Below are 57,671 nucleotides of genomic sequence, written 5' to 3' on the forward strand. Positions count from 1 at the left end.
AAAACTCAAAATCATTGAATCACCTTAATTGGAGAACATCGTGTCGAACGCCAAACTGCAAGTCCTGACCCMGCGCAACAGCCAGCTGATCGTCATCGACCACCAGCCCCAGATGGCCTTTGGCGTGCAGTCGATGGACCGCCAGACCATGAAGAACAACGTCGTGGGCCTGGCMAAGGCAGCGAAGATCTTCGACGTGCCGACCACGATCACCACCGTCGAAAGCGATTCGTTCTCCGGCTAYACCTACCCCGAGCTGCTTGACGTGTTCCCYGGCAAGGAAACGCTGGAGCGCACCTCGATGAACTCGTGGGACGACCAGAAGGTGCGCGACGCACTGGCCGCCAACGGCCGCAAGAAGATCGTCGTGGCCGGGCTTTGGACCGAAGTCTGCAACACCACCTTCGCACTGAKCGCCATGCTCGAAGGCGACTACGAGATCTACATGGTGGCAGATGCCTCGGGCGGCACGACCAAGGAAGCSCACGACTACGCCATGCAGCGCATGATCCAGGCCGGCGTGGTGCCSGTGACCTGGCAGCAGGTCATGCTCGAATGGCAGCGCGACTGGAAGAACCGCGACACATACGATGCCGTGACCGGCCTGGCCAAGGAACATTCTGGCGCGTACGGCATGGGTATCGACTATGCCTACACGATGGTGCACAAGGCTGCGCAACGTACGGCAACCACGCACGAATCGATCGCGCCTGTGCATGCGCCGGTGATCGAGCACTAATCACCTCCAGTCGGTGCCGAAGGCTTGCTGAAGCTTTCGGCACCATGCAAATGATCGGCGCGGTGGTTGGCGAGTTCCTGTCGGCGCAGCGCGGTCTTGGCTTTCTGAAGCCGCCACCGGCGACGCGGCTGTTCCAGCGCCGCACGACTAACGTCATACCGATTCCTTCCTTTGCGCCGATTCGCCCGCCCCCGACAATGAGCCACCGTCKGCAATGCGGGCGCTGCGCGGGACATGCTGGTCACGCGTAGCGCCCGCTTCCGGCTCATTTCCATTCGGGGACCATAACTATGAACAAGCGGGTKCGCGCCCTCATCGTGGCGCTTGGGGTTGGCATTGGCGTGGTCGCAGGCATCGGATCCGCCTTGGCGCAAGGTGCGCCGGACAAGACGAAGATCAAGGTGGGCATCTCGGCCGGTAACCAGGAGCAGATCTTCGACCTGGTCAGGAAGGTGGCCGCCCGCGACGGCCTGACGATCGATGTGGTGGTGTTCAACGACTACCTGCAGCCCAACGAGGCGTTGGCATCCGGCGACCTGGACGCGAACGCCTTCCAGCACAAGCCATTCCTCGACAGCCAGATCAGGACGCGCGGCTACAGGATAGTGCCGGTTGGCTTGACGATCACTGCGCCGCTGGGGATTTACTCCAAGAAGTATCGCGGCGTCGATGAACTTCCGGAGGGCGCGAAGATCGGTATCCAGAACGATCCGTCAAACGGCAACCGCGCATTGTTATTGCTGCAGAAGGCAGGACTGATCAAGCTGAAAGCAGGCGTGGGCCAGAACGGCGTCAACGCGACGCCGCTCGATGTGGTGGAGAATCCGCGCAAGCTCAAGCTGGTGGAACTCGACGCCGCCCAACTGCCGCGCGCGCTGCCCGACCTCGCGGCGGCATCGATCAACAATGACTATGCCTACCAGGCGGGACTGTCCTTGCAGAAAGACACCATCGCCATTGAGGATGCACGCGGCCCGTACGCCAACCTGATTGCCGCGCGCCCTCAGGACAAGGACAAGCCGTGGGTGAGCAAGCTCGTCAAGGCCTATCAATCCGACGAAGTGCGCAACTTCATCAATGCGCAGTTCAAGGGATCGATCATCCCCGCGTTCTGAACCACCGACAAACKGATACAGCGGCACCCGAGCGCGATGCCCTGCCTGGTCGCTACTCCGCCACGATCTTGCGCTCTGTGGCGATCCGTTTCCACAACGCCAGCTCTTGCTTCATCCGTTTGCCGAACACGTCCGCACTGGCGGCGGACGGCCGGGCGCCGTCCTGGGCCAGCGTCGCCTTCAGGTCATCCGATGTCGCCACCGCCGCGATCTCGCGGTTAAGCCGTTCCACCAGCGGCGCCGGCGTGCCGGCCGGCGCCAGCACGCCCACCCAGATGTCGGCCACATAGCCGGGAACCGATGCGCCCAGAGGCGGCAGATCCGGAAACGCAGGATTGCGCTCGTGCGACGTCACGGCCAGCGGACGCACCTTGCCCGACTTGATCAGCGTGGCCAGCGAACTGTAGTTGGAGATCATTACGTCGATCTGCCCGGCCGCCAGGTCGATCAACGCATTGGACGCGCCCTTGTACGGCACGTGCATCATGCTGACACCCGACGACACGCACATCAGTTCCGTGGCCATCTGCCCCAGCGAGCCGACGCCGGCGGACCCATAGGTGATGCTGCCCGGCTTGGCTCGCGCTGCGGCCAGCACCTCCGCGGGCGTGCGCGCGGGCATCGCCGACGACACGGCCAGCAGCATCGGCCCATCGGCCACCATGGCCACCGGCGCAAAGGCCGTGAGCGGGTCGTACGGCGAGTTCGGTTGCGTGGCCGCCGCGGTCAGCAGCGTGGATGACGTCAGCAGCAGCACCGATCCATCGTGCGGTGACTTGGCGACGAAGTTGGACCCCACCACACCGGCCGCACCCGGCCTGTTCTCCACGATCACGGTCGTGCCCAGGCGCCGAGCCAGACCTTGGGCCAAACCGCGAGCGATGACATCGTTGCTGGCGCCGGCCGTGAACGGTACCACCAGCCGCACCAGCGGCGGCACCGCGTCGGGCGCCGCTGGCGCAGAAGTCTGGGCGCCTGCGGCCCCAGCCGCGCCAACCAGCAGCAGCGCCGCCAGCAGACGGCCTGCAATGTCAAAATACGTCGTTCGATACCAGCGCATTACGGCACCTCCGGGATCAGCGTGGAAATGAAAATGACATCATTCAAGGGGGCGAGCCGCTCAGGCCGGCACGTCCAGGTCCAGCAGCGGCGCGTACTGCTGGGCCCCGAAGATGTCGCCATCGCCCGCGCAGCCGCTGGGGCGGTTTCGATAGATCGTGAACTTGATGGCCAGCGCGGGATCGTATTCGACGAAATCGGAGATGCGCTCCACCGGAATGCGGTACAGCGCGGCCATCGATTCGCGCGTGATCGCGCGGGATCGCTTGACGCGCTCATACTGCGCCGCCTCGCGAAAGATGATGTCGAACGTGATCTTGTTCACGCCGGCGTTCTTGCTGCGGATGGTCTTGGCCAGTTCGTGCAGTTTCTGAGTAGGCATATTMGGCTCCAGGATGGCTTGCATCAGACGCCCGCGTGGACGAGGTGTGTGGGAAACAGCGCCAGCGGATCGTGCACGGCGATGGTGTGGTTGAGCGTCCAGCGGTAAGCCGCGCTCGCGTGCAGCACTTCGTCCAGCGGGAACGACACCGATCCGGCCGTGCCCTTCACGTCKGGCAGCCGCGCGTAGAACATCTGGCGCAGCCCGGTCATGGTCACTTCCTCGGCCATCTCGCGCGTGGGCGCMACGCCTTGCACCAGCACGGCGAGCTCGTGGCCGGGCCGGTCGCGCAGCGGCTCCAGCTCGCCCATCACGCCGTCGCGCCCGTAGACGCTGTAATGAAGCTGGTAGCCTTCGTCGCCAAAGCGCAGTCGCACCTGCTCCCGGGCCCATGCCATGACGCGGTCGATATTGGCGATCGTGTATGGATCGCGCACGCCGCACAGCCCCACGTAGCGTTCGCCCACMTTGCCAGAGCCTTCGAGCTTGACGCGCACCGCTTCGTCAGCGTGGAAGCGCGACCCCGTGATCCGGGTGGTGCGCTCGTCCACCTGTTCGTAGCGGCAGTCGCGCATGTCGAGGCGGCCGCCGGCCACGAATTCGTCGTATGGATTTGAACGCTCGTACATCGCATGGCCCGCCACGGACGCCACGGTGCAGCGCTGCTCGGGGTGCATGGCGGTGACGCGCACATCGTCGTGCGAGATCGTGCCCATCACGGTCTCCTTGCCGCCATAAGGCTCCGCGCAGAACGACGCGCATTCCAGCACCTTGCCCAGGTAGTACGCCTGGTCCGCCGAGAAGCCATGATGCAGCGCGGGCGCGGCGAACAAGGCCGCGTCGGAGCTGCGGCCCCCGATGATGACATCGGCGCCCTGGCGCAGCAATTCGACGTACGGATGCACGCCGGCCATGGCGACAACGCGCTCGGTGGCAGCKAGTTCGTCGTGCGTGAGGTCGGCAAAGCCGTCCAGCCCCGTGATMGCATCGCCGTCGTYGAGTCTCGCGCGCAGCAGGCCCTTGTCCACCTCGGAATAGAAGTAGCCGAGCTTGAAGCGCTTTAGCCCGTGCTGGCGGGCCAGGTCCTGGATGATGCGAACGTACAGGTCCACACGGCTGTTGGTGCCGGTATCGCCAGCCGAGCCGATGATCATCGGCACGCCAAGCTTGCGCGATGCCAGCAGCATCTGCTCGAGGTCGTGGCGCTGCCATGCCTCGGGGCTGGTCGAGGTATCGGACCCCAGCGGCACTGGCCCCACGTCATCGCTGCCCGAGTCGGCGGCGATGTAGTCCGGCCCGGCTTCCACGCCCAGTTCGAAGCTGGCGATGCGCAACGGCGCAAAGCCAAGATGGCCGTTGGGGCAGATGATCTTCAGTGACTGCATGTGTCAGGTCTCCAGAGCGTTCGCGGGCACCGATGCCCGTCCTGGAACCCTTTCAGCGAAATCCATGCCAGACTCAAGAATTGACAATTCTCCTTTTAAATCAACGCACTAAACGGAACGCAAAAATACCATGCGCGGATTTAACGCGCGATTCACACGCAGCGCGTGCGATTTTCACGCATCGGTGATACCCAGCTTGATCATCTGGTGTCGCAATGCATGGCGCGTCAGACCGAGCCGTTCCGCTGCGATGCCGATGTTGCCGTCGGCGTGGCGAAGCGCAGCGCGTACCAGACCGGTCTGGAAGCGAGCCGTCGCCGTGGAATAGTCGAGCCCGCCGTCGTCCTGCGGATTGTCGTGCACATCGGTGCCTGCGTCGCCACGGGCCCGCGGCGCGGGCAGCTTCTCCGTGGCACGAGCGCCGGAGACCTCGCGCAGGATACGCGCGGGCAAATGCCCGGGCAGCACCGTATCGCCCTCCTCCAGCAGGCAGATCCGTTCGAGCAGGTTCTCCAGCTCGCGCACATTGCCCGGCCAGCGATAGCTGCGGAAGATGCGCGCCACCTCGGGGTCGAAATGCCGCATCCGACTGCCGTACTGCAGGTTGTAGCGTTCCAGCGCCGCATGGGCCAGCAGGAAGATGTCGTCGCCGCGCTCGCGTAGCGGCGGGATATTGATGGCKATGACTTGCAGGCGGTAGTAGAGATCCTCGCGAAAATTCCCTGCGTTGACTTCGCCCAGCAGGATCTTGTTGGTGGCCGCGATGAAGCGCACGTCCACGCTGATCGGTTTGACCGCACCCACGCGCCGGAACCGTCGGGTATCGAGCAACGTGAGGATCTTCGACTGCATCACCGGGTCCAGCTCACGCACTTCATCCAGGAATACCGTGCCGCCATTGGCCGCCTCGATCAGCCCTTCCTTCTTGACCACGGCCCCGGTGAATGCGCCTCGCTCGTGGCCGAACAGTTCCGATTCCAGTAACTGGGCTGGAATCGCCGCGCAATTGATATCGATGAAGTCGCGCGCGGCGCGGGCAGACTGCTCATGGAGCATCCGGGCAATCAGGCTCTTGCCGGTCCCGGTCTCGCCATAAATCAGCACCGTGCGGGCCTGGCTGCGCGCGACGCGCGTCACCAGGTCGCGCAACGCGACGATGGACGGATGATGACCAACTAGATCGGACGATTGAGGATGCATGTGTATTGGATGGCCGTGCAGCAGCAGCCGTAGACCGTATCAGATGTAAATGTGTCACCGTTGCCGCAGAAAGCTGTCAACTCGCGAGCCGGTGCAAGGGCAAACACCCGCTCGGCTTTGCACCGCAAAGGCGTGAAGACAGCGAAAGGAATCTACCACGAGCGAAGCCGGGGCCGGCCGGACCGTCAGGGCGGCCAAATCAAGATCCGGCTAACGGCCGGCCGACKGTACTAATGCTGGAGCCGGGCCCCGCTATCGCCCTGCTTCTTTGTGTTTCGACGCCATGCGCTCCTGCTGGGCGGGGGGCGTCGGATCGTAGTGGCTGATCTGAATGCTGTAGTTGCCGTGTCCGCCAGCGATCGCGTTCAGGCGCGATTGATAGTCGTTGAGTTCGGACAATGGGACCTGCCCTACAACGACCACGGCGTTGCCGGCGGCCGTGCGTGTGCCGTGAACCTGCCCGCGCTTGGCGGACAGGTCGCCGATGATGTCACCCATCGACGCTTCCGGCGTCATCACCTCAATGTCCACGATAGGCTCAAGCAGGATGGGCTGGGCTTTCAGCACCGCATCGACGAAGGCCTTCCGCCCCGCGGAGACGAATGCCACTTCCTTGGAGTCGACTGGATGGCTCTTGCCGTCGAAGACGGTGACGCGCACGTCCTGCATCGGGAAGCCGGCAAGCGGTCCGCTGTCGATGACCTGCAGGATGCCCTTTTCCACGGCGGGAATGAACTGGCCTGGGATGGCGCCGCCCTTGACGGCGTCGACGAACTCGAAACCAGTGCCTCGCGGCAGTGGCTCGACGCGCAGCATGACTTCGCCGAATTGCCCGGCGCCCCCGGTTTGCTTCTTGTGGCGATAGTGCCCCTCGGCGCTGGTGCCGATGGTTTCCCGATAGGCGATTGTCGGTGGCCGTGTCACGACCTCGAGCTTGTACTGCTCGGAGAGTCGCTMCAGCATGAGGCGCAGGTGCAACTCGCCCAGGCCGCGTACCACCGTCTCGTTGGTGCCGGCCGGGTGTTCGATGCGCAGGCACGGGTCTTCCGCACTCAGTTTCTGCAGAATCTCCMAGAGGCGCTGCTCGTTGCCTCGGCGTGCAGGCTCGATCGCCAGACCATAGATGGACATGGGGAAGTGGAGCGGGGTCAGGTGGATGTTGCCGTCCTCGGGGGCGTCGTGCAGCACGGCATCGAAGCCGATCTCGTCGACCTTGGCCGTGGCGCAGATATCGCCTGGCCCGGCTTGCGTGACGTCCACGTGCTCCTTGCCCTGCAGCATCATGAGATGAGCGACCCTGAATGGCTGGCGCCGGTCACCGATATAAAGCTGGCTATCGCGCCTGATCGTGCCCTGATGGATGCGAAACACGGCYATTTTGCCGATGTATGGGTCCATGACAATCTTGAAGGCGTGGGCCAGCACATGCCTGTCCGCGACCGGCTCGGCGCGCACGACTTCCTTGCGGCCGCCAGCGTCGCGATAGAAGAGCGGCGGGTTCCCTTCCAAGGGATTGGGCAGGAGCCGGACGAACACATCGAGCAATTCCGCGATRCCRGCGCCGTTGGCCGCTGACGTGAAGCAGATCGGCACCAGATGACCTTCGCGCAGCGCCCGTTCGAAGGGCTCGTGCAACTGCTCCGGGTTGATGGCCTCGCCCTGCTCCAGGTATAGCTCCATCAGGGCTGGGTCGATCTCGACCACTTGATCGACMAGCGCGTTGTGCGCCGCAGCAACAGACAGGAAATCGGCGTCGCCGGCAGGGTTGAAAAAGCAATCCACCACCTCGCGGCCGCCTTGCGCCGGCAGATTGATGGGCAGGCATCCCATGCCGAAGGTCGCCTGGATTTGCGTCAGAAGCCCCGGAAGGTCGACCTTTTCGCCATCAATACCGTTCACGATGATCATTCTGCAGAGCTTGCGTTCCTCCGCCCACGCCATCATGCGCCGGGTGGTCATTTCGATGCCGGTCTGTGCATTGATGACGATGACGGCAGTCTCTACAGCGGGCAGGACACTGATCGACAGCCCCGAAAAGTCCGGATATCCGGGAGTATCCAGCAGATAGATGCGCGTGTCCCTATAGTGCAGATGGACKACGGCAGAGTTCAGCGAGTGATGATATTTGCGCTCGAACGGGTCGAAATCGCTGACCGTGGTGCCGCGCTCCACGCTGCCGGGCGCGTGTAAGGCGCCGCCCTGGTGCAGCAGCGCTTCGACAAGCGATGTCTTGCCACACCCGGCATGCCCGACCAGGGCGACGGTGCGGATGGCATCGGGACTGTATCGCATGGTCGCCCTCGTCCAGTGATGGATGTGGGGTCATTATTGGCGAAAAAGGACGTGTGTGCCATACGGGGTAATCTATATGAACGCTTCCCGTTTGCGCACACCTTCAGCGATATGCCGGACTCGTCAGCAAGTGTCTGGCGCCTGACAAGCCCTAGCCCGAGTATCCGGCAGGTGAATCCTGGCCGGAATGGATGACCGAAAGTCCTATGCCGAGCCAGTTGCGATCAGATCCCTGACGGAAGGCGAGGCTGCGAAGCGCACAGGCAAAACTGCAAGCCGTGCAGTTCTATTCGTAGGTTATGTATGCATTCTGCTCACTTCGGGTTTGCTCGCACTTTAGCCGCTGTGGATTGGACTTCAGCAACGCGTACGAGCTCCGCAGCGGCCMCGCATAGAACGACGGTGCGAGTGAAGCGCTAAAGCCCTCAGCGAATAGCTGCGTAGTCTGATATGAGTTCGCCCACGCAAGCAAGGCATCCCAAGAAGCCAGCACAAGACAGGCAGGAATCTCAGACAAGGGAGTCGGATCTTTTCCGCCTATGCTTGGGCACCACACATCAGGAGACCACTATGCCCATTGAACATCCCCGCTATCGKGTAGCTGCTGTCCAGGCGGCGCCAGAGTTTCTGAATCTCKAGGCAACCATTGACAAGACGATTGCGCTCATCGAAGAGGCCGCCCGAGGCGGCGCAAGTCTCATTGCCTTCCCTGAAACGTGGATACCTGGCTATCCGTGGTTTGCCTGGCTTGGTGCGCCGATCTGGGGAATGAAATTCATCCAGGCATACCACGACAATTCGATGGTCATCGACAGCGTGCAGTTTGAGCGCGTCGCCCAAGCGGCATCGCGTTGCAACATCACCGTTGTGCTTGGCTTCAGCGAGAAAGACGCTGGAAGCCTGTACATTGCCCAGGCCATCCTGAGCCCTGAAGGGAAGACCATTGCCACGCGCCGCAAGCTGAAACCCACGCATGTCGAACGCGCGATCTTCGGCGAAGGCGACGGCAGTGACCTGGCTGTTCACGACACCAACCTCGGCAGGGTTGGCGCCCTTTGCTGCTGGGAACATCTTCAGCCACTTACCAAATACGCGATGTATGCTCAGAATGAGCAGGTCCATATCGCCGCCTGGCCCAGCTTCTCCCTTTACGTCGACGCGGCTTACGCGCTCGGACCAGAGGTAAACAACGCCGCGAGTCGGTTGTATGCGGTCGAGGGCCAGTGCTTCGTGGTTGCGCCGTGCGCGACGGTTTCGCAAAAGATGATCGACATGCTTTGCGAGACACCCGAGCAGCAAGCGCTCCTCAAGCTGGGGGGCGGCCACGCGCAAATCTACGGTCCCGACGGACGGTCGCTGGCCGATCCGCTGCCTGCGGACGCGGAGGGGCTGTTGTATGCGGACATTGACCTGGCCGCCATCACCCTCGCGAAGGCAGCTGCTGATCCGGCCGGGCATTACTCTCGCCCTGACGTGACACAACTGCTGCTGGACCGCAATCCAAAGCCTCGTGTCGTGTATGCGAAGCCCAGCCAAAGCGCAAACGGCAACTCCGCGGGCATGCGGGCCGTCGAGCATACCGAGCTCGAAGAAGGTGAACAGGCCTGAGCGTTCAAACGACGCCTCGGTTCAAGCCGTCTCACAGGGACTGGACGGCCCGGCTGCTAGTCGCGCGAGCGGAACGCAGCCGGGCTTTGGCCGAACCGCCTCCGGAACGCGCGGCTGAAGTGTGCGGGATCGTTGAACCCCCAGCTCAGAGCGACCTGCTTGATGCTTAACCCGGAACAGGCAACGTCGAGCAGCGTCGCCCGACATGCCTGCAGCCTCTGATCCCAGATCCACTCGGCAAGCGAACACGGTTCCACCTCGAACACCCGATACAGTGAGCTGACGGACATACCGAGCGCTTCGCTGATCGAGCTGATGCTCAAGTCCGGGTCGGATAGATGTTCGTKAATATAGGACTTGATCCGGTTCAAGTGAAACAGCTTCAAGGTCGGTAGCGATCCGGCCTGCGAAGCCGGCAAAGTCGCAAGAGCCGCAGCGACGAGATCGAGCACGGCGTCGGAAACAGACGCCTGTGTCTGACCAGCCATCGCCTCTGCATGCTCTGGCAATCCCGCCACCAACTCCCCTAGCAGGCGCCCTATGCCTTGACTGCCGCGAATGGCGACGGCCGTCAACCGCTCCGCCGACGGTGCTCGCACCCGCAGCCGGTCGCGTGGCACCGTCACCACCAGTTGTTCGAAGTCCTCCCGGAACACGAGTTCATAGGGACGCGTGCTGTCATAGATCGCAAAATCGCCAGCTGCAAGTACCGCACGTCGACCATCTTGGCGTACTTCCCCCTCACCTGCCAATTGGAAGCTGACCAGGAACAGTTCCTCCTGAGTCTGCCGGATCAGTCGCGAAGTCCGTCGCACATGCTGGCCACTGGAATTCACCACCGCAAGTTCAATGTCCGCGAGATCGCTCTGGGCGATGCAACCAGAAAACTGCCGCCCTCCATTGAGCTTGGCGGGGTCAACGTCCAGCTTGACGAAGGCGCGACTGATAGCGTCTCGCCAATAGTCCAGCCGCTCGCCGACAGGTGCGGAATCGGTACTTGTGCGTTTCATCGTCTAACCCATGAACAGGACATCGGTGAGTCCTGGATTGATGCCACTCGCTGAACAGCACAAGCCCGCGCACGCCATTTCCGGTGAGCAATCAGCCATCGCACAACATGCTTTCAGGAATCCACGCGTGCGTCGCGGCGGACCGCTTGCGGCGGACGGCCAACTGTATTGACCCGCCGCACCTCAAGCGACGTGGATTAGGCTTGAGGGGGGGGTAAGGGACATCAGCCAGACGATTTCAATAAACCGGGTAACAAGCCCCAAGTGATTTGGGCTTGAGGACACCGCGTCACAGTTCGGCGACGAACCGGCGGATGGCCGCCGCAACTGCTGATAATTGCCGCTTCGTGACCTGCAATCGACAATGAGCTTATCGAATCAGGACGGCGTCTCAGCTGCCGGAGAGCCATCCTCTCCGGCAAGACCGCGGTTCAGCTTTCGAAAGGGGCGTGGTCGAGYAGGTCGCAAACGTTCGGAATCTCGAAACCATGCACGTGACGACGTCCGATATCTGCTAGTCCCGTGCCAATTGCCGTGTGGGGCTTCTTCCGTGCAACTTCAGCTAGCGCCGCCTGAAACGCGGCTTTGAATCCCAGACGCGGATAGAGTTGCAGGACATCGTCGATGAGGGACGGTGTAAGTTCCTCGATCCAGAGCCCCATGACGTCCACATGGGCACCCATGTGGACAAGAGCGACTTCCGGCTCCTTGCGGTCGGCGATGCCGGCGCTGGCGTGAAGCGCGATCGCGTCCCAGACCAGTTGTGCCTTCGATTCCGCGTAGCCGTTMGCCAGCAGGAATMGGCTGGCGGCATCGGCGCCATCGACTTCAAAGCGTTGATCGGCAGCAAATTCTTCCGTAAGTCCCAGGTCGTGCAGCAACGAGGCAAGGTAGACGGCCTCGCGGTCATACTTCAACCCACGCTTCTGACCAAGGAATTCAGACCACCACCACGTCCGGTGTACGTGACCCCACATCGCTTTGGAATGGACGCGCTCGACGAGCGAGGCAGCTTTACGGGTAAGCTCGGAATCGGGATCGCTAACGCCCCCGATGATGACAGGTGTGCCCACATGTCCTCCGCAAATATCAAGTTGATCAGGTTCCCAGTGTAGGTCGCCCGGGGTTGGCAAAAATGACTGTTTTTGGATGATTTGTGCCAGAATGGGCTTTTGGTCGGAAGGCGAGGCCTCGATGAGGGAACGGAAGACATCACGCGGCCCGCGTGCAGGGGCGATGCCGAGGCGAGTTGTGATCTTGGGATTGCCACCCGTCGATGCGCTCGACGTCATCGGCCCGGCGGAAGTATTTGCCTTCGCGAATCGGCTTCACGAGGGCAAAACTGCACCCTATGCACTGGAACTGGTTTGTGCGGGCGCCGACATATACATCGAGAGCGAAACCGGCATTGGACTCAAGGGACACAGGACGCTTGAACAGGAGCGTCGTGCACACAGGCCAATCGACACGTTGATCGTGGCTTCGGGCTTCAGATCATCAGATCAGCTGGACAAGGCCACCATGGAGTGGCTCCGAACGCGCGCGCGGACAGTGCGGCGCATATGCTCGATATGCGTCGGAGCGTTCGCATTGGCTGAAGCAGGACTCCTKGATGGTCGCAGGGCAACGACCCATTGGGGTGTGGCGCAAAGCATGGCCGAACGCTATCCCAAGGTGCAGGTCGATCCGACTCCAATATGGGTGAAAGACGGAAACATCTACACCTCCGCTGGAGTATCGGCGGGTATCGACCTTGCGCTTGCCTTGGTCGGCGAAGACATGGGGGACAATGTGGCCTTGGAGATCGCCAAGAATCTTGTCCTATTCTTGCGACGTCCGGGCGGACAGGCGCAATTCAGCGTCGCCCTTCAGTCCCAGCGCACGGCCGGCTCAAGCCTGGATGAACTGTGCCTCTGGATCAGCGAGCACCTCGAAGCGAGCCTTACGGTAGAAGTCCTGGCAGATAGGCTCGCAACCAGCGTCAGGACGTTGATACGCACCTTCCAGCGAGAACTGAAGACTACGCCAGCAAAGTACGTCGAGGCCGTCCGACTCGAAGCAGTGTGCCGGGCGCTCGAACTAGGTGGGCGGTCGACGGAGGAAATCGCACGGCGCTATGGCTACAACAGCTTTGACGTGCTACGCAAGGCGTTCACGCGTCGGTTCGGGGTGACCCCAAAAAATTACGCAGAACGCTTCGCGAAGGATAGCGCAGCGAGCTAGGTGCTTGCGGGCCCGCGATGGGCACCCGGAAATGTTCCACCGTCTGCCTGGCGCGGATCGCCCGCTACAGTCAGTCCGGCATGGCGCCGCGGCCGTCCCAGCCCCGCCCGTGCGCATTGCGGTAGCGCACCGCGCCCGAAAGTGKACACCGGACCGAACGTGCTKGCCAACGACGGCCCATATCGTCGTGGCCGTACTCTTGCTTCAGTGCTTGTTCGAGGCCCCCAGAGCGGGATCGGCCCGGCCGAGGAAGAACCGCAGTACCAGGCGCTGGATKACCGTTCCGTAGGGTGGATAGAACAGGTCGATGGGGAAGAAGCGCTGCCGCTTGAACACGGTCTTGGCATGGGACAACTCGCGAAAGCCCTCTTCCCCGTGATAGTTGCCCATGCCCGAGTTGCCGATGCCGCCGAAGGGTGCGTCGTGATTCACCACATGCCAGCCCCAGTCGTTGACCGAGACGCCGCCCGAGTGCGTACGGCCGAGTAAATCGTCGCGCTCGGCGCGGTCGCGGCTGAAGCAGTACAGGGCCAGGGGCCGCGCGTGCTCATTGATAAAGCCGATCGCCTCGTCCATCGTGTCGTACGGGCCGACCGGCAGGATGGGGCCGAAGAGTTCTTCGGTCATCACCAGCATGTCGGGGGTGACGTCCGTAACGATCTGCAGCGGCAGCGTTCGCTCTTTGCCAACTGGCATCGGCCCGCATGACTCGATGCGCGCGCCCTTGGCGCGCGCATCATCGAGCAGTCTCTGGATGCGTTTGTACTGACGCTCATCGATGATCGAGGTGTAGTTGGGGTTGCCGGCCGTCTTGTTGTCAAAGAACTTTTCAAACGTTTGGCATTGGCACGCAGGGTCACCGCTCAGCTCGAACAGCACTTCCTCGATATCGCGCAGGCTCAGCATAGGGCGCGGATATCGGCGGGGTGGTGCCGAGGATTTCCGGACATCGTTTGCCCATTATCTGGCTAGATCTGTGCCACTCGAGACGCTTCAATAGAAGCCAAGAGCAACACTCACCGCCGGCCACAAGCCMGCACAGCGGCAATCCCAACCTAGAGTACCCATGAACCCCTCTCTATCTACGATCCCGGAACTCCTGGCCGATCTCGCTGCCGGCAGCTTGGTGATACTGGTCGACGATGCAGACCGAGAGAACGAAGGCGATCTCGTGATCGCCGCCGACCACATCACCCCGGATGCCATCAATTTCATGGCCAAGCATGGTCGCGGGCTAATCTGCCTGACACTGACACGCGAGCACTGCCAGCGCCTGCGCCTGCCACCGATGACCACTCGCAATGGTGCTGCACACGGCACCGCGTTCACGGTCTCCATCKAGGCGGCCCGCGGCGTCACTACCGGGATCTCGGCGTCCGACCGCGCCAGAACCGTGCAGGCAGCGGTTGCACGAGATGCAACACCGGGCGATCTCGTTCAGCCGGGGCACATCTTTCCCTTGCAGGCCCGTGACGGCGGCGTACTCGTGCGGGCGGGGCACACGGAGGCCGGCTGCGACCTTTCGGCGATGGCAGGCCGCTCTTCCGCTGCCGTCATCTGCGAAATCATGAACGACGACGGGACCATGGCCCGCATGCCAGACCTGGAGATCTTCGCTCGCAGGCATGGTCTCAAAATCGGATCCATTGCAGATCTGATCGAGTACCGCAGCCGCAATGAAACACTGATCAAGCGAGTCTCCGAGCAAATACTGCACACTGCACAGGGCGAGTTCAACTGCATCGTCTTCCGTGACCACCTCGGAGGAACACATCTTGCGCTAACGTGCGGCCAGTGGTCGGCTGCCGACKAAGTACTCGTTCGGGTGCATGAACCCATGTCGATGATGGATCTTCTAAGTGTGAATACCAACCGGCACTCCTGGTCCCTGTCGGGAGCACTTGCAAAGCTGCAAGCCTCGGGGAGAGGTGCCGCCCTGCTTTTGAACTGTGGCGAGGATCCGGAAGCCCTGGCGTCGCACATGTCAGCGCCTGACGGTGGCGCGCTTGATCAAAAGCCAATGGACCTGCGCACGCACGGCATTGGAGCGCAAATCCTGCGCGATCTGAACATCGCCAGGATGACGCTCCTGGCAAGCCCACGGCGTCTGCCAAGCATGGCCGGCTATGGGCTGGAGGTGGTGTCGTTTCTGGAAGCTCCGGCCGCGATAGCCAAAGCCAACCTTTGGGCGGCCTAGCCCCACCGCCATACGCCCCAACATCGAGAGAATTTGCATGTMCGCMGCTGAACAAATAGACATCATGACCCCGCTGGAGCACCATCATCTGGAGAGACTGCGCGACGCCCGGAGGCTACGGTTTCCGGCCATATCCGCAAAGCCAACCGGGCTGGTCGAGCGTTGTGGCGAGGCCAGGCTACCGCTCTCTACCGGCACCTTTCTGGCGATTGCATATCGAAGCACCACKACCGGCCTGGAGCATATTGCGCTAGTGATGGGAGATCCCGCACAAACACCGGGATGTCTGGTCCGAGTGCATTCCGAGTGCCTGACCGGCGACGCATTTTCGTCACTCAGATGCGACTGTGGTGAGCAGCTCCAGCTTGCATTCCGTCGTATTGCAGACGAGGGCTGCGGCATCGTTGTCTACGTACGCGGCCATGAGGGCCGGGGCATTGGACTTGCGGAGAAGATCCTCGCGTATCGGCTCCAGGACGCGGGGTTCGATACCGTCGACGCCAATACCCATCTCGGCCACGCCGTCGACGCCCGCACGTACGATGAGGCGGCCCATATTGTCCTCGACATTGGCGCCAGCACAGTGAGATTGCTCAGCAACAATCCCACGAAGCGGGCAGCCCTGGCTGCGCACGGGCTGAATGTCCTGGCACAAGTGCCCTTGCACATTCCCGAGAACGCCGAGAATCGGCGCTACCTGCGGACCAAGCGAGAGAAAATGGGTCATCTGTAGATGCAGCCCTTAATGCCAACATAGACCTGGCGTACGCGTCCGGCGCCGGACACGATCGCTGCAGTTGACCGACCAACTGCGTGATCGACGAATGCCTGCGATAGGGGATCACGCACAATCCCCCTCCAATTCATCAAGTAGTGCGCTGCTGCGACCGCGGGGCGAGACCATTCGCCAGTATGCGATGTGAACCGACAGAATCCACACCGACGACACACCCGTGCCCGCGGGCCACACTGGGGGCGGCGGAGGGTGGGTCGACTGCAACTGGCGATGCTCAAGGCTGGCCAACCGTTGCCATGTGTCGCACATGGTAGCGTTTCATTCGCGAAATCGCTTCGGTCCGGGTTMGCAGTCTCAGCCGCTGCAGGATGCCGGACACGTGCTGCTTGACCGTATTCTMCGTTAAGCCCAGGCGCCGTGCGATGACCTTATTTGGCAATCCTTCAAGTAGCAGAATCAGGACTGAGCCCTGGCGCTGGGTCAGGCCCATGGCTTCCGGGGTAATTTGGGTACGCTGTGCCGATTCGGTCGTTCTATCCTGCACGCCTGCCGGCGCGGCGGTGAGTGACAAGCTGCCACCCGTCTGCTCGGCGCCCACGCGCAGTTCCAGGAGCGAGATTACTTCAGCACGGGAGCGCAGGTCGAGCCGCTGCAAGATGGCAGACACATGTTCCTTCACCGTGTTTACAGCCAGACCGAGACGGCGCGCAATGAGCTTGTTGGATAATCCCTCGAGAAGCAAATTGAGTACCGTTCCCTGGCGTTGGGTAAGACCCAGCCCTGCGGGCGGCGCCGAAGTGATTGTCCCGACCTGCCGAGTGGGGCTGTTGTCGTCCCGTGCGCCGGGATTGGTACGCGAGTGCTTACAGCCTGGGGCCTGTGCTAGCGGTTGGCGTTTTGCAATCAGAATGGCTTGCTTGCGCCTGGTTACACCAAGCCGCCAGATGACCGCAATGTCGTGCTCCTTGGCAGCCCTTTCCGTCATGGAGAAATGCTGCGCTACCACMTTGTCGGGCAACACTTCAAGCAGCAGAACGAGGACGGCGCATTGCTGCTCGGGGAACACGCCTGAATCCGCCACGGCGTCGKCATTCTGTGTGAATCCGCTTGCTGGCGTTTGCGCAACGACAGTTGCGTCATCCGCCATATCCACCCGCACTACGATCGGGAAGGAGCTGGCCTTCTGAGGATCGTTGGCGGTCGCTGCCAGTGACGAATTCGCGCTACTGAATGTGGCCACGAAAGGCAAGCTGTCCATGGCGGCAGGCCTGGAGCCGGTTGAACTCCCAGGATGGACGCGTCCAGGGATCACGCCTCCCCTGGTCTGCAACGCTCGAGGAAGCGCCGCCTCCCTGTTGACAATCGCGAGCTTTCCCCCATGTCCCATCCCGATGGCCGGATGATGGGTGTCTTTGGCCTGCATACCTTCCATCGTTGCCTGCAACTCCTCGAACTGCGTCGTGGTCAGTTCGGCCACGACGCGCAACGTGTCCCTAAATTGCTCTGAAATCATMTTCTTGTTACGTTTTCCCCATGACCCATGGTTCCCGCACTGGTGCCAGTGTTCGCCCCAAAGAGTGGAATGTGGAGCGTGGAGCTTTGCTCGGCCTCATCGCGAAGCGCCGGGATCGTTCTCTATTGCATCGCTGAATTCGTGGGTCGCACGACGGGCGGGGATAATCGAGATATGCATGCCACCGCGAGCCGCATTGCGAACGGTGCCTCCGTGAGTGGCGTTACACAACTCAGCGTTCGCGATTGTCTGGTGTTCAGTATGACAAGGCCGGCTCTTCAGAATGCAGCGAGGCAGACAGTTGTGCCCGCCGACGAAGCCAGGGGGAAGGCCGGTACCGCGGGTCGCCGCTCAGTTGCATCATGTTGTCGAGCAACTTCAGCACCGTACGCGCTCCCAGACGATCACCCCACGTGAGTGGCCCCATCGGATAGCCAAGACCAAGCATAACTGCCCTATCAATATCCGCCGGAGTTGCGATCCCCTGCTGTGCCATATCACAAGCGATATTTATGATTGTCGCCACGATCCGCTGGGCCACAAGCCCCACGCTGTCCCGCACAATGCTCACGCCCGCGCCATCGGAGCCGAGCGCACCGTGAGCCGCACGCCGAAAAGCCGGGTCCGTCACGGGGGAAAGCATCAACGTACGCCGTCGGGAAGTATCAAAGCAGAGATCCAGCCCGACTGTGCGTCTCGCATCCAATAGCTCCCGTGCGCAGCAACTGCTGACGTCCTCACCCAGAGGCGTCACGATACATAGCGCTTGCGCACTGGGACAAACACTGCTTTCCAGCGGTGTCCCCAAGGCGGTGAACAGATCGACCGCTCGCTGAGCCAAAACCGGATCCGCCGGACTAATCCACACGGCGCTGGGCCGATCCTGCGGCAGCGCCTGCGCTTTCATCCGGACCGGACTACCCTCGACGTAGCGGTAGTATCCTTCCCCGCTCTTTCGTCCGAGCAGGCCTGCAGCGCGGCGCTGGGTCGCCAGCACTGATGGGCGGAAACGCGGCTCGTCAAAGTATTGCCGGTAGACCGATTCCATCACCGGCACGGAAATGTCGAGCCCGACCAGATCGAAGAGTTCGAAAGGACCGAGCCTGAACCCCGCCTGATCCCGCATGATCGCATCTATCTCCAATGGGGTGGCAACGTCCTCGCCTATTAGCCGCAGCGCTTCAGTGCCGAATCCACGGCCGGCGTGATTGACCACGAAGCCAGGAGTATCCTTGGCGCGGACCGGAGCGTGGCCCAAGCGCTTCGCCAGTCCCATCATGGCGTCGCCAATCGCACGATCGCCCCGGACGCCATCGATGACCTCGACGACCTTCATCAGCGGAACCGGATTGAAGAAGTGGAAACCCACGACTCGCTCCGGCCGCGCGCAGGCGGCCGCGATAGCAGTTACGGAGAGTGAAGAGGTATTCGTCGCGAGAACGCAGCCGGGTGAGACGATTGCCTCCAGCGCGCGGAACAAGGCCCGCTTCGCCTCCAGGTCTTCGACAATCGCCTCCAGCACGATATGGGCAGGTCTGACGTCATCGAGCACATCGACCGTTACCAGCCTCCCGGCGGCAGCATGGGCATCCTCCTMCGGCAAACGCCCCTTCGATGAAAGGCGGGACAGCGCGCTAGCCACGGCACCCCGCGCCTCCTCGGCTGCCCCGTCCCGTGCGTCATACAGCAGGACAGTGATCCCGCCCAGTGCCGCGATCTGGGCAATGCCCCGGCCCATGGCGCCCGTACCTACTATCGCTAGCACGAGCTCTGGTGAAGCTGGATCAAGTACCATCTCGTATCACTTATATTCCCTGCACTTCGCTCGGCCTAGAGTGCAAATAAAGCTGGTCTTGCGCGCCGTATTCGCAACCGCAAGCATTGAGCGTGCCCATGGCGCCGCCGTCGGCGCAGACAAACTTCGCAACAGTGTGGCCCGTTGCGCCTGAATCTTCCGTCTAGTGGGAATCCGGAGTGCCAACGACCGGGGCAGTTTATGTGAAGCGACGTCGTAAGATGCCCTCCGTTTTGCTGCCACCCCGCCCTCCCTAAGCAGCCTTCGCAATCATCTGATGCGGGTCGATCACAAACTTCTTTGGCGCGCCGGAATCAAAGGCCGCGTAGCCCTTGGGAGCGTCGTCCAGGGAGATCACCTCTACACCCACCACTTCCGCGATCTTGAGCCGGTCCCAAAGAATGGCCTGCATGAGAGAGCGGTTGTACTTCATCACGGGTGTCTGTCCCGTGAAGAAGCTGTGCGACTTCGCCCAGCCGAGGCCAAGGCGGATGCTCAGCGCCCCGCGCTTTGCCGCTGAATCGACCGCACCGGGATCATCCGTAACATACAGGCCAGGAATGCCAATCTTGCCGGCCGCGCGGGTTACCTCCATCAGCGAGTTGAGGACCGTAGCGGGCGCCTCTTGTTGCGCGCCTGCATGCCCATGCCCTCTCGCCTCAAAACCGACCGCATCAACGGCGCAATCGACCTCCGGCTCACCAAGGATCTGCTCGATCTGATCGGACAGCGTGGCATCCAGCGAAAGGTCCACAGTATGGAATCCGACCTGGCGCGCATGCACCAACCGTGCCGGCTTCACATCGCCCACAATCACCACGGCTGCGCCCAGCAGTCTTGCCGATGCCGCTGCCGCTAGCCCGACCGGACCAGCACCCGCGACGTAGACTGTACTGCCTGGCCCCACGCCGGCACTGACGGCGCCGTGATAGCCCGTCGGCAAGATGTCGGAAAGGCAGGTCAGATCGAGAATCTTGCTAAGCGCCTGCTCCCGGTCAGGGAACTTCAATAGATTGAAGTCCGCATACGGCACCATCACATACTCTGCCTGCCCGCCGACCCAGCCGCCCATGTCGACATAGCCGTACGCGCCACCGGCACGCGCCGGATTCACCGTGAGACAGACACCGGTATGCTGCTCCTTGCAAGTCCGGCAACGCCCGCACGCGACGTTGAATGGCACCGAGACGATGTCTCCACGCGCCAGTGTCTCAACGTCGCGACCCACCTCCACGACCTCCCCGGTGATTTCGTGCCCGAGAATGAGACCCTCCGGCGCGGTGGTMCTGCCGCGCACCATATGCTGGTCGGATCCGCAGATATTGGTMGAGACGACCTTCAAGATCACGCCGTGATCAATTCGGCGGCCACGGGGATCTTCAAGTTTCGGAAAGGAAATGTTCTGGACTTCGACAACGCCTTGGCTGATATAGGCCACGCCACGATTGGTACTCATTGATGCCTCCATATTTATGCGACCCACCTCGGTGGGTCAGTGACTTGGCCGGTTACCAGTTCCAGCGGAATACGATATTCGGCGTCGTGCGAGACTTGTTGCCGGCGCTGTTGAGAACGTTGTTGCCAGTGACGGAGTGGTGCTCCAGGCGAAGGCCCAACGCGAACGCATCCTTGGGCCCAAAGTTCACGAACACTTCCGGTTCAAGATAGATGTCCACCCCGCCGCCGATGATCGGGCTGAAGTAGACCGGTCCGCTGAATGTCGCGTTCAGACCTGCCACGCGAAATGGAATCAGGAAGAACAGGCGGAGCAGCGGCCGGGTTCCCTGCACATCGGTGGGGCCTACCGTGTACCACTTCTTCCTCGCAAGGATCGAAGTCTCGAGCATCGATCCCTTTGTGAACGGTAAATCCCAATACACGCTGAGGCMTGCGGAAACCGCCCGGTAGTGCGAGTAGCTGCCGTCTTCCACACGCACCATGGCCAGCACATCCTGGATCGGGCCATAGGACAGATTGGCGCCGGTGCTCTTGGACAAGCTCAGATGCGAATTCCAGAGAAAGTAGTTCTGACGGTTCGAAGTATCCTGCCCAAGGTCACGGCCCCTGTAGGCATCGAACAGGACATAGTTATCACCCAGGGCATAGGTTCCAAAATKCTCGAATCGCAGGGTCTCGCGGCTTCCATTGGTGCCCGTTCCCATGACATAGTCATTGGGATCGCTCGGCGCATAGGCGAACTGGATATTGGTCTGCGAGTAATTCTCTGCGCGCGGACTCGCGCAGAATGATGCGAGTGCCAGGACCGTCGTCCATTTAAGCGCCCCATGGGGTGCTTTCTTCAGTTTCCACATGGCGTCAGATTTTCTAGTTAGCTGAGCTCAACCGTGTTCGCCTCCMAAGGCGAATTCCGGAACTTGGGGGATTTCGCCTGCCCGCGCCTACCTGCCGCCCGGCAGATATCGGGTATCGATGACTACCATTGGATCAAGGACGTTGGACGACAAGCCTTGCGACTTCGCCACCCAGTCCCACGTTGCGTTCACGCGCTCGGGACTGAAATTGCCGCGGCCATCCTTCTTGCTTATCTCGTTGTCKATCAACGACACCGATGCGCCAAACTCCTCGCCCGCCACCTTTGCGTCCAACCCGGGAACGATCTTCGCCATCGCCGTGCCGACCGCCGTGGGATTCGCGACGGCCGCGACGCTGGCCTTGTTGAAGGCGTCGAGAAAGCGCTTCGCAAGCTCCGGCTTTTCCTTCAGGAAGTGCTCGTTTGCGACAATGACGTAGCCATACCCGTCGTATCCATAGTCGGACCACTTAAGCACGCGCAGGGACTTCCCCGCCGCCTTCATGACCGACGCCGCTGTCGGAGCGCTGGTCACCCAGTCCAGGGCGCCATCCACTTGACCGCTGGCGATAAGCGGTGCGAGTGCCCCCGCATCGACCTTCATCAGCTTCACACTGGCCGGATCCACACCGTTCTTCTGCAGGAACAGCGGCCAAACCACGTTGACGCTTGAATAGACGGAGGTTGCCAACTTCTTGCCGGCAAGATCCTTCAGACTCTTGACCGGCAAGCTTTCGATCAGGTGAATGGAATCCGGCTTCTTGTTGTAGATGCTGTAGATCACCTTGATCGGCAATTTCTGCTGCGCAATTGCGGCATAAACCGCATCGATGCCCACCGCCGTCATATCCGCCGAACCGGACGCCACCCTGGTGATGGCATCGCTTGACCCGTTGCCACTACGGATCTCGACATCCAACTGCGCTTTGCTGAAGTAACCATCGGCCTTGCMCAGATACTCGATGCCGTTAGCGCCACTGGGTATCCAACCGAGCTGATAAATGATCTTGTCGGCGGCCCGGGCTGTGCCCATGACGCCCGCCAACAGCCCAACAGCAACTACCATTGCGTTCAACCGATGCTTTCTCATGGGAACCTCCTGACAAGAATTTCACGACGCAGCTACCCCTCCAGGTCTGCCGCTCACGCGGCCCCGGAAGAAGGTGTGTAAAGGATTGGAAGACGACTTCAGTCTGGCTGCGCAGCCCCCAGGCCCAGCGCTACCATGGCCCTGCGATACTCGACCGACATGCGATCCGCAGGTATGTGGATCTCATTTMTCAGGTCGAGAGGCAATGCTTGCGGACACTGGGCCACCACCTGCGAAAGGTCTTCAACATTGATCCGCTCGGTGAACTCGATCAGCGCTTGAGGATCAAATTTCCGGCTCTCATCGACCACAATCTGGAATATCTTGGTGGTCCATGCCGTCATGGGTGAACCCACGTCGAATACACKATAGACGGAGCCGGAATCCGGATGGTGGACCCGTACCGTGCATGAGAACGGCAGCGTGGTCTCATAGCGATAGACGGCACGATTGAACCTCGGCTCATCTGCGGCAGACCCTTGCCCCTCCTCGACATAACGAGTCCGCTCAATCACGTTGGTCTCGAACGCCAGGTTGAGGCCGGACACGGAGACTTCGTAGGGAGGGATCACAACCTCGGGGCCGCCAAACGTCGAGGTGTGCACCCACGGCACATGACAAAGATCGCTGAAGTTCTCGATATGGCGGGCAGCGGACGTATCCCATACACTGGGCGGCACAATTGCCACCGTCCCGGAACCATTCTCCACCTGGGGCCACTCGGGAAGGTCCGCACGAGGCTCGTTGCTCAAGCACACCCAGACAAAGCCATAGCGCTCCTTGCAGAGATAGCTCTGGAGGCATAGCTTCTTCGGTATCGGCAAGTTCGGCGCCAGCGCGGGAATCCGCACGCATGTCCCGGCGGCGTCGTACTCAAATCCATGAAATCCGCACACCAKATTGCCATCCTTGACCKACCCGAGGCTCAGTTTTGCGCTCCGATGCGGGCATGAATCCCGCGCGGCCTTGACGCCGTCGCATGATCGGTAGAGCACCACCGGGATGTCGAGCAGTTCCACCCCAACCGGGCCGTCGGAAACTTCCGTTGACAGGGCCACCGGATGCCAGAATGACGCAAGGATCGCCCAGTCCGACTCCGTGAAGCCGCTATCGGCCGGTCGCGGGCTGTTGGGTGTTGTGTTCTTGATGGGGAGGAACATTCTTTCTTCTCCTTAGAGGTCGATTGTCAGAGTGGAATCCGGTTTTCCGCGGGATACGCACACCAGCATGCAATCACCGCGCGCCCGCTCGCCTGGCGACAAGTAGTGGTCTCGGTGATCGATGTCGCCACACAGCACTTTCGTCAGGCAAGTGCCACAAATGCCCTGCTCGCAGTTCAACTCCGGCTGAATGCCGTGTTGCTGAAGGACCTCCACGACACTGGTTCCCTCCGGCACCATCGCTTTGATGCCGGAGCGGACCAGGACGAGCTCGAAGGCGCCACCGCTTTGCGTGAGCGTCGGCGATGCCGCGAAGTATTCGGTGTGTAGGTGAATGTCCGCCCGCTCACGTACGGCGGCGGCCACAGCATCCATGAATCCTCCAGGGCCGCAAAGATAGACATGCGTTCCCGGCACAAGATCTGCCATGGCACGTCGCGCATCAAAGCGCTGGGCCACAGAGCCGTCGTCATGATGAAATACGACCATGGATGCGAATGGCGCCTCTTGCAGTTCGCGACGGAACGGCGTCCGCGCCACCGATCGTGTTGCGAAATGCAGGACGAAGGGGCGACCACTCGCATGCATCCGTTTAGCCATTGCCAGCAACGGCGTCACGCCGATGCCCCCACCGATCAGCACCGCCGGCGCAGAACCCGCGTCCAGGGCAAATGCGTTGCGTGGGCACCCAACCTTGACCTGCGTCCCGGTACGAACGATCTCATGCATGCGCCTTGAGCCGCCGCGCCCTCCCTGCTCGCGCAATACAGCTATCACATATCGGTCACGTTCCCGTTCATCGTTCAGAAGGGAGTACTGCCTGACCGGCCCCCCGGGAACGTGCACGTCGATATGCGCACCTGCCGTGAATGGCGGAAGCACACCGCCATCGGCCCGCACGAACTCAAACGAACGGATCCCATCCGCTTCGTCCGCCATCCGCTTGACTACGAGATCCATGACTTCGCCCATGTCACACCTTCCTTCTTCGCGCTCATTCACCGCCCGACTTGGGCAGGCTGCGCGGGTAACAGATCCGTTGCACCAGCGTCACCAGGTGGAACAGTCCCAGACTCATCAGTACCAGCACGCCTAGTGCTGAAAACGCTTGGGAAATCTTGAAATAGGAGGTCGCKAACCGAATGAAGTAACCCACCCCTTTTTCCGAAGCGACAAACTCAGCGATCACGGCGCCAATGACCGCAAGCGTGATGGCCACCCGGACGGCCGAGAAGACATGAGGCAAAGCGAACGGAAGCCGGATCTGCAGATACTCGTTGCGCAGCGAAGCCTTTAGAGCCCGGCTGAGCTCGATCAACTCGGGCGGCGTCTGTGCTAGTCCGGTGGCAATACCGACAACCAGTGGAAAGAACGTAATCAAGGCGGTGATCACAACCCTCGCCAGATCGGTGGCGCCGAGCGTGACAATGAGGATTGGGGCGACCGCGACAATGGGCGTGGACTGCACCACAATCAAGAGCGGATACACGCTAGTGCGAAACACCCGGAATCGATGAAGCGACGCAGCAAGCGGAAGGCTKACCGCAAAGGCCAGCAGAAACCCCAGCACGATCACGCGCAGGGTCGCCTGGATGTGGTCCCACCACTGCCAGGGGCCGACGGCAACACCAGCCCGGACAATGGCGCCAGGCGACGGCAGCAAATATTCAGGCAGCCCCAGCCAGCGACTGGCAGCCTCCCACACACAAAGTATGACCAAGAAGGTGATGAATGGCAGCGTCGCCCGCGGGGCCATCCACGGCGTCTTCTCTCGCGCCGACAGCGGGCGCTTACCGGCTTCAATTGTGTTCATGGCTGCTCAGGAGTTCTTCGCGAAGGTTGTCGGAGAGATCATGGAAGAGCGGCTCGCGCATTGTTGCCAGCGTGCGAGGACGGGAGAGTTCCACCGGCACAATMTCGCGGATACGGCCTGGCCTCGGCGCCAGCACAAGGATCYGGTCAGCCATCAGCACCGCCTCGGTAATGGAGTGCGTAATAAAGACCGCCGTGCTCTGCCGTGCGCTCCAGAGCCGCATCAACTCGAAGCTCAGTTCGTCCCGGGTGAGCGCGTCGAGCGCCGAGAATGGCTCGTCAAGCAGCAAGATCTCCGGATCCGCCAGGAGCGCACGCGCGATGCTCACGCGCTGCTGCATGCCGCCTGATAGCTCATCCGGGTACTTCTTCCGGAAGTCCTTCAGGCCAACCAGTTCGAGCAGCTCTTCGGCTCTGGCGATGTCGCCCGGCGTCAGGCGACGGCCCTGATGGGTTATCGGGAACGTGAGGTTTGACATCACGTTCATCCAGGGCAATAGCGTGGGCTTCTGGAATACAAAGCCGATGTCGTCACGCGGACCAGCGACCTCGTCGCCAAAGATATGAACGGAGCCGGTATCCGGCTTGATCAAGCCGGAGATGAGGCGCAGCAGCGTGGACTTTCCACAGCCGCTAGGGCCAACTACGACGACAAACTCGTTACGGCGAATGCTGAAGTTGATGTTCTTCAGCGCTTGTACKACCGTGCCGTCAGACGCCTTGAAACGATGCCCCACCTCACGGAAGTCGATCGCCACGCCGCGCGCCCCTGTTACCGTGCTGCTAATGGATTCCAGGTGTTTCTGGAGCATTACTCCACCTCCCTATGTAGAATCGAAGCACCGGCATCGGCGTTCGTCATTAGGAACGCGGACAATGCCGAGTCGAACTCCGCTGGCGCTTCAATATTGCAAAGGTGACCCGCCCCCTTGATGACAACCAGCCGGCTCCGTGGGATGCTGGCGGCAAGCAGGTGACTCTCCGCTTCCGGCAACACGCGATCCTCGTCGCCGACAATGACCAGCGTGGGAACCGTAATCCGCCCCAGTGCTTCGCGGAAATCAGTGGTGACGAGAGCTTGCAGCGCTTGCTTGTAAGAGTCCGGCCGCAGCGCTTCCAGGGAGCGGCGCAACCTGAGGCGGATCGCTTCGTCGGCGCGTCCTCCCGCCAGGATGTCAACGAGTCCCTTGGCAATCTCCGCGATCGAGACACCTTCTTCGAGTGGTCTGAGACGCTTCGCAAGGAATTCMTCCCTTGCCTCGGAGGTCAGCAGGTTCGCGCCCGCGCTCGTCGCCGCAAGTGTCAGCGTGGCCACCCGCTCCGGGTATCGCAGATAGAAATCCTGGGCAATGTAGCCGCCCATCGACAACCCGACGATATGCGCGCGCTCTGCCCCAAGTTCGCTCAGCAAGAAATCCAGATCGTCGGCAAAGTCGCTGAACACCAATTGCCGGGCAGAATCATCGCTATCACCATATCCGCGCGCGTCCCAGGCGACGCACGTGTGATTAGCGCTCAGGCCCGCGAGCTGTCCGTCCCAGTTGCTGMGGTTGCCACCGACGCCATGCAGGAAGACCACCAGCGGTCCTGCTCCCGCCCGCGCGTAAGCGATGCGCACGTTGCCGCGCTCGGAGAATGCGGGACTCGTCGTCATGACCTTTGCTCCGGCAAGACAGCGACCACTTCAATCTCCACAAGGCAAGCGGGCAACAGGAGTGCCTTGACTTGCACGCCCGTACTGGCTGGCTTGTGGTCTCCGAAAAACTCCTTTCGTACCACCCAGTACTCCTGGGCCACCGACTCAGTCAGCGCGCAGGTAAAGTACGTGGTCATCTTGACAATGTCTCGCATCGAGCCACCAACACGCGCGAGGATCGCCTGGATGTTCTCGAAGCACTGGCGCGACTGGGCGACCAGATCACCCACGCCAGCCAGACTTCCGTCCGGGCGCAGGGCAATCTGGCCAGAGAGGTATACGGTGCTGCCGGCGCGAATCGCAGGCGCGGGCGGCATGTCGTGCTCCCAGTCCCATTCGGGAAAGACAGGGCTTATGTGGGTGCGGGTCAAGACTGCTCCTCGGATATAGGCTGAACAAGCGTGCGTTGCCCCGTGTTCGACGCATGGCGCACGCTCGCATTTGACAGGGTCCGTCGCTTACGCCGCGCGCATCGTTGCGCCGACATTCGTCGAGACCCCCAAATCCTCAAGCAAGGGCAGTACTCTCTCGCCGATGAAGCTGAGGTCCTTGATGAAGTCAGGGACGATGAGCGTGATGCCGTCAAGCTCGGATTCAATAATGGTCTTGGCCAGGCGACGCGCGAGCGTCTCGGCCGATCCGGTCATTGCGCCACCAAGCACCGAGCTCACTCGTGCACCTTGGTCAATGAAGTACTGGGCAGCAAAATTCTGCTTGGCGCTGACGTCGGACGAGTACTCCGCCGTCTGGGTGGCGAGCGCGATACGGTCCACGCCTGCATCGAAATGGTCCAGGCGGGCCTGCGCATCGGCGTCCGTTTCACCGGGAATCAGTGTGAACAGACCGTACGTCTTGAACTCTGGCTTGCCGGCCTGAGCCGCGAGCTCCTTGGCTCGCCTGCCGCGGGCGATTGATGTCGCGTCATCGCTGGCCGTGAAGAAGCTGCCGTGGCAGTTGTCGATCGTGAACTGAAAACCACGGTCCGAAGCTCCGGCGCAGATGATGGTGGGCATCTTCGACGGCTTGGGATTCGACATGCAATCATTCAGCTCGTAGAACTGACCCTTATGGGTGACGCGATCCTCGGTCCAAAGGCGCTTGACGACGTTGATCCACTCATCCGCGAGCCCGTATCGCTGCGCGTGATCCAGCGGCTTCCACAAGCCAAGTTGGCCGAGGTCATGGGGGTTCGAACCGGAAACAAGATTCAGCCCGACCCGGCCATTGGAAATCTGGTCTATCGTGGCCACCATCTTTGCGACGAGAGCCGGAGGGAAGATCATCATGTGCACAGTTCCCCAGATCTTGATCGAGCTGGTAGCCTGCGCAAGGCCCGCCATCGTTGTCAGGGATTCGAGAGTGATATCCCAGTGCCTGGAGGGGCCGCCGTAGCMGCGCCACTTTGCCATGCTCAGGGCAAAATCGAAGCCCATCTTCTCGGCCAGGCGAGTGACCTGAAGATTGTGCTCATAGGTTCCGGGCGTTGCTGGGGCATTTACCGACGCAACCCAGCCATTGTTGCCAACCGGGATGAATACGCMGACTTCTGTTGCTCGCTTAGTTGTGGGCATCGCAGACCTCTCTAGATCATCAGAATGCTGGTTACAGCATGGGTTTAAAACAAGCAGGCTCAAGGCCTCGTTCTCAATGGATGGATTCGTTCGAAGCTATTCGGACGGTGACAGCAGCTTGCGAAAGGCGCTGCCGTGGAAGACCAGAGGTTCCACATGCGGGCGCATCGTCAACGCGATGATCTTGAGCAAGACAATGCCGTGATCGCCAGCAGGCATGACCGTCTCGACCGCGCACTCCATCCACACCGTCGCGCCATCGATCAACACCGCGTCGCCTGGGGTGGTGCCGAGACCGAGGCCATCAAACTTGTCTTCCGACCGCGAAGCCAGGCGGCGCACCGCGGCATCATGGCTGTGCCCCAGAAAGCTGATGCCCAGCCTTGGGGCCGTTGCCAGCTTTTCCCAAGTCTTCGAGGTCCACTGGATGCAGAATGAAACCAGCGGCGGATCAATCGACACCGGAACAAAACTGCTAGCCGCCATGCCTGCCGGGCGCCCGTCAATCATTGCGCACACACCCACTACACCCGTCGGGAAGCACCCATAGGCCTTGCGCAGGAACTCGCCGGACTCACCGCCTTTTTCCGCGAGCACCGAGAATGGCGGATCTGCCGCCAGCCACTTGATTGCGTTCTCTGACATGACTTACCCCCTTTGCGAGGACAGCAACGTGCGCACGATGGAGCCCCAACGATCTGCAAATGCATTGATTGCGGTGCCGTCCTCGAATGATTTTTCCAGCAGGTACAAGCCGGATGTGGGACAGGTAGCGCCGAGTTCGACAAGTACCGGTTTCAGGAGCAGGTCCGGCGCCATGGCATGGGCAGGCCCCGCTCCGAGCATGAGTGGCACGGCGACAACGCCTTGCATTCCGGTGCCGCCGGCGAACTGATCGAGGAACAGCTTGAGCAAGCCGGTGTAGGTGGCTTTGAAGGTCGGACTCGCGACAACGATGAGCCGGGAGCCGGAGACCGCTGACACGGCGCTATCTACCGCCGGCTCACCCCAACCAAGCAGCGACGCGCCGAGATCAACGACATCGATCACGGTATCCGGCGCCCGTCCAGTCRGGGCTTCGACCAGCATGGCCGCTGCGTGTGCAGTACGTGACTTTGGCTTTGGATTGCCAACGATGATTGTGGTAGTCATTTCCAACATGCCCTCGTGGGTTACGCTGCCTTCCGTATGGAGCACTCGTGCGCTCAGGTAGCTTCTGTGTGTAGCGATTTGACCATTCCGCCTCTGCCGCAGCTATCCACATATTTGGAGAAGCCTGTCCGGAAAATTTCGGGTGATTGGCAGGATATGAGCCGCTTGTTTTAGAGCACGCGACCGACCCGTCATGCGACKACTTTGTGGTCTGCGATGGGCTGAGAACATGGGGGCGGAGCGGGTGCGGGCAGGCGCCGTCGGGGCCAGGCAACCGTACTTTGAAGATGGGAAGAATGGCGGCCGCGCGGACTCATCGAGTCGGGAAAGATATGCCGCGGGAAGTTGCTATTGCGCTGGAGCAGGGCCAGCTTGCTRTGTCGACCTGGAGCMCGATGCCGCGGGCGGGCTACGTTCTGTTGCCACGTACGGTGCTCGCCGTACTACTGCTGTTGTGACCCGTAGCCGCCGGCCGAGAATGACGTCAACTTTGTGTCCCCCCCAGCTAGCCTGTGGGGGATCAGATTCGGCATACCGAACTAGCGACGTATCTTCCTGCTGATGGTCTCAGACGGCGTTTCGGAGAATTCGCGCTTGTAGTCGGCGGAGAATCGGCCAAAGTGGTTGAACCCTACGCCCAAGGCGATGGAAGATACGTTCTGCCTGGAAAGATCAGACAGCAATTCCGTGCGTGCCTGTCGCAAACGAAAGTGCTTCAGATAGGCAATGGGGGTAAATCCAAAATACTTGCGGAAGCTCTCGAACAACTTTAGCCGCGATACACCGGCGACTGCTTCGATATCCTCGAGATGTATCGTCTCTCTGAAGTTGGTTTCGATAAAGATCTTGGCGCGCGCGACGTATCCCGGGATCCTTGCACCCAGGGCCCTTCCGATCTGATCCGAATAGTTGCTTGGCTGGGCGATCAGGAGGCCCTTCAGCAGGGCCATCTCGATATCTCGGCTAAAAGTGCCGCAGCCGTATAGCTCTCTCGCGCATTCGACCTCACTGATGTAATGCTTGACCATCCTCCACCAGGCGCCGGCACTTCCCTCATTGCCCTTGATGCATGGCTCAAAGACCAGCAGTGCTTCAGTATGCTGTCMGAGAATCTCTTCGAGCACCCTCTCCAATGACTCTCGGGATATCGTGACAAGGATCTTCTTGCAGTTCCCGGTAATGTCCATCTGCAATGGCTGTTCTGGCGATACCGCAACGCCGCAGTCGATGTTCGATAACAGCGAACCCTGGGGACCCCTCAACTCCTGCTCGCCGGAAACCGGGATGCTGATGCTGTACGTCTTGAGAATCTCCCTGGCGCCAACATCCACGGTGATGTCCGTACCGTGCTCGATATACCCAACCGTGGTCGACATGCCCTTTAGCACTTGTCCGCTGTAACGAAACCTGAAACGATCAGGTGTCGGGATATGAACCGAATGCGGCCCGCAAAGCGCTTCTGAGAACGACCATGCTGCCTTGAGGTCTAGCTCGGCAGCCAGGATGGTGTCGTCGGCATAAAACTGGCTTTCCATCATGAACTCTGTGTACTAAATCAGTGGCGCGAAGCATGGGATGGGTTCGGCTAACCGCAACGCAAGTTCCATTCCTTTCTTCCGGCCAGCTAACTGCGCAAATATGGACCCACCAAGGGATGCTCTGCATGGCTCGTGCGCCTCAACTGAGGCCGACCGCACTATCGGGTTGCCTGCATACACCCGCCACACCAAGTTGCAGCGGGCTCCGCACTCAGATATGGAATACTTTATGTATAAAGTATTAGCGTACCCACTCTGCAACTTCTGGAGCATCAGCGTTTACCCGTGTCGTGAACGCCGACAAATCACGTAGTGGCCTTGCTCATTGCCCTCCACAACACCTTCGTCGCCTGCCGCAACGCCTCCTGGTCCGGCAGCCCCGGCCCTCCTCGCCGSCAAAAGATCATCAATCCCTGAGCGTGCGCTTCTATCAGCGTCGCTCGAATGGCGCACTCTTCCGCCGGCAAGGACGGGTTGATCGCCGCGATCAGATCGTGCCAGATCTGCTGGAACTGTTTGTTCCCCTCCMCCACAAGTTCCTTCACCGAAGGGTCGTGCTCGGCAAGCGTCCAGCACTCGAGAACAAATGGCGTTACGTTGGAACTTGCGGCAAGAACCTCATCAAAGAATTCATCGATGATCGTATTCAACCGATCTTCAGGCGATTGCAGCTTATTGGAACTCAGCTTCGCGTAACGTTCGATGTAACGACCGTACATTTCGCGGATCGTTGCMGTCAGCAATTGTTCTCGTGTGGCGAAATAGTGCTGCAATGTACTAAGCCGGATTCCGACTTCCCCAGCTACCCGGTTGATGCTGTAACCGCCATACCCCTCTTCCGCAAATACCTTGATCGAAGCCTCAATCAACTCCGGAACGCGACTTGCGCGATTCCCTCGCAGTCTTGTCCGCGCTTCCGTTTTCTTCCCATAAATATCCGCTGAAGTAAACTCGATCTTTTTCACTTTATTTCGTCAAAATAGATTTCCATTTATCCATTCCACCCGGCCTTGCCTGCAGATCAGTTCAAACGGCCGAACGCCGGGTCATTTCCCCCGTCTCCGCAGGACGAGGGATTAGCCAGGTCCTGGCGAGAGCCTTGATCAAACCAATTCCAGTACGCAACGCAGCTCGGGGGTCACGCAAACAGTTCTCAACCTGTGAGCTACGGCTCTGGCCATAAATACACCATGTACAAAAGTGCTCACAATTGTTCGTAATCAGATTGTATTGATGCTCGCCAAGGCGGGAACAGGCTCGCTCTACGGTTTCCATCGGTGAAAAGGCTGGAAGCGCCTGGAATTCGATCTGGAGATCCTGACCGGACGCGAACTCGCCAACGCTTACTGCCTCCACCTGGCCACTGAGCCACTTCTCACAAAATCCAGAGTAATGAACGACTTTTCCACCACCGACATAAATGCCGTGATGCCGATAGCCGTCCCGAGTCGTGCTTACGTGAGCACCCGGGAACAGAATCGGGTTGCCTGAACATGCAGGCAATCCAACAAGGCGGTCGATACGATGGCCCGTGGTACATCTGGAAATATCGTAGCGCATAGGTCTCTCCCCGCCGCATCAGAGGAGCGACTATCGTGTGAATCACTGCAAGTCGCCTGCTTGCATAATAGGTTGACATACCTATAAATCAACGGTATTTACCCTATATATGTTACGTTTTAAGCATTTATATCTAATTTTATAGGTTATGCAACCCATTTTTCAATAGGCTAGCGAACCGATAGACTCCCAAATGCGCACAACCAGGCATCTTGCTCAGGCGGGGCCGTCGCAGCTTTCCCCCGCCGGATTGCGCCCTTGCACTGTAAGCGGCCCCACCCGCACCCAAGCAGTGCATGCCGTGCGCATTTCCGCACCAGGGCATGGCATCGCACGCCGCTGCGTGGCGCAACAAGGCGGTTGCGAATCACTTTCTCATCCCCGGTTCCGTTCCCAGGCACTGGCATGGCGTTTGCTTATTCTCGGTCAGGGAGGCGACCTAGCGTCGCTCACCGAAGGGTAGCTAGGGTTCCGGTCGTGCCATGCGCACGATGCCTGGTCCGAGAGCAACCGGCCTCAGGCGCGCTAGTTCGCGCCCAGGCTCCACGGCGGGACAAAAGCCCGGGAGGTTCACTTCGTTGAGAGGTGGCTTCCCTGCCATTTGTCACCGCCGATCGGAGCCGAACCATGCCTGCATTTCCTTTCTCACGTCCTTCGCGACGCCCGTTCCGGCGTACGTGCGCCGGCCTGCTGAGCGCTGCGCTGCTTGCCATTGGCCTCGCCGGTGCACGGCCGGCCATGGCCGAAATCAAGGTCGGTGTGTCCGACTGGCCGGGATGGGTTGCCTGGTACGTCGCCGAGCAAAAGGGCTTCTTCAAGAAGCATGGCGCGGACGTGAAGCTGGTCTGGTTCGCCAACTACACCGACTCGATCGCGGCGCTCTCCTCGGGGCAACTCGACGCCAACTCCCAGACCTGGTCGGACACCCTCGGGCCGCTGGCCAAGGGCCTGCCGCTCAAGGCCGTGCTGGTCAACGACAACTCCTCGGGCAACGATGCGCTGGTGGTCAGCGGCAAGATCAAGTCMTTCGCCGATCTCAAGGGCAAGACCGTTGCGCTGGAGCAGTACAGCATCTCGCACTTCGTGCTGGTCACGGCGCTGGCCAGGAACGGCCTCAAGCCCTCCGACGTCAAGATCACCAACCTCTCGGCCGGCGACGCTGCCGCAGCCTTCATGACCGGCCGCGTGGACGCGGCGGTGGTMTGGAACCCGTGGATCGACCAGATCACCCGCAGCGGCAAGGGCCGCGCGCTGTTCACCTCCAAGGACATGCCGGGCCTGATCCCGGACCTGCTGGTCGCGCAAGAGAAAGCGATCCGCGCCAAGCGCCGCGACCTGGTCGGCATGATCCGCGCCTGGTTCGACACCRAGAAGTTCATCCGCGAGCAACCCGCCGAGGCGGCGCGGATCATGGCCAAGGTGGTCAGCATGAAGCCCGATGAGTACAGCGTCTTCMTGCCCGGCACGAAGTTCTTCGATGTCGCCGCGAACCACGGCGCGCTGGACCCGGCGCAAGCCACCTCGTTGCAGGCCGTCACGCCGACCATTGCGGCATTCCTGCTGGAGAACAAGCTGATCGACGGCAAGCCGGACCCGGCGCGCGGCGTCGATGCCAGCCTGCTGGCCGATGCGCTGAAGTGAGACAGACATGAGCGAGAACACAGCACGCCTGCCCTCCACCGCGCGCGCGGCGCACGTACTGCCCCCATCGGCGGCCACGGCCAACGCCACGCCAGCCACGCCTTCATTCCACGCCAAGCGCCAGCCCTGGTGGGGCATACGCAGCGCCATCCCGGCGCACCGCACGGCGGCGCTGGTCAGCCTTGGCCTGCTGCTGCCGCTGGTGGCCTGGGCCTGGCTGGCCGCCAGCGGCTGGGTCGAGCCGGTCTTCATGCCCGGCCCTCTGCAGGTGCTGCAACGGCTGCACGGCTGGTATGCCGACGAGGGCCTGGCCGGCGACATCGGCATCAGCACGCTGCGCGTGCTCTCGGGCTGGGCCTTGTCCGCGGTGATCGCCCTGCCACTGGGCCTGGCGATCGGCACGTTCCGCAGCGTGCAGGCCTTGCTGGAGCCGCTGACCGATTTCGTGCGCTATATGCCGGCGGTGGCCTTTATCCCGCTGGTGATGGTGTGGGTTGGCATCGATGAGGGCGCCAAGATCGCCATCATCTTCATCGGCACGTTCTTCCAGATGGTGCTGATGGTGGCCGAGGACGTGCGCCGCGTGCCGATGGCGCAGATCGAAGCGGCCCAGACCATGGGCGCAAGCCGCGGCGAAGTGATCCGGCTGGTCATCGTCCCCGCCGCCAAGCCAGCCTTGCTCGATACGCTGCGCATCACCATGGGCTGGGCCTGGACCTACCTGGTTGTGGCCGAGCTGGTAGCGGCCAGCTMGGGCCTGGGCTTCTCGATCMTGAAGGCGCAGCGCTTCTTGCAGACMGACAAGATCTTCGCCGGCATCCTGCTGATCGGCGTGATCGGCCTGGCGATCGACCAGTTGCTGCGCTGGACGCACCGGCGCGCGTTTCCCTACCTGCACGCGAGGCGCTAAAGCCATGTCCATGACGCTMTCCCCCAAGCTGCGCGTGCGCGGCGTATGGAAATTCTTCGGCCGCGGCAAGACGCACGATGGCACGCCTGACAGCACGCCCCCGGCCGCATTGCAGGACATCCACCTGGATATCGCCAACAACGAGTTCGTCACGCTGGTGGGCGCATCCGGCTGCGGCAAGTCCACGCTGCTGCGCTCGCTCGCCGGCCTGGAGCCGCACAGCGCGGGCGAGCTGCTGTGCGACGGCAAGCCGATCGAAGGCCCGGGCCCGCAGCGCGCGATGGTGTTCCAGCACTACAGCCTCTACCCGTGGCTGACGGTGATCGAGAACATCCGCTTCTGCCGCGAGCTGAAGGTCAACACCAGCAGCCGGACCAGCGCCGATGTGGAAGCCGCCTCCGGGCGGGCCGATGCCTTGCTGCGCCTGATGGGGCTATGCCACGTCAAGGATGCCTACCCCGGCCAGCTGTCGGGCGGCATGCAGCAGCGCGTGGCCATTGCGCGTGCGCTGATGAGCCGCCCGCCGGTGCTGCTGATGGACGAGCCCTTCGGCGCACTGGATGCGCAAACCCGCGAGGTCATGCACGACCTGATCCTGCACGTGCACCGGCTGGAGCAAAGCACCATCGTGTTCGTCACGCACGATGTGGAAGAGGCGATCTACCTCGGGCAACGCGTGGTCCTGATGGCGCCGCGCCCCGGACGCATCGACACCGTCTACGAGGTGCCGCTGCCGGCCGCGCGCACGCAGGAGATGAAGCTCTCCTCCGAATTCCTGAACCTCAAGCGCGAGGTGCTCGCGCGCATCCGCGCCACCTCCGGCATGCAGACGGATTTCGAATTGCTCGAGCAGCTCTCGCATGCCGCATCCACCGACCTCGCACCCGAGCCGCAGGCCTGAGTTGCCACCCGGAGACCAACAGAATGGAAACCCCTGAACACGCCTTTGCGAACCCGTCCGTGCATGCCGCGGTGGATGTCATCGACCACTGGCGCCGCTTTGCCCCCGACCTGCCCGCCAGCCAGGTGGCCTGGAGCGAAGTCCTGCCCGGCGGCTGCCACTGGAGCTGGCGCTTGTCGCGCGGCATGGCCCTGCGCTTTGCCGCCCTGGACGCGCGCGCCAACTGCTCCGTGGTGCTCTACGCCGCGCATGACCGGCTGGAGCGCTACAGCATGCCCGACACCTGCAAGGCGCTGCACACCGCGCATTTCACGCGCGGCCATGTGCTGATGAGCGATATGGGCCGCGCCATGGCCTCGATCACGCACGACACACTGGGCTGGCACGACCCGTTCGGCGGCTTGCTGGACGCCGCGCGCCTGCATGAGAAGTACGGCGAGCAGCGTTTCGGGCAACACCGCAACGCCATGTACCGCGCGGGCCGCGATGGCCTGCTGATCGAAATCGGCAAGTACGGCCTCGGCGCGCGCGACCTGATCGCGCCGGTCAACCTGTTCAGCAAGATCGCCGTGGACGCGCACGGCAACTTCGCCTTCGATGCCAGCCTGGCGGTGCAAGGCAGCTCGGTGGAACTGCGCTGCGACATGGACCTGATCGTGGCCGTCTCCACCGCCCCGCATCCGCTGGACCCGCGCCCCGGCTACGCGCCCGGCAGGGTGGGCGTCGCGGCCTGGCGCAACGGCCCGGCCCCGGCCGACGACTTCTGCCGCGGCTACCGCCCCGAATGCGCGCGCGCCTTGCACAACGCCGATGTGTTCGCGCTGTCCTGAAGACCACGAGGAACCGATATGACCAACGCTGCCACCGCTACCCTGCGCACGAGTTCGCTGGACCCCGCGCACGCGACGCTGCGCCACCGCCAGCCGGCGGGTGAGCCCTGGCTCACCGAAATCCGCGCCGGGCAGACCGTGCGCATCGTCGACCTGGAAGGCAACCAGGCCGCCGACGTGCTGTTCTACAACCGGCATGACGTGGCCGAGCATTACAGCGCCACCGATACGCTGCTGCGCCAGGGCGGCATCTACCTCAGCAGTGGCTCGGTGCTGGTGTCAAGCGCTGGCCGGCCGATGCTKACCATCGTGGCCGACACCTGCGGGCGCCACGACACCCTGGGCGGCGCCTGCGCGGCCGAAAGCAACACCGTGCGCTACGCGCTGCAKAAGAAGTTCATGCACTCCTGCCGCGACAACTACCTGCTGGCGATGGCGCATGCCGACGTKGGCCTGAGCAAGCGCGACCTGGTGCCCAACATCAACTTCTTCATGAACGTGCCAGTCACGCCGGAAGGCGGCCTGTGCTTTGCCGATGGCATCTCCGGCCCGGGCAAGTATGTGGAGCTGCGCGCCGAGATGGACGTCTGGATGCTGGTGTCCAACTGCCCGCAGCTCAACAACCCGTGCAACGCGTACAACCCCACGCCGGTGGAGTTCATCGTGTGGGATGCCGCGATCACTGCCCGCGCGCGGATCGCGTAGCGCGCAGAACGTAGTACCAGCTTGCCCATTCCGCGCCCCAAGGGCGCCGCTGCGGGACGACCCGCAGCCGAGATGATTCCCGCAGGACGACCTGCCCCGAGGGAACCACCCGCATGTCCTCGCCATCTCAACGCTTCGACACCGTCCTGATCGCCAATCGCGGCGCCATCGCCTGCCGCATCATCCGTACCCTGCGCGCGCTTGGCCTGCGCTCGGTCGCCGTCTACTCCGAAGCCGACGTGGATTCGGCCCACGTTGCGCAAGCTGATGTGGCGGTCTGCATCGGCCCGGCGCCCGCGGCGCAGAGCTACCTCGATGCCGGGCGCATCCTGGCCGCCGCCCGCGAGACCGGCGCTGGCGCCATTCATCCCGGCTACGGCTTCCTGTCCGAGAACGCCGGCTTTGCCGAAGCCTGCGAAGCCGCCGGCATTGCCTTCATCGGCCCGACGCCCGCCCAGATGCGCGCATTTGGCCTCAAGCACACGGCCCGCGCGCTGGCCGAACAGCACCGCGTACCGTTGCTGCCGGGCAGCGGGCTGCTGCCCGGCCTGGCCGTCGCGCGTGCCGAAGCGCTGCGCATCGGCTATCCCGTCATGCTCAAGAGCACTKCCGGTGGTGGCGGCATCGGCATGCGGCTGATCCGCAGCGAGGCCGAGCTGGCGCCCGCCTTTGAAGCGGTGGAGCGCCTGGCGCGCGCCAACTTCAAGGATGCCGGGCTGTTCCTGGAGAAGTTTGTCGAGCGCGCCCGCCATATCGAGGTGCAGTTGTTCGGCGATGGCCAAGGCAAGGTGGTCACGCTCGGCGAGCGCKATTGCTCGGCGCAGCGCCGCAACCAGAAAGTCATCGAGGAAACACCCGCGCCAGGGCTGGATGCGGCCACGCGCAGCGCGCTGCTGGGCGCCGCCGAGCGGCTTGGCCAGGCGGTTGGCTACCGCTCCGCCGGCACGGTGGAATTCGTGCTCGACGCGGACACCGGCGCCTTTTACTTCCTGGAGGTCAACACGCGCCTGCAGGTGGAGCACGGCGTGACCGAACAGGTCACGGGCATCGACCTGGTCGCATGGATGGTGCGGCTGGCGCGTGGCGAGGACTTCGCGCTGGCAGCCCCCGCACCGCGCGGCGCCTCGATCCAGGTGCGCCTCTATGCAGAAGACCCCGCGCGCAACTTCCAGCCTAGCGCGGGCTTGCTGACTGAAGTGCGCTTTCCTGAAGACGCCCGGATCGACACCTGGATTGGYGCGGGCAGCGAGGTGCCGCCGCACTACGACCCCATGCTCGCCAAGCTGATCGTCACCGGCACCGACCGCGAAGACGCTGTGGCAAAGCTGCAGGCGGCGCTTGGCACGACGCGGCTGGCGGGCATCGAGACCAACCTGCGCTACCTGCGCGCGGTGGCAGCCAGCGACGAGTTCATCCACGGGCGCATCATCACGCGCTCGCTGGCGGATTTCACCTACCGGCCCAACGCGGTCGAAGTGCTGGACGGCGGCGTGCAGACCACGGTGCAGGACTGGCCTGGCCGCGCCGGCTACTGGGACGTGGGCGTGCCGCCGTCCGGCCCCATGGACGACCTGGCGTTCCGCCTGGCCAACCGCCTGGTCGGCAACCCAGGCACCGCCGCCGGGCTGGAATGCACGCTGAGCGGGCCGACGCTGCGCTTTCACCATGATGCGGTMATCGCGCTGTGCGGCGCGCCCATGCCAGCCACGCTGGATGGCGTGGCGCTGGCGCCCTGGCAATCGCACCGCGTGGCCGCGGGCAGCGTGCTGCGCCTGGGCGCGGTGGCCACCGGCGGCAGCCGCGCCTACCTGGCCGTGCGCGGCGGCATGGATGTGCCGCACTACCTCGGCAGCCGCTCCACCTTTACGCTGGGCCAGTTCGGCGGCCATGCCGGCCGTACACTGCGCACCGCCGACATGCTGCACATCGGCAGTGAAACCGCCGGCGAGCCGGTAGCAGCGCTGGCGCACGATCAGATCCCGGCCTATGCCGGCGGCAACCACGCCTGGGATATCGCGGTGCTGTACGGCCCGCACGGCGCACCGGACTTCTTCACCGGCGACGACATCGACGCGTTTTTCGGCACCGAATGGCAGGTGCACTACAACTCCAGCCGCACCGGCGTGCGCCTGATCGGCCCCAAGCCAATGTGGGCGCGCCGCGACGGCGGCGAGGCGGGGCTGCATCCCTCCAACATCCACGACAACGCCTACGCCATCGGCGCCATCGACTTCACCGGCGACATGCCGGTGATCCTCGGCCCGGATGGTCCCAGCCTGGGCGGCTTTGTCTGCCCGGCCGTGGTGATTGCCGCCGAGCGMTGGAAGCTCGGCCAGTTGCGCCCGGGCGACGCAGTGCGCTTTCATGGCGTGACGCAGGAGCAGGCCGCGCAGCGGCAGGCGGCGCAGGACCGCTGGGTGCGCGAGCTGAGCGCGCACCCGGCCTTCCTGCCCGACACAGGAGCCGGCGCCGGCGAACACGGCTCGCCGATCCTGCGCCAGCGCGCGGCCTCGGCCAGCCGCCCCGGCCTGGTCGTGCGCCAGGCGGGTGACCGCTACCTGCTGGTGGAGCTGGGCGAGCTGCAGCTCGACATTGCCTTGCGCATGCGCATCCATGCGCTGCATGCCGCGCTGCAAGCCCTGCGGCTCGACGGCGTGGTTGACCTGACACCAGGCATCCGCTCGCTGCAGGTGCATTTCGACCMGCGCCGGCTCGCGCGTGCCGCCCTGATCGACACCATCCTGGCCGCGGACGATGCGCTGGGCGATACCGACGACCTCGTCGTGCCATCGCGCACCGTGCATCTGCCGCTATCGTGGGACGACAGCGCCACGCGGCTGGCCATCGACAAATACATGCAATCGGTGCGCCCGGACGCGCCGTGGTGCCCTAGCAATATCGAGTTCATCCGCCGCATCAACGGGCTCGATTCGGTCGAGGCGGTGCAGCGCATCGTCTTCGATGCCAGCTACCTGGTGCTGGGGCTGGGCGACGTGTACCTGGGCGCGCCCGTGGCCACGCCGCTGGACCCGCGCCACCGGCTGGTCACCACCAAGTACAACCCGGCCCGCACCTGGACGCCGGAGAACGCGGTGGGCATCGGCGGCGCCTATATGTGCGTCTATGGCATGGAAGGGCCCGGCGGCTACCAGTTCGTTGGCCGCACGCTGCAGATGTGGAACCGCTGGCGCGACGCGCAAAGCGGCGCCGCCGACTTCGACGCGGGCAAGCCGTGGCTGCTGCGCTTCTTCGACCAGATCCGCTTCTATCCTGTCAGCGAAGACGATCTCACCAAGATCCGGCGCGACTTCCCCGCGGGTCGCTATCCGCTGCGCATCGAGCAAGGCACGTTTGGCATGCGCGACTACCGTCGCTTCCTGGACAAGCATGCAACGGATATCGCGGCGTTCAGGCAATGCCAGCAAGCCGCGTTCGGCGCGGAGCGGGAACGCTGGCGCGCGCTCGGGCAGGCCGAGTACGTGGACGAAACGCAGGCGCCCTCCGCCGCTGCGGCCCACGCCACCGAACTCCCGGAGCAAGCCCATGTGGTGTGCAGCCAGGTACCCGGCAGCGTGTGGCGCGTGCTGGTAAAGGAAGGCGACGCGGTGGCCGAGGGCGACACGCTGGCCATCGTGGAATCGATGAAGATGGAGTTTGCCATCACGGCGCCTTGCGCCGGCTACGCCTGGCGCGTGGCCTGCCGCGAAGGCGCGCCCGTGAGCGCCGGGCAGGAAGTCGTCATCGTGGTGCCGCAAAGCGTGGCAGCGAAGGAGGCAGCATGACGGTCCCCTTCTCGCTCGATATCGCCTCGCTGCAAGCGGCTTACCAACGCGGCGAACGCACGCCCACCGAGGTCATCGAAGCGGTGATTGCGGCGACAGAGCACGATCCGCATCACGCGTGGATCCATCGCCTCGACGCCACGGCCCTGCGTGCCCGGGCAAGGGAGCTGGAACAGAACGGGCCGGCCGGCCTGCCCTTGTACGGCATTCCGTTCGCGATCAAGGACAACATCGACCTGGCCGGCGTGCCGACCACGGCCGCCTGCCCGGACTACACCTATATGCCGGCCCGCAGTGCTTTCGTGGTGCAACGGCTGCTGGATGCCGGCGCCATTGCCGTGGGCAAGACCAACCTCGACCAGTTCGCCACCGGGCTCAACGGCACCCGCTCGCCCTATGGCGCCTGCCACAATGCCTTCGATCCCGAGCGCATCTCCGGCGGCTCCAGCTCCGGCTCCGCCGTGGCGGTGGCCCTGGGGCAGGTGAGCTTCGCGCTGGGCACCGACACGGCGGGCTCCGGCCGCGTGCCCGCCGCGTTCAATCACCTGGTGGGGCTCAAGCCGAGCTGCGGTCTGCTGTCGACCAGCGGCGTGGTGCCGGCCTGCCGCTCGCTCGATACGCCCTCGGTCTTCGCGCTGACCGCCGACGACGCGCACCGTGTGTTCGCGGTGGCGCAGGGCTTCGATGCCGACGACCCCTATGCGCGCCCGGTCCAGCCGCATGGTTTCGACTTCGGCGTCGCTGCTGCATTCCGCCTCGGCGTGCCGGCGCCGGGGCAGCTGCGCTTCTTCCAGCCAGGCTATGCCGACGCCTTCGCCCAAGCGTGCGCGCATGCCCGCGCGCTGGGCGCCGAGCTGGTCGAGATTGATTTCGCCCCGTTCCTCGAAGCCGCCCGGCTGCTGTACGAAGGCCCCTGGGTGGCCGAGCGCTACCAGGCCATCCGCGCCTTCGTCGATGCGCATCCGCATTCGCTGTACCCGGTCACGCAGCAGATCACGCTGGGCGGCGCCACACCGCTGGCCGCCGATGCCTTCGCCGCCATGTACCGGCTGCGCGCGCTGCAGCGCCAGAGCGAAGCCGCCTGGGCCCAGGCGGACGCCCTGCTGCTGCCCACCGTACCTGGGCATCCGACCATCGCCGCCATGCTGGCGGAGCCGGTCGCGCGCAACAGCGAGCTGGGCCTGTACACCAACTTCATGAACCTGCTGGACTGCGCCGGCATTGCCGTGCCCGCCGGCTTCCTCGCCGACGGTCTGCCCTTCGGCATCACGCTGGTCGCGCCGGCCCACCAGGACGTGCCGCTGCTGCATCTGGCGCGGCGCTGGCAATATGCCCTGCAAGGACGCGCGGCCACGATGGGCGCAACGGGCAGGACGTTGCCCGCCGCCGCCAGTGTGCCGCCCGCCGGGCGCAGCGGCCAGCTGCAAGTCGCCGTCTGCGGCGCCCACCTGCAAGGCCAGCCCCTGCACCACCAGCTGGCCGAGCGTGGCGCGCGCCTGCTGGCACGTACCCGCACGGCGCCGAGCTACCGCCTCTACGCGCTGGCCGGCGCCGGCGTGCAGCGGCCCGGCCTTGTACGCGTGGGGCAAGCCGAAGGTGCCGCCATCGAGGTCGAAGTATGGGAGATGCCCGAGGCCCGCTTCGGCAGCTTCGCCGCCGGCATTCCCGCGCCCCTCGGTATCGGCCGCACCGTACTGGCCGACGGCAGCAGCGTTCCAGGCTTTATCTGCGAACCGTGCGGCATAGCCGGCGCGACCGACATCACGGAATTTGGCGGCTGGCGGGCGTGGCGCGCCCACCAGGCAGCCATCGGCACGGAGCCGCCGCCGCACTGAGCCCCCCGCCGTTCTCTCCTGTTTGCCGTTTTTTGTTCCCATCCACCCACTGGTCCCAACCGTGAGTTCCACCATGTTCGCCCCTACTACAGGCACGCCCTCCCATCGTCCGTCGTCGCCGCGCGTGGTTCCCGCGTGGCTGGCCGCTTGCGCGCTGCTAGCCTGCGCAGCGCCGGTCACGGCCCAGGATAGCGGCCAAGCCGCCCAAGCCGCCGAGGCGAATGCGCCGGAAGCCGCACCTGCGKAGCCGGCCGGCCCTTACACGTTCACGGGCCATCTCGACGCCGTCTCCCGCTATGTCCTGCGCGGCGCCACCACCACCTACGGCAACGGCGCCCCACTGGGTAACGCCGGCGGCGACGCCCCGGAATMCTCGCGGCCAGCACTGCAATGGGGCGTGGACCTGGCGCATGAAAGCGGCTGGAGCATCGGCTACTGGGCGTCGATGATCAACTACTCGTACCAGCAACTGGGCAACTCCTACAGCGACCGCTCGATCACCAGCTTCCAGACCGCGAAGTCKATCGAGAACGATTTCTACGGGGCCTATAGCGGGAAGATCGTCGGGGACCTCGGCTACACGGTCGKGATGACGGCCTATTACTACATCAATGGCTCCCATGCCAATGCGCTGGAATCCAGGCTCGGCCTGAGCTATGGGCCGTTCAGCCTGAATGCGCAGACGCTGCTCAACGATGTGGTGTGGGGGAACAAGGGGGATACGTACTGGACGCTGGTCTATACCAAGACCTTGCCCTATGGCATTACCTTCACCGGCACGGTGGGGGCATACACGTACAAGAAGGAGGGAAAGTACCTTGGCACCACTGATACGCTCAGCGGGACTTCATGCGGGCCACATGGCGCGTTTGTCGTCAATGGATGCTTTGCGGGGAATACGCCGTACAGCGGAGCCTTCCGGCATCTCACACTGGCGCTTGCCGCGCCGATTCCCGGGACGCCGCTTAGCGCAGGGCTTCAGTGGATTATTGGGGGGTATAACCGGTTTGGGGTGCATCAGGAGAATCGGGTCTTGGCTTCGGTTAGTTATGGGTTTTGAGCGAATTGGGAAGCAKGACAACTGTCAAGTCGCAGTCAGTGCTTCTTTGGCTACCAAGTCTATCTACCGGGGGAGTGGGCTGAAGATACTTAGCGGCGCCGGTAGGCGGATTTCCCACCGACGTGAGGTTCCTGACGAAGGACGTCCCGGGAAGGGGGCTGTAAAGCCTCTCGGTCCCAAGACCAAGTTTGCCAGCGAGCCTGCGCTCCACGCGATAGGTCGCGAAGAGTACATTGACTTTAGCCATTGTGACCGCCTACGCTGTTAGCGCAGCAAACACAACGCAGCGCAACTCTCAGGCGGCAGGAATAGCTGGCGTGGCGGCGCCCGGCGCCCGCCTCTGCCAATGGTAGGTGTTTCGCCAAAGGGGTGACGACGTCACAATTCAATGCGAAGACCAAGACCGGCGGTTTTCCTCGCATGCCTGCTTTGCGCCCCCGGATGGGCGTTGGCACAGGCTACGGCCGAGGCTGTCCCTGCGTTCAAGCAGGTTGAGTCGCTGGAGGCCAGGGTGCAGGGATGCGTGACCTGTCATGGCCAGAGCGGACAAGGCACGAGCAACGGTTACTACCCACGTATCGCCGGAAAGCCCGCGGGCTATCTCTACAATCAACTGGTGGCCTTCCGGGACGGAACCCGCAAGTACCCGCCCATGAACTACCTKGTCGCATACCTGCCCGATGCCTACCTGCGGGAAATCGCCGACCACTTCGCCAAGCAAAGACCACCGTTCGCGGCCCAGGAGGCCGGAACCACGGATCCCGTCACGGTGGCACGAGGCCAGGCCCTGGTACGCACAGGCGATGCMAGCAAGAATGTCCCCGCGTGCGCGACGTGCCATGGGGCCGGGCTGACTGGCATGGAGCCGGGCATTCCAGGTTTGATCGGGCTACGCCCTACCTATATCGTGGCGCAGCTAACGCGCTGGCGCGTCGGCGACCGGCATGCCGCCGAGCCCGATTGCATGAAGCGCATTGCTACGCGGCTTTCCGATAGCGATATAACGGCGGTAGCAGCGTGGTTGTCGCAGCAGCCCGCGCCGAAGGATCTGTCTCCCGAGTCGTCCAACCTTGTGCGCATGCCTCTGGCGTGCGGCAGCCAGCGATAAGCCATATGCGAACGAGCGCGCGTATTGGGATCGGAGTTGCAGTCCTGCTGGCCGTAGCCGTGGTCGCCATGTACTGGTTCCGCCCCAGCAGGCTTCCTGAAAAAACGGACGCCCGGCCCATCAATGCGACAACTCAGATCATCGGCAGCGGAGAGTATCTCGCCCGCGCCGGCGACTGCGTGGCCTGCCATACGGCACCAAACGGCAAGCCGTTCGCGGGAGGCCGCGCGATGGCTACGCCTTTTGGCAGCCTCTATGTTCCTAACATTACGCCAGACGACGAAACCGGCATTGGCCAATGGACCGCCGACGACTTCTACCGGATGATGCACACCGGCGTCTCGCGTGACGGGGCGCTGTTGTATCCGGCCATGCCGTTCGCCTCCTATACCAAAGTGACACGGGCCGACTCGGATGCGATCTTCGCCTATCTTATGTCCGTCGCACCGGTAAAGCAGGCCAATCGCGCGCACGAGCTGCGCTTCCCCTTCAACAAGCGCGAACTTTTGATCGGCTGGAGAACGCTGTACTTCAAGGAGGGCGAGTACACCGCTGATTCCAAGCAATCCGCGCAATGGAACCGCGGCGCATATCTCGTACAGGGCCTGGGGCACTGCGCGATGTGCCATACGGCTATCAATATGTTGGGCGGTTCGAGCGAGTCGAAAGCATTCGAAGGCGGCATGATCCCCAACCAGAACTGGTATGCGCCTTCACTCACCTCCAACCAGGAGGCCGGGCTAGGAAACTGGTCCATCAAGGACATCACGGACCTCCTGCAAATTGGCGTTTCGCACCGGGCGACGGTGTATGGCCCGATGGCCGAGGTCGTCTACAACAGCCTTCAGTATCTTAGCGATGCCGACGTCGAGGCGATGGCGGTCTATCTCAAGGCATTGCCGCAACGGGATGCCGAACCGCCTCCCACCAGCCAGGCGCGCCTGGTCGATCCGGCTGTGATGGAACTGGGCCGCAAGGTGTACGCACTGCAATGCGCTGTCTGCCACGGCGCGGAAGGCAAAGGGCAGCCGCCGGCATTTCCCCCACTGGCGGGCAATCAGTCCCTCACCATGTTGTCGCCCGTCAATTCCATTCGCATGGTGCTCAACGGCGGCTATGCGCCCGGTACCGCGAAGAACCCGCGGCCTCATGGCATGCCCCCCTTCTCGCATATCCTGAACGATCAAGAGGCGTCTGCCGTAGTCACGTATATCCGTGTTGCTTGGGGCAATAGCGGTACGCCCGTGACACCGGCCCAGGCCAACGATCTTCGTACGCTGCTTCCTGAGTGAGGAAAGTGATGGCCGATCCCATTGAGAGTGAGGAAGCGAGACAACTGGACGTGGAAGTCGCTCGGATCGTCAGCCGCGGCCCGTCGGGGACGTTTGCGATAGCCGGCGTCGCGACCGCCATCGTGATTGCCATCTATTTCGGCTTCTATCTGTTTGTCTATCTGCCGCGAGGCGTGGTTCAGTGAGCGCCGATACCAACTCCCCGGCAAACGACGGCAGCCACCACGCGGAATTTGTCGCCGTCGCGGCAGAACGCCGCTGGGCCATCGTCGTTGGGATCATCATCGCCTCCCTGGTGGCAGTGATGATCATCACCAGCCTTCACTGGGCGGCCATGCCGCCGTCCAGGGTAGAGACCATCGACGTGAAGACCTTGCACATCCGGGGCGAATTCGTTGAAAGCAACTTGGGCACCGCAATGGACAATGACGGCAAGGTGATCGTCCGCGTCGTAGCCCAGCAGTACTCTTTCGTGCCGCAATGCATCGTCGTACCCGCAGACGTGCCCATTACCTTCCGTGCCACCAGCACCGACGTCGTACACGGCTTTATCGTCGGAACAACCAATGCCAACACGATGCTGATCCCGGGTTTCGTGTCGACGTTCACCACCAGGTTTCGCACTACGGGCGAGCAATTGATGCCGTGCCATGAATACTGCGGCACCGGACATGAAGCCATGTGGGGTCGCGTACAAGTGCTAGCGCGCGACGAGTTTCTCGCCAAGACGCGTACAGAAGAAAGGCTGACCTGTGTTCCTCGCTAGAAGACTCGTGCTGGCCCATTTCTGGGTCGCCTTCGTCGCCTTCCTCGGCGCGATCCTGCTTGGCGAATGGCAGATGTACATTCGCAGCCCGCTGCATGCGTGGATCAACAACCCGGAGCACTACTATCGATCGGTGACGGCACACGGCACCGTGATGGCTTACGTGCTGCCCACACTGGTAGCCATGGGCTTCGGCTATGCCATCACGGAACTTGCGCTGAAAAGGCCATTGATCGGCGTGCGATGGGCCTGGGGCGGCTTTTGGCTGGTGGTGGGCGGCACCGCGATGGCAGCCGTCACCATGGCGATTGGCAAGGCGTCGATCCTGTACACGTTCTACCCGCCCATGATTGGAAGCCCGTTCTACTATCTTGGCGTCGTGCTGGTGGTCGTGGGCTCCTGGATCTGGGTTGCGCTGATGGCCATCAACCTGAGGGCGTGGAAGAAAGACAATCCCGGCGCAACTGTTCCGCTGGCGATGTTTGGTAACGTCGCGGGTGCCTACCTGTGGGCCTGGACGTCGCTGGGCGCCGCCATCGAAGTGCTCGTGCTAATCCTTCCCGCATCGCTTGGCCTGACCGACACCATCAACGCGGGCCTGGCGCGGGTCTTTTTCTCGTGGACCCTGCATGCCATCGTCTACTTCTGGCTGATGCCGGCGTATATCGCGTTCTATACGATCGTGCCACGTGCGATTGGAGGAAGGCTGTATAGCGATACGATGGCGCGCGTCGCATTCGTCCTCTTCCTGGTGTTCTCGATGCCCATCGGTATCCACCATCTGTTCGCCGACCCACAAGTGGGTGCCGGGTTCAAGTTTGTGCACGCGGCGATGACCGCCATGGTGTCCGTGCCGACGCTGTTGACCGTGTTCACCATCGTCGCGTCGGTCGAGATTGCCGGAAGGCTGCGTGGCGGCAAAGGGCCGTTCGGCTGGGTCAAGGCGCTGCCTTGGGACAACCCCGTGATGTTGGCGGTGACCTTCTCCTTCATCATGCTTGGCTTCGGCGGTGCGGGGGGCCTGATCAACATGAGCTACCAGCTCAACGAGACCATCCACAACACGCAGTGGGTCACCGGCCACTTTCATCTCATCTTTGCCGGGGCAATCGTCATCATGTACATGGTGGTCGCGTATGACCTATGGCCACAACTGACGCAATGCGAACCGCTGTCAACAGGAATCATGAAGTTGCAACTGTGGCTATGGTTCGTTGGCATGCTAGTGTTGTCGCTGCCATGGCACCTGGTGGGGCTGCTTGGCATGCCGCGACGCATGGCTTACTACGACTACACGCATCCGGCTATCCACCCGCAAGCGTGGACAGTGACAGCATCGGCAGCGGGTGGCTTGTTGCTTGTCATTTCCGCATTTCTCTTTATCTTCGTCCTGGCGCGCGCGCGCAAAGGCACGGCAGGTCCCGCGCCCTATAGCTTCAGCGAGCCTGTCCACGCAGGCGCTCCGGCGCCGGTGGCATTGAACGGATTTGGCCTGTGGGTGGCGATGATGATCAGCCTCACCGTCGTCAACTACGGATACCCCATCGTGCAACTGGCGTCCCTGAAGGAAGCATCCGTGCCGGTGGTACCAATCGGGAGCCGATGATGCACGAAGGCGGCATGTATGCATGGCGCAACCCGTGGTTCCGTTGGAGCGTGGTGTTCCTTTCGGCCTTGACCGTCCTGTCGATACTCGTAGGCTTCGTGTGGCTGCCGTCCGTCCATGGCGACTTCACCGCCCAGGGAATCTGGGCCAGCATTTGCCGCGCGGCCGGCGTACCMGCCGCCTGGAGCAGCGGAGCAGCCGTGAAGGACGGACCCGGCTCGTCCAATGTCGTGCTCGAGCGCGACATGGCGCGGGCCGCCCCCAGCGATTCGATCGGCCGGGGCGCAACGCTCGCACTCAACTGCACCATGTGCCATGGCGCGCAAGGCATGAGCATCTCGAACGCGCCCAATCTTGCCGGGCAGTATCCCGAGGTGGTCATCAAGCAATTGCATGACTACAAGAGCGGCAAGCGCGCAAGTCCGATCATGGAGGCTCTGGCAACGCGTCTGCCCGACAAGGACATCGAAGACCTGGCCGCTTACTTTGCTTCCCTGCCCAAGGCAAGAACCTCCCCGACTACCTACGACGAGTCGCTCCCGTCGCTGGTCCGCGTCGGGGACCCGATGCGCAATATAGCGCCATGCATTTCCTGCCACGGCGGCGTCGACCAGAAGCTGGGCGCCCCGTGGCTGGAAGGCATGCCAAAGGAATACCTGGTAGGGCAACTCAAGGCCTTCGCGCAAGGCAATCGCCACAACGATCCAGAAGCACAGATGCGTAACATGGTGCGGGGGATGAGCGCGCAGGAGATGGAAGAGGTGTCGGCCTTTTACGCCCGCAAAGCAAGTCCGGTGGAAGGAAGATAGCTAGGCAGCTAGAGCCGAGGCGACGATCGTGAGCAGGGCCAGCAAACCCCTGAGGGATTCCGCTGCGAGTTGCCGTGCTACCCTACTCCAGACCCACAGCGGACCACGCATGGGCCCGATCTCTGCCCTGACAGGATGCGTTTGCKGCGCGGAAAATTCACGGCGGTTTGATGTTCGCTGCCTGTTTCCCCTTGGGACCTTGCTTGACTTCAAAACTGACCTTCTGGACCTCCTGAAGCGATTTGAAGCCGTTTCCCTGAACCTCGGAGACGAATACCATGACGCGATGAGCGCGCTTACGGGTTCACRTCCAGCGATACGCCGGCGCAGCGAATCACGCGCAGGTAGGCGACCGTATCCCCGACTGCGGCGGTGGCCTGCTCCGCAAGCGTCCATATGCGCGCAGACTTTTCGGCGCACGCCATCATCGTCTCGAGAGCATCCGAATCTGCAAACCCGTGAGCTGCCGCTGCCCCGAGTACGGCATCGAGAACGCGTCGGGCCGCAACTCGGGCAGCGATCGGCGCCATGGGAGCCCGATACGCAAGAAAGCCTGCCATCAGCAAAAATTCGGCCGGGCTAATGTGCTGGCCATTGCCAACAGGAACACCGTCCGTATCGACTCGATCTTGCGTCATGCATCGCCTCCCTCTTTGGAGCACTTAGCGCTGTGATCGCGCGGATCCGTGCATTCCGTAGCGGATTCGACGATGTGCCCGGTGCTGCACGCGGCTCCGGACGCCGCTTGATGCCTGAGGTGACGCCGCGGGCCGCGCAGAGTTAGTCTAGTACAGGATGAATCGCCAATGCCGGCAAACGCGGCGTCCGATCGCCGCGGGTGTTGCCTCTTAGGTGTGTGTTTCGGTAAGCTGGGCATCGACAGGCATCGACACCGGGTTTATACGACCTTCCACCTTCAACGTGATCGCGCTTTAACGACCGACGGTGAAAAGGCCAATTTTTCGCCATGCCGAGACCCCAAGTCGTAGTATTCTTGATCCGCCTCCTGCTCCMCAGCGATAGCCGCTGCCTCGCTACCCGGGTGAACTGTCGTGCTGCTCTGAAACGATGATGATGAGGCGAATCGCTGCGCTCCCGTTCCCATAGGCCCACAGGAGAGGACGACGTCCAAAGCAACTATCCAGTAATTGTCATCTTTTTGAAGGCTTCGAAACACTTCGCGAACATCGCCGATGCCTGGCGAGTCCGTGCGGGTGACTGATCCCGGCCACGCCGACTATTCTCTTCGAGGGCATTAATGAAAACGCTGTTTCTCCAGGCACCTTCATTTGAAGGCTTCGATGGCGGAGCGGGCTCACGCTTCCAGACGAAGCGCGAGATTCGATCATTCTGGTATCCGACGTGGCTCGTCCAGCCCGCTGCGCTGGTCGAGGATAGCCGCGTCGTGGATGCTCCCGCAGATGGCCTGTCGCTGGACACGACACTCGACATTGCTCAGGAATACGAACTGATCATCATTCACACGAGCTCTCCATMGTTCCAGAGTGACGTTCAATTCGCAGAGCACTTAAAACGGCGCAAGCCCCCGATCCTCATTGGGATGATCGGGGCAAAAGTCGCCGTCGATCCTCACGGCTCACTGACCGCGAGCGACGCACTCGACTTCGTGTGCCGTGAAGAATTCGACTTCACTTGTCGCGAGATCGCGCAGGGCCTCCCGTTCGAATCGATTCTAGGTCTGAGCTATCGTCTGCCCGACGGCGGGATCATGCACAACGACGCCMGACCCATTCTCGAAGACATGGACCAGTTACCGTTCGTTTCGCCCATCTATAAGCGCGACCTGACACCGGAGAACTACTTCAGCGGCTACCTCAAACATCCGTATCTGTCGCTCTACACGGGGCGAGGCTGCAAATCCAGGTGCACCTTTTGCCTCTGGCCGCATACGGTCGGGGGTCATCGCTACCGCACGCGTTCGGTAGAGAACGTTCTCGAAGAAGTGAAATGGATTAGGGACAACATGCCCGAAATCAAAGAGATCATGTTCGACGACGATACCTTTACGGATCTCAGACCGAGAGCCGAGGAGATCGCTCGTGGTCTTGGCAAGTTAGGCGTGACGTKGTCGTGCAACGCAAAGGCGAACGTGCCCTATTCAACACTTAAGGTGATGAAAGAAAATGGGTTGCGGCTCTTGCTGGTCGGGTACGAATCCGGCGACGACCAGATTCTCGTGAACGTCAAGAAGGGCCTGCGGACCGATATGGCCCGCCGATTCAGTGACGATTGCCGCAAGCTCGGCATCAAGATCCACGGCACGTTCATTCTTGGGCTTCCCGGCGAGACGCACGAAACAATCCAGAAGACGATCAAATACGCGAAAGAGATCAATCCCCACACGATCCAGGTGTCACTCGCTGCGCCCTATCCGGGTACCGTCCTTCATAAGCAAGCGGTCGAAAACKGATGGTTKAATGAAGGCAAGGTCATCGCCCTCATCAATTCGGCAGGCACCCAGGCTTCCACTATCGGCTATCCGCACCTGTCGCGCGAAGAGATCTACCTTGGCGTTGAGGAGTTCTACAAGCGCTTTTATTTCAGACCAACCAAGATCTGGGAAATCGTCCGCGAAATGCTGGTGAGTTGGGAGATGATGAAACGGCGCCTGCAGGAAGGCGTAGAGTTCTTCAGATATCTCCGTGCGCGCTAGGCATGAGGCCCGGTGCACCTTTCATCACAACGGCGTCGCGCGCCCCCATGGGCCTCGACTCTGGCGAGTCAGCACTCAGGGCTATCGCAACAACGATCGAGGTACATATAAAAATACGACGGCTACCGGCTGCTGGCCGCCACCGGCACGACGGCGCTCCAGGGATCAGCCGAAGGCATGACGCCCCGGCCTTAGGCGCGCCGACACCTACCGAAGGTGCTCAGTCAAACGGCCAATAGCGACGCTTCGTACACTCCATTACCATCCCATCTGCATGACTTTGATGGACGGCCCCGCCGCTGCCGTTCCCCCACATCCTGCACCAAGCAGCGGCGGTCTTTTTGCTTGCGGGAATCATCAACTACTTCTCATCGACGCTGCTCCTGACCTCGTGCTCGAGATCGGCCAGCCGCTCCCTGCTCCGCCGTGCGCTCAAGGGCAGGCCACCACCGCCGCCTCCAGCCTGATGCAGGCCCCCGACCAAGGCACCGAAGGACACCGCTCGCCTCAGGTCACGGCGCTCACGAAGGCCTCGAACGCGCTGGCCTCCACCGGCGGACAGAAGAAGTGGCCTTGCCCGTAGTCGCAGCCGGCAGCCAGCAGGATGTCGCGCTGCGACTCGGTCTCGACGCCCTCGGCAATCACGCGGATGCGCAGAGCATGCGCCATGCTGATGATGGCGCGGCACAAGGCCACGTCGTCCGGGCCGCGCGTCAGCGAGCGAATGAAGGACTGGTCGATCTTGATGTAGTCAATGTCCAAGCGCCGAAKGTACGACAAGGACGAGTAGCCGGTGCCGAAGTCGTCGAGCGCGATCTCCATGCCGGCTGCCTGGAAGCGGGAGAGCTGGTCCATGACATCGGCGTTCTGCTCCATCAGCGAGCCTTCGGTGATCTCGATGACGAGGCTGCCCACCGGCACGTTCCTGCGCTCGATCATGCTGGACCAGGACTCGGGCCCGCTCGCGGGCGCGCAGAACTCCACTGGTGATTTATTGACCGAGATCTGGAAGCCCTTGCCCAGCAGCACCTGCCAGCGCGCAAGCTGGTCCAGCGCTTCCGTCAGCACCCAGCGGCCGATGTCGATGATGAGGCCGGATTCCTCCGCAACGGCAATGAAATCGGCCGGGCGGATCGGCCCGCGCACCGGATGGTCCCAGCGGATCAGGGCCTCGGCCTTGCAGACCTTGCCCGTGCGCAGATTGACAATGGGCTGRTAGTGCAGCGCGAACTGCCCGGACACCAGGGCCGTGCGCAGGTCCTGCGTGATGCGCAGGCGCTCCCTCTCCGCCTGCAGCAGCGCCTGGGTGAAGACCTTCCAGCGATTGCGGCCCTCCTGCTTGGCGGCAAACATCGCCCGGTCGGCGCACACCAGCATGGCCTCGGCGTTATCGGCGTCCTTGGGGTAGGTCGCCACGCCGATGCTGGCAGACACCACCACCAGCTCGCCGGCCAGGCGGTAAGGCGCGGCAATCCCCTCCAGGATCGCCTGGGCAATATCCCCGACAACGCCGGCATCGCCCACCGCGGGCAGGATCACGGTGAACTCGTCGCCGGCCAGCCGCGCCACGGTATCCGACGCGCGCACCGATGCCGCAATGCGCCGCGCCGCCTCCAGCAGCAACAGGTCGCCCTGGTCGTGGCCGAGGGTATMGTTCACCTCCTTGAAGCGATCCAGGTCGATGAACAGCAGCGCCAGCACATCCTGCGTGCCGCGCGAACGCTCGATTTCCTGCTCCAGCCGGTCGAAGAACAGGCGGCGGTTGGGCAGATCCGTGAGCGCATCGAAATTCGCCTGGTGTCGGATGACTTCCTCCGCCTGGCGCTTCTCGGTCATGTCATGGATCAGCGCAACGCGGCGGCGCTCGCCGTACGCGTGGGCCAGGTAGGTATCCACGGTCAGGTAGGCGGGAAACTCGCTGCCGTCCTTGCGGCGGATCGAGAATTCGCCGCTCCATTTGCCCTTGGCTGCCACGGTGGCCCGCAGGCGTTCGACCAGCCCTGCCGCATTGCCTGCCCCGCCGACGCTATGGCCCGAGCGGCCCTTGATCTCCTCGACTGTAAAGCCGGTGGCGGCGGCAAAGGCCGGATTCACGTCGATGATGGTGCCATCGAGCGACGTCACCACCATGGCCTCGCTGCTGGACGAATAGACCAGCGAAGCCAGCCGCATCTCCTCCATATGGCGCCGCCGCTCCGCCATGGAGCGGCGCAGGCTGTAGTACAACAGGCCAAGCAGCAGCGTGGAAGCAATGGCACCGGCCAAGGCAACGCGGCGATAGACCTCGTAGGGCGCCAGCACCAGGCCGACCGACTCGCCCACCACGAAACTGAGCCCGAACTCCGGCACACGGTAATAGCCGAAGACCCGCTCCACGCCTTCGGAGCCCGACACCGCCCKATAACTACCAGACTGGGGCGACTCGCTGGCGAGGTACGGCCTGTTGCTGACCGCCCGTGCCAGCGTGCCCTCCAGGGCCGGCACGCGCGCAATGACCTGGCCGGAAGTCTTGATGACCGACGCCACCTCTCCATCGCGGTTAGTGAACGTCTGCGCAAAGCTGGCGAACTGTTCCGGACTGACCGAKACCACGATGACCCCGTCGAAGTTGCCCGCGCGCAGGATGGGGCGCGTGAACTGGATCGACCATTTGCGCGAGACCTTGCCCTTCACCGGGTCGCTGATGAACAGCATGTCGCGCCCGCCCGCGTTGTGATGGACCTGGAAATGCTCGCGCCCGCTCAGGTCGACCTTCTMGCCGGGCGCGGGCGGGGCGATGGACGAGTAGATGAGCCGGCCATGCTTGTCGATCACTGCCACCTGGAACGACAGGTCTACCACCAGGTTCTCCCGCTCACGCACCATGTCGATGAAGCCCGGCTGGCCGACCAGCCAACTGGCGCGCAGGTCGAGGAGGAACTCGGACAGCCGCAGGATGCTGGATTTCGAGTACGCGCCGAACGCCTGGGCCTGCGCCTGGGTACGCTCCGCKGCGTCGTGCAGCAAGCGGTCCCKCTCGCTCACGAGCTGAAACGCCGCGAACGCCCATGTTGCAATCARCMAYGCCKCYGCCCCCAGGTTCAACGGGGAAAAGACCTGGCGCAGGCGCTGCAGCGCCTTGCCATATCGGGTGGTCGAGCGTTCTGGCATCAAATGGGTATCGCAGCGCAGCGAAGAGTCGACATCGATAGCAGGCTAATCGAGGTCAGCGAACCCGACAAGTAGCAAGCACTCTAGTCCCGTGCTCACTGCGTGGAGACGAGCCGGCACGTGCCTAAAACGTCACGTCGTGGTCATGCCCCGCTCGACTCGCGGGTGGCCGGGCCGCGCTGGCGCCCCCCCCTGCTCGTCGTCCCGTTCTTGGCGCGGCCCTCCGCTTCCCTCCCACTACCGCGTCAGCGGTTTAGTACAAAGCAAATATCTGAAGCCTAAGATATTTACGAATCCCGGCCATCCCTCAATTCGGCTCGCGATCCGAGTTCCCTGCTTCGCCGTCTAGCCAGAACCGATTCGCTTTATTTTGATCGCGTCTCTCGTCCGTTCCACGCGTCCGGCGCATTGCGCCGGACGTAGTCCATACCTCAATATCCGCGTGCTGGATCGATGATGTTGTCCGGCGATTCGTCGGCGGAAACGCGAATAATATTCTCCGCAATCTGTCTTGCCGCGGATGACGGAATCGCCACCGAAGCCAGGTGGGGGGTGATCAGTACATTGGGCATGCTCCACAGCGGATCCCCGGCAGGCAAAGGTTCGCGCTCGAAAACGTCCAGGGTTGCCCCGCCGATGTGGCCGCTTTGGAGCAGGTCCGTGAGCGCCGCCTGATCGACCAGTGCGCCCCGCGCAACGTTGATGAAGGCCGCGCCTCGCGGCAGCCGCTCGAGTCGCGCCCGATCCAGGATGCCAGCCGTCTGCGGCGTGAGCGGCAGCATCACGACGACAATGTCCGCCTGTCCGAGCACGGTGTCGAGCKTTTCCAGTCCGGCAAAGCACTCCACGCCTTCGATCTGCGCCGGGCTGCGCGACCAGCCGATCACCTTGAACCCCTGGCGCTGCAGTTCGTGGGCCGCTTTCGCGCCMAGCTGACCGAGCCCCAGAACCGCCACGCGGATGTCTTCCGGAGAACGGGGATGACGGTAGGCCCACTCACCCCGCCGCTGCGCCTGCTCGAAGTACGGGATGTCCCGGGCGTGCCGCAGCACAGAGAACAGCACGTACCCCGCCATCATGCGAGCCATCTGCGGGTCCGTGAGCCGTGTGATCGGAATGCCTGGGGGAAGATCCTGCCGCTGGACCAGTGAATCCACCCCCGCCCCCAGATTGACGATCAGGCGCAGGTTCGTCATCCCGGCAAAAAAATTCTCCGGCGGCTTCCAGGCGAGCGCGTAGTGAATGTCGGCCGGCCGCGTGATGTCGCTGGAGTGAATGACTTTCAGATTCGGCAGCTGGGCCTGGAGCGCGCGCTTCCACGTGTCGAAATCGTCGAATGCGCTGTAGAAGGCCAGCGCGCCCGAGGGGGTGTCTTCAGAAATTGGCATCTTGGCAACTGCATTGAGGAAAATGGCAAGGACGGCAGCGAGAGTACACCTTGCTGCCGCTCCGCGTGCG

The 57,671-nt window shown here is 62.5% G+C and carries 49 protein-coding genes, 3 pseudogenes and 1 riboswitch; of the genes and pseudogenes, 22 read left to right on the plus strand and 30 right to left on the minus strand.

Going from position 1 to position 57,671, the window contains the following annotated elements:
• Positions 1 to 40: 40 nt before the first annotated feature.
• Together AC1DKV_RS17830 and AC1DKV_RS17835 are read left to right on the plus strand one after the other, a co-directional pair.
• Positions 41 to 739, plus strand: a complete 699-nt coding sequence (locus AC1DKV_RS17830; RefSeq protein ID WP_477137718.1) for a hydrolase — start codon at positions 41 to 43, stop codon at positions 737 to 739.
• Between the two features lie 290 nt (positions 740 to 1,029).
• The gene (locus AC1DKV_RS17835) at positions 1,030 to 1,854 is read left to right on the plus strand and encodes a MetQ/NlpA family ABC transporter substrate-binding protein (protein WP_441620811.1); all 825 of its coding nucleotides are present in this window, start codon (positions 1,030 to 1,032) and stop codon (positions 1,852 to 1,854) included.
• 52 nt (positions 1,855 to 1,906) lie between these two features.
• On the opposite strand, the gene AC1DKV_RS17840 is transcribed toward AC1DKV_RS17835, so the two are convergent.
• The 5 genes from AC1DKV_RS17840 to fusA form a co-directional block, all read right to left on the minus strand.
• Positions 1,907 to 2,914, minus strand: a complete 1,008-nt coding sequence (locus tag AC1DKV_RS17840; protein WP_441620813.1) for a tripartite tricarboxylate transporter substrate-binding protein — start codon at positions 2,912 to 2,914, stop codon at positions 1,907 to 1,909.
• 60 nt (positions 2,915 to 2,974) lie between these two features.
• On the minus strand, positions 2,975 to 3,295 hold the full coding sequence (locus AC1DKV_RS17845) for a DUF4387 domain-containing protein (RefSeq protein WP_441620815.1): 321 nt from the start codon (positions 3,293 to 3,295) through the stop codon (positions 2,975 to 2,977).
• A gap of 23 nt (positions 3,296 to 3,318) precedes the next feature.
• Positions 3,319 to 4,680 (minus strand): acyclic terpene utilization AtuA family protein, encoded by a 1,362-nt coding sequence (locus AC1DKV_RS17850; protein WP_477137719.1) that lies wholly within the window; start codon positions 4,678 to 4,680, stop codon positions 3,319 to 3,321.
• Positions 4,681 to 4,854: 174 nt separating this feature from the next.
• Positions 4,855 to 5,880 carry a sigma-54 interaction domain-containing protein gene (locus AC1DKV_RS17855; protein WP_441620819.1) on the minus strand — a complete coding sequence of 342 codons (1,026 nt, stop codon included), beginning with the start codon at positions 5,878 to 5,880 and terminating at the stop codon, positions 4,855 to 4,857.
• A gap of 252 nt (positions 5,881 to 6,132) precedes the next feature.
• A complete protein-coding gene (gene fusA / locus AC1DKV_RS17860) occupies positions 6,133 to 8,172 on the minus strand; it encodes an elongation factor G (protein ID WP_477137720.1) in 2,040 nt (679 codons plus the stop codon).
• A gap of 570 nt (positions 8,173 to 8,742) precedes the next feature.
• Here fusA and AC1DKV_RS17865 point away from each other — a divergent pair.
• Entirely contained in the window at positions 8,743 to 9,780 is a 1,038-nt protein-coding gene (locus tag AC1DKV_RS17865) for a carbon-nitrogen hydrolase family protein (RefSeq protein ID WP_477137721.1), read from the plus strand.
• 56 nt (positions 9,781 to 9,836) lie between these two features.
• Here AC1DKV_RS17865 and AC1DKV_RS17870 read toward each other — a convergent pair whose 3' ends face one another.
• Together AC1DKV_RS17870 and AC1DKV_RS17875 are read right to left on the minus strand one after the other, a co-directional pair.
• Complete coding sequence (locus AC1DKV_RS17870; RefSeq protein ID WP_477137722.1) at positions 9,837 to 10,790, minus strand: AraC-like ligand-binding domain-containing protein; 954 nt, start codon at positions 10,788 to 10,790, stop codon at positions 9,837 to 9,839.
• Positions 10,791 to 11,221: 431 nt separating this feature from the next.
• Positions 11,222 to 12,082, minus strand: a complete 861-nt coding sequence (locus AC1DKV_RS17875) for an HD domain-containing protein (RefSeq protein ID WP_477137723.1) — start codon at positions 12,080 to 12,082, stop codon at positions 11,222 to 11,224.
• Between AC1DKV_RS17875 and AC1DKV_RS17880 the strand changes: the two genes are divergently transcribed.
• Entirely contained in the window at positions 12,042 to 13,013 is a 972-nt protein-coding gene (locus tag AC1DKV_RS17880; RefSeq protein WP_441620829.1) for a GlxA family transcriptional regulator, read from the plus strand. The genes AC1DKV_RS17875 and AC1DKV_RS17880 overlap by 41 nt on opposite strands.
• A 204-nt stretch (positions 13,014 to 13,217) precedes the next feature.
• Here AC1DKV_RS17880 and AC1DKV_RS17885 read toward each other — a convergent pair whose 3' ends face one another.
• Positions 13,218 to 13,919: an aldehyde dehydrogenase family protein gene (locus AC1DKV_RS17885; protein WP_441620831.1), complete on the minus strand. Its 702-nt coding sequence runs from the start codon at positions 13,917 to 13,919 to the stop codon at positions 13,218 to 13,220.
• A 160-nt stretch (positions 13,920 to 14,079) separates the two neighbouring features.
• Here AC1DKV_RS17885 and ribBA point away from each other — a divergent pair, with 160 nt between their 5' ends.
• Both ribBA and ribA read left to right on the plus strand, forming a co-directional pair.
• Complete coding sequence (ribBA, locus tag AC1DKV_RS17890; RefSeq protein ID WP_477137724.1) at positions 14,080 to 15,210, plus strand: bifunctional 3,4-dihydroxy-2-butanone-4-phosphate synthase/GTP cyclohydrolase II; 1,131 nt, start codon at positions 14,080 to 14,082, stop codon at positions 15,208 to 15,210.
• Positions 15,211 to 15,274: 64 nt separating this feature from the next.
• A complete protein-coding gene (gene ribA / locus AC1DKV_RS17895; protein ID WP_441620956.1) occupies positions 15,275 to 15,943 on the plus strand; it encodes a GTP cyclohydrolase II in 669 nt (222 codons plus the stop codon).
• A gap of 277 nt (positions 15,944 to 16,220) precedes the next feature.
• On the opposite strand, the pseudogene AC1DKV_RS17900 reads toward ribA, so the two are convergent.
• From AC1DKV_RS17900 to AC1DKV_RS17950, 11 genes and pseudogenes are all read right to left on the minus strand, one after another.
• Positions 16,221 to 16,454 (minus strand): annotated as a pseudogene (locus tag AC1DKV_RS17900) (response regulator transcription factor); the annotation flags it as partial.
• A gap of 96 nt (positions 16,455 to 16,550) precedes the next feature.
• Positions 16,551 to 16,733 (minus strand): annotated as a pseudogene (locus AC1DKV_RS17905) (response regulator transcription factor); the annotation flags it as partial.
• 982 nt (positions 16,734 to 17,715) lie between these two features.
• Entirely contained in the window at positions 17,716 to 19,254 is a 1,539-nt protein-coding gene (locus AC1DKV_RS17910) for a 3-hydroxyacyl-CoA dehydrogenase (RefSeq protein WP_477137725.1), read from the minus strand.
• Between the two features lie 253 nt (positions 19,255 to 19,507).
• A complete protein-coding gene (gene fdhA, locus AC1DKV_RS17915) occupies positions 19,508 to 20,710 on the minus strand; it encodes a formaldehyde dehydrogenase, glutathione-independent (protein ID WP_477137726.1) in 1,203 nt (400 codons plus the stop codon).
• A 52-nt stretch (positions 20,711 to 20,762) separates the two neighbouring features.
• A complete protein-coding gene (locus tag AC1DKV_RS17920; RefSeq protein ID WP_477137727.1) occupies positions 20,763 to 21,566 on the minus strand; it encodes a hypothetical protein in 804 nt (267 codons plus the stop codon).
• Positions 21,567 to 21,653: 87 nt separating this feature from the next.
• The gene (locus AC1DKV_RS17925; protein ID WP_477137728.1) at positions 21,654 to 22,655 is read right to left on the minus strand and encodes an ABC transporter substrate-binding protein; all 1,002 of its coding nucleotides are present in this window, start codon (positions 22,653 to 22,655) and stop codon (positions 21,654 to 21,656) included.
• Between the two features lie 98 nt (positions 22,656 to 22,753).
• Positions 22,754 to 23,815, minus strand: coding sequence for a Rieske 2Fe-2S domain-containing protein (locus tag AC1DKV_RS17930; RefSeq protein ID WP_477137729.1), 1,062 nt, complete (start codon positions 23,813 to 23,815; stop codon positions 22,754 to 22,756).
• A 12-nt stretch (positions 23,816 to 23,827) separates the two neighbouring features.
• A complete protein-coding gene (locus AC1DKV_RS17935) occupies positions 23,828 to 24,787 on the minus strand; it encodes a PDR/VanB family oxidoreductase (protein WP_441620845.1) in 960 nt (319 codons plus the stop codon).
• Positions 24,788 to 24,809: 22 nt separating this feature from the next.
• The gene (locus AC1DKV_RS17940; protein ID WP_477137730.1) at positions 24,810 to 25,628 is read right to left on the minus strand and encodes an ABC transporter permease; all 819 of its coding nucleotides are present in this window, start codon (positions 25,626 to 25,628) and stop codon (positions 24,810 to 24,812) included.
• Positions 25,615 to 26,439 carry an ABC transporter ATP-binding protein gene (locus AC1DKV_RS17945; RefSeq protein WP_477137731.1) on the minus strand — a complete coding sequence of 275 codons (825 nt, stop codon included), beginning with the start codon at positions 26,437 to 26,439 and terminating at the stop codon, positions 25,615 to 25,617. The genes AC1DKV_RS17940 and AC1DKV_RS17945 overlap by 14 nt, the downstream gene beginning before the upstream one ends.
• Complete coding sequence (locus AC1DKV_RS17950; protein WP_477137762.1) at positions 26,439 to 27,206, minus strand: alpha/beta fold hydrolase; 768 nt, start codon at positions 27,204 to 27,206, stop codon at positions 26,439 to 26,441. Before AC1DKV_RS17950 ends, AC1DKV_RS17945 begins: the two co-directional genes overlap by 1 nt.
• Between AC1DKV_RS17950 and AC1DKV_RS17955 the strand changes: the two are divergent.
• Positions 27,197 to 27,283 (plus strand): annotated as a pseudogene (locus tag AC1DKV_RS17955) (hypothetical protein); the annotation flags it as partial. The gene AC1DKV_RS17950 and the pseudogene AC1DKV_RS17955 overlap by 10 nt on opposite strands.
• Here AC1DKV_RS17955 and AC1DKV_RS17960 read toward each other — a convergent pair.
• From AC1DKV_RS17960 to AC1DKV_RS17990, 7 genes are all read right to left on the minus strand, one after another.
• Positions 27,278 to 27,694, minus strand: coding sequence for a RidA family protein (locus AC1DKV_RS17960; RefSeq protein ID WP_441620851.1), 417 nt, complete (start codon positions 27,692 to 27,694; stop codon positions 27,278 to 27,280). The pseudogene AC1DKV_RS17955 and the gene AC1DKV_RS17960 sit on opposite strands and share 6 nt — an antisense overlap.
• 87 nt (positions 27,695 to 27,781) lie before the next feature.
• Complete coding sequence (locus AC1DKV_RS17965; protein WP_477137732.1) at positions 27,782 to 28,894, minus strand: LLM class flavin-dependent oxidoreductase; 1,113 nt, start codon at positions 28,892 to 28,894, stop codon at positions 27,782 to 27,784.
• A 96-nt stretch (positions 28,895 to 28,990) separates the two neighbouring features.
• On the minus strand, positions 28,991 to 29,539 hold the full coding sequence (locus AC1DKV_RS17970; protein WP_441620855.1) for a flavin reductase family protein: 549 nt from the start codon (positions 29,537 to 29,539) through the stop codon (positions 28,991 to 28,993).
• 3 nt (positions 29,540 to 29,542) lie between these two features.
• The gene (locus tag AC1DKV_RS17975; RefSeq protein ID WP_477137733.1) at positions 29,543 to 30,055 is read right to left on the minus strand and encodes an NAD(P)H-dependent oxidoreductase; all 513 of its coding nucleotides are present in this window, start codon (positions 30,053 to 30,055) and stop codon (positions 29,543 to 29,545) included.
• A 530-nt stretch (positions 30,056 to 30,585) separates the two neighbouring features.
• Complete coding sequence (locus AC1DKV_RS17980; protein WP_477137734.1) at positions 30,586 to 31,584, minus strand: AraC family transcriptional regulator; 999 nt, start codon at positions 31,582 to 31,584, stop codon at positions 30,586 to 30,588.
• A 305-nt stretch (positions 31,585 to 31,889) separates the two neighbouring features.
• Positions 31,890 to 32,549: a TetR/AcrR family transcriptional regulator gene (locus AC1DKV_RS17985; RefSeq protein WP_477137735.1), complete on the minus strand. Its 660-nt coding sequence runs from the start codon at positions 32,547 to 32,549 to the stop codon at positions 31,890 to 31,892.
• Between the two features lie 61 nt (positions 32,550 to 32,610).
• Entirely contained in the window at positions 32,611 to 33,144 is a 534-nt protein-coding gene (locus tag AC1DKV_RS17990; RefSeq protein ID WP_441620863.1) for a lecithin retinol acyltransferase family protein, read from the minus strand.
• A gap of 452 nt (positions 33,145 to 33,596) precedes the next feature.
• Positions 33,597 to 33,714, plus strand: a riboswitch (guanidine-I (ykkC/yxkD leader).
• A gap of 57 nt (positions 33,715 to 33,771) precedes the next feature.
• Between AC1DKV_RS17990 and AC1DKV_RS17995 the strand changes: the two genes are divergently transcribed.
• The 14 genes from AC1DKV_RS17995 (at position 33,772) to AC1DKV_RS18060 (ending at position 50,389) form a co-directional block, all read left to right on the plus strand.
• Positions 33,772 to 34,785, plus strand: coding sequence for an ABC transporter substrate-binding protein (locus tag AC1DKV_RS17995; RefSeq protein ID WP_477137736.1), 1,014 nt, complete (start codon positions 33,772 to 33,774; stop codon positions 34,783 to 34,785).
• Between the two features lie 7 nt (positions 34,786 to 34,792).
• Positions 34,793 to 35,695, plus strand: coding sequence for an ABC transporter permease (locus AC1DKV_RS18000; protein WP_477137737.1), 903 nt, complete (start codon positions 34,793 to 34,795; stop codon positions 35,693 to 35,695).
• A gap of 4 nt (positions 35,696 to 35,699) precedes the next feature.
• Positions 35,700 to 36,596, plus strand: a complete 897-nt coding sequence (locus AC1DKV_RS18005; protein WP_441620869.1) for an ABC transporter ATP-binding protein — start codon at positions 35,700 to 35,702, stop codon at positions 36,594 to 36,596.
• A 23-nt stretch (positions 36,597 to 36,619) separates the two neighbouring features.
• Positions 36,620 to 37,426, plus strand: a complete 807-nt coding sequence (locus AC1DKV_RS18010; protein ID WP_441620871.1) for an urea amidolyase associated protein UAAP1 — start codon at positions 36,620 to 36,622, stop codon at positions 37,424 to 37,426.
• 18 nt (positions 37,427 to 37,444) lie between these two features.
• On the plus strand, positions 37,445 to 38,131 hold the full coding sequence (locus AC1DKV_RS18015) for an urea amidolyase associated protein UAAP2 (RefSeq protein ID WP_477137738.1): 687 nt from the start codon (positions 37,445 to 37,447) through the stop codon (positions 38,129 to 38,131).
• 113 nt (positions 38,132 to 38,244) lie between these two features.
• Positions 38,245 to 41,913: an urea carboxylase gene (gene uca / locus AC1DKV_RS18020; RefSeq protein WP_477137739.1), complete on the plus strand. Its 3,669-nt coding sequence runs from the start codon at positions 38,245 to 38,247 to the stop codon at positions 41,911 to 41,913.
• Positions 41,910 to 43,748, plus strand: a complete 1,839-nt coding sequence (gene atzF / locus AC1DKV_RS18025; protein WP_441620877.1) for an allophanate hydrolase — start codon at positions 41,910 to 41,912, stop codon at positions 43,746 to 43,748. The genes uca and atzF overlap by 4 nt, the downstream gene beginning before the upstream one ends.
• A gap of 73 nt (positions 43,749 to 43,821) precedes the next feature.
• Positions 43,822 to 44,808: a TorF family putative porin gene (locus AC1DKV_RS18030; RefSeq protein WP_477137740.1), complete on the plus strand. Its 987-nt coding sequence runs from the start codon at positions 43,822 to 43,824 to the stop codon at positions 44,806 to 44,808.
• Between the two features lie 388 nt (positions 44,809 to 45,196).
• Entirely contained in the window at positions 45,197 to 45,916 is a 720-nt protein-coding gene (locus AC1DKV_RS18035; protein WP_441620881.1) for a c-type cytochrome, read from the plus strand.
• A 5-nt stretch (positions 45,917 to 45,921) separates the two neighbouring features.
• The gene (locus AC1DKV_RS18040) at positions 45,922 to 47,208 is read left to right on the plus strand and encodes a c-type cytochrome (RefSeq protein WP_441620883.1); all 1,287 of its coding nucleotides are present in this window, start codon (positions 45,922 to 45,924) and stop codon (positions 47,206 to 47,208) included.
• 8 nt (positions 47,209 to 47,216) lie between these two features.
• Positions 47,217 to 47,393, plus strand: a complete 177-nt coding sequence (locus AC1DKV_RS18045) for a hypothetical protein (RefSeq protein ID WP_441620885.1) — start codon at positions 47,217 to 47,219, stop codon at positions 47,391 to 47,393.
• Entirely contained in the window at positions 47,390 to 47,974 is a 585-nt protein-coding gene (locus AC1DKV_RS18050) for a cupredoxin domain-containing protein (RefSeq protein WP_441620887.1), read from the plus strand. The genes AC1DKV_RS18045 and AC1DKV_RS18050 overlap by 4 nt, the downstream gene beginning before the upstream one ends.
• On the plus strand, positions 47,961 to 49,580 hold the full coding sequence (locus AC1DKV_RS18055) for a cbb3-type cytochrome c oxidase subunit I (RefSeq protein ID WP_441620889.1): 1,620 nt from the start codon (positions 47,961 to 47,963) through the stop codon (positions 49,578 to 49,580). Before AC1DKV_RS18050 ends, AC1DKV_RS18055 begins: the two co-directional genes overlap by 14 nt.
• Entirely contained in the window at positions 49,577 to 50,389 is an 813-nt protein-coding gene (locus AC1DKV_RS18060; protein WP_441620891.1) for a c-type cytochrome, read from the plus strand. The genes AC1DKV_RS18055 and AC1DKV_RS18060 overlap by 4 nt, the downstream gene beginning before the upstream one ends.
• A gap of 157 nt (positions 50,390 to 50,546) precedes the next feature.
• On the opposite strand, the gene AC1DKV_RS18065 is transcribed toward AC1DKV_RS18060, so the two are convergent.
• Both AC1DKV_RS18065 and AC1DKV_RS18070 read right to left on the minus strand, forming a co-directional pair.
• Complete coding sequence (locus tag AC1DKV_RS18065) at positions 50,547 to 50,669, minus strand: cold-shock protein (RefSeq protein ID WP_441620893.1); 123 nt, start codon at positions 50,667 to 50,669, stop codon at positions 50,547 to 50,549.
• A 16-nt stretch (positions 50,670 to 50,685) separates the two neighbouring features.
• The gene (locus AC1DKV_RS18070) at positions 50,686 to 51,027 is read right to left on the minus strand and encodes a hypothetical protein (RefSeq protein WP_441620895.1); all 342 of its coding nucleotides are present in this window, start codon (positions 51,025 to 51,027) and stop codon (positions 50,686 to 50,688) included.
• A gap of 620 nt (positions 51,028 to 51,647) precedes the next feature.
• On the opposite strand from AC1DKV_RS18070, the gene hpnJ reads away from it, so the two are divergent.
• Positions 51,648 to 53,063 carry a hopanoid biosynthesis associated radical SAM protein HpnJ gene (hpnJ, locus tag AC1DKV_RS18075; protein WP_477137741.1) on the plus strand — a complete coding sequence of 472 codons (1,416 nt, stop codon included), beginning with the start codon at positions 51,648 to 51,650 and terminating at the stop codon, positions 53,061 to 53,063.
• A gap of 507 nt (positions 53,064 to 53,570) precedes the next feature.
• Here hpnJ and AC1DKV_RS18080 read toward each other — a convergent pair.
• Positions 53,571 to 56,213 carry a bifunctional diguanylate cyclase/phosphodiesterase gene (locus AC1DKV_RS18080; protein WP_477137742.1) on the minus strand — a complete coding sequence of 881 codons (2,643 nt, stop codon included), beginning with the start codon at positions 56,211 to 56,213 and terminating at the stop codon, positions 53,571 to 53,573.
• Positions 56,214 to 56,644: 431 nt separating this feature from the next.
• Entirely contained in the window at positions 56,645 to 57,601 is a 957-nt protein-coding gene (locus tag AC1DKV_RS18085) for a 2-hydroxyacid dehydrogenase (RefSeq protein WP_477137743.1), read from the minus strand.
• Between the last annotated feature and the right edge of the window lie 70 nt (positions 57,602 to 57,671).

The sequence above is a fragment of the Cupriavidus sp. 05T41 genome, assembly GCF_056396525.1.

Coding starts and splice junctions, on each gene's coding strand:
- AC1DKV_RS17845 (WP_441620815.1), bottom strand. CDS start 3,295: ATGCCTACTCAGAAACTGCACGAACTGGCCAAGACCATCCGCAGCAAG.
- AC1DKV_RS18010 (WP_441620871.1), top strand. CDS start 36,620: ATGGAAACCCCTGAACACGCCTTTGCGAACCCGTCCGTGCATGCCGCG.
- AC1DKV_RS17970 (WP_441620855.1), bottom strand. CDS start 29,539: ATGTCAGAGAACGCAATCAAGTGGCTGGCGGCAGATCCGCCATTCTCG.
- AC1DKV_RS17990 (WP_441620863.1), bottom strand. CDS start 33,144: ATGCGCTACGATATTTCCAGATGTACCACGGGCCATCGTATCGACCGC.
- AC1DKV_RS17840 (WP_441620813.1), bottom strand. CDS start 2,914: ATGCGCTGGTATCGAACGACGTATTTTGACATTGCAGGCCGTCTGCTG.
- atzF (WP_441620877.1), top strand. CDS start 41,910: ATGACGGTCCCCTTCTCGCTCGATATCGCCTCGCTGCAAGCGGCTTAC.
- AC1DKV_RS18040 (WP_441620883.1), top strand. CDS start 45,922: ATGCGAACGAGCGCGCGTATTGGGATCGGAGTTGCAGTCCTGCTGGCC.
- AC1DKV_RS18065 (WP_441620893.1), bottom strand. CDS start 50,669: ATGGTATTCGTCTCCGAGGTTCAGGGAAACGGCTTCAAATCGCTTCAG.
- AC1DKV_RS18045 (WP_441620885.1), top strand. CDS start 47,217: ATGGCCGATCCCATTGAGAGTGAGGAAGCGAGACAACTGGACGTGGAA.
- AC1DKV_RS17935 (WP_441620845.1), bottom strand. CDS start 24,787: ATGGGCGAAGTCATGGATCTCGTAGTCAAGCGGATGGCGGACGAAGCG.